The 55259-nt window shown below is 71.4% G+C and carries 53 protein-coding genes and 3 pseudogenes (1 of these 56 running past the window's edge); 28 read left to right on the top strand and 28 right to left on the bottom strand.

Annotation, left to right across the window (positions count from 1 at the left end):
• The 7 genes from ACFYPD_RS31915 to ACFYPD_RS31885 all read right to left on the bottom strand — a co-directional run.
• Nucleotides 1-353 carry the 5' portion of a hypothetical protein gene (locus ACFYPD_RS31915; RefSeq protein ID WP_387121776.1) on the bottom strand. The gene continues 106 nt to the left of window position 1, outside the view, so 353 of the gene's 459 nt are visible here — the first part of the coding sequence; its start codon is at nt 351-353; its stop codon lies beyond the left edge, outside the window.
• Between the two features lie 114 nt (nt 354-467).
• Entirely contained in the window at nt 468-1643 is a 1176-nt protein-coding gene (locus tag ACFYPD_RS31910) for a M20 family metallopeptidase (protein WP_387121773.1), read from the bottom strand.
• Nucleotides 1640-2671: a ketopantoate reductase family protein gene (locus tag ACFYPD_RS31905; protein ID WP_387121770.1), complete on the bottom strand. Its 1032-nt coding sequence runs from the start codon at nt 2669-2671 to the stop codon at nt 1640-1642. The genes ACFYPD_RS31910 and ACFYPD_RS31905 overlap by 4 nt, the downstream gene beginning before the upstream one ends.
• Nucleotides 2668-3486 (bottom strand): SDR family NAD(P)-dependent oxidoreductase, encoded by an 819-nt coding sequence (locus ACFYPD_RS31900; protein WP_387121767.1) that lies wholly within the window; start codon nt 3484-3486, stop codon nt 2668-2670. Before ACFYPD_RS31900 ends, ACFYPD_RS31905 begins: the two co-directional genes overlap by 4 nt.
• Nucleotides 3483-4796, bottom strand: a complete 1314-nt coding sequence (locus ACFYPD_RS31895; protein WP_387121764.1) for an MFS transporter — start codon at nt 4794-4796, stop codon at nt 3483-3485. Before ACFYPD_RS31895 ends, ACFYPD_RS31900 begins: the two co-directional genes overlap by 4 nt.
• A gap of 53 nt (nt 4797-4849) precedes the next feature.
• On the bottom strand, nt 4850-5761 hold the full coding sequence (locus ACFYPD_RS31890; RefSeq protein WP_387121761.1) for a polysaccharide deacetylase: 912 nt from the start codon (nt 5759-5761) through the stop codon (nt 4850-4852).
• Nucleotides 5758-6786 (bottom strand): Lrp/AsnC family transcriptional regulator, encoded by a 1029-nt coding sequence (locus ACFYPD_RS31885; RefSeq protein ID WP_387121756.1) that lies wholly within the window; start codon nt 6784-6786, stop codon nt 5758-5760. The genes ACFYPD_RS31890 and ACFYPD_RS31885 overlap by 4 nt, the downstream gene beginning before the upstream one ends.
• Nucleotides 6787-7077: 291 nt before the next feature.
• Between ACFYPD_RS31885 and ACFYPD_RS31880 the strand changes: the two genes are divergently transcribed.
• A complete protein-coding gene (locus ACFYPD_RS31880; protein ID WP_387121753.1) occupies nt 7078-7935 on the top strand; it encodes a glycosyl hydrolase in 858 nt (285 codons plus the stop codon).
• Nucleotides 7936-8328: 393 nt separating this feature from the next.
• Here ACFYPD_RS31880 and ACFYPD_RS31875 read toward each other — a convergent pair whose 3' ends face one another.
• Entirely contained in the window at nt 8329-9426 is a 1098-nt protein-coding gene (locus ACFYPD_RS31875; RefSeq protein WP_387121750.1) for a CapA family protein, read from the bottom strand.
• Between the two features lie 370 nt (nt 9427-9796).
• Between ACFYPD_RS31875 and ACFYPD_RS31870 the strand changes: the two genes are divergently transcribed.
• Nucleotides 9797-10666 (top strand): DUF6745 domain-containing protein, encoded by an 870-nt coding sequence (locus tag ACFYPD_RS31870; RefSeq protein ID WP_387121748.1) that lies wholly within the window; start codon nt 9797-9799, stop codon nt 10664-10666.
• Between the two features lie 569 nt (nt 10667-11235).
• Here the strand turns inward: ACFYPD_RS31870 and ACFYPD_RS31865 are convergent.
• Nucleotides 11236-11910, bottom strand: coding sequence for a cytidylate kinase family protein (locus ACFYPD_RS31865; RefSeq protein WP_387121745.1), 675 nt, complete (start codon nt 11908-11910; stop codon nt 11236-11238).
• Between the two features lie 256 nt (nt 11911-12166).
• Between ACFYPD_RS31865 and ACFYPD_RS31860 the strand changes: the two genes are divergently transcribed.
• The gene (locus ACFYPD_RS31860) at nt 12167-12538 is read left to right on the top strand and encodes a glyoxalase superfamily protein (RefSeq protein WP_387121742.1); all 372 of its coding nucleotides are present in this window, start codon (nt 12167-12169) and stop codon (nt 12536-12538) included.
• A gap of 62 nt (nt 12539-12600) precedes the next feature.
• Nucleotides 12601-13155 carry an AAA family ATPase gene (locus tag ACFYPD_RS31855; protein ID WP_387121739.1) on the top strand — a complete coding sequence of 185 codons (555 nt, stop codon included), beginning with the start codon at nt 12601-12603 and terminating at the stop codon, nt 13153-13155.
• Nucleotides 13156-13456: 301 nt separating this feature from the next.
• Here the strand turns inward: ACFYPD_RS31855 and ACFYPD_RS31850 are convergent, their stop codons facing one another.
• From ACFYPD_RS31850 to aceB, 6 genes are all read right to left on the bottom strand, one after another.
• Entirely contained in the window at nt 13457-13699 is a 243-nt protein-coding gene (locus ACFYPD_RS31850) for a DUF6767 domain-containing protein (protein WP_387121736.1), read from the bottom strand.
• Between the two features lie 162 nt (nt 13700-13861).
• Nucleotides 13862-15745 carry an L-lactate permease gene (locus ACFYPD_RS31845; RefSeq protein ID WP_387121733.1) on the bottom strand — a complete coding sequence of 628 codons (1884 nt, stop codon included), beginning with the start codon at nt 15743-15745 and terminating at the stop codon, nt 13862-13864.
• A 55-nt stretch (nt 15746-15800) separates the two neighbouring features.
• Nucleotides 15801-17222: a (Fe-S)-binding protein gene (locus tag ACFYPD_RS31840; RefSeq protein ID WP_387121730.1), complete on the bottom strand. Its 1422-nt coding sequence runs from the start codon at nt 17220-17222 to the stop codon at nt 15801-15803.
• Complete coding sequence (locus ACFYPD_RS31835) at nt 17222-18553, bottom strand: FAD-binding oxidoreductase (RefSeq protein ID WP_387121727.1); 1332 nt, start codon at nt 18551-18553, stop codon at nt 17222-17224. Before ACFYPD_RS31835 ends, ACFYPD_RS31840 begins: the two co-directional genes overlap by 1 nt.
• The gene (locus tag ACFYPD_RS31830; protein ID WP_387121725.1) at nt 18553-20025 is read right to left on the bottom strand and encodes an FAD-linked oxidase C-terminal domain-containing protein; all 1473 of its coding nucleotides are present in this window, start codon (nt 20023-20025) and stop codon (nt 18553-18555) included. The genes ACFYPD_RS31835 and ACFYPD_RS31830 overlap by 1 nt, the downstream gene beginning before the upstream one ends.
• Nucleotides 20026-20054: 29 nt before the next feature.
• Nucleotides 20055-21638, bottom strand: a complete 1584-nt coding sequence (aceB, locus tag ACFYPD_RS31825) for a malate synthase A (protein WP_387121722.1) — start codon at nt 21636-21638, stop codon at nt 20055-20057.
• Between the two features lie 336 nt (nt 21639-21974).
• On the opposite strand from aceB, the gene ACFYPD_RS31820 reads away from it, so the two are divergent.
• Entirely contained in the window at nt 21975-22457 is a 483-nt protein-coding gene (locus tag ACFYPD_RS31820; RefSeq protein ID WP_387121719.1) for a GNAT family N-acetyltransferase, read from the top strand.
• 318 nt (nt 22458-22775) lie between these two features.
• On the opposite strand, the gene ggt is transcribed toward ACFYPD_RS31820, so the two are convergent.
• Nucleotides 22776-24578 (bottom strand): gamma-glutamyltransferase, encoded by a 1803-nt coding sequence (gene ggt, locus ACFYPD_RS31815; RefSeq protein WP_387121716.1) that lies wholly within the window; start codon nt 24576-24578, stop codon nt 22776-22778.
• Nucleotides 24579-24846: 268 nt separating this feature from the next.
• On the opposite strand from ggt, the gene ACFYPD_RS31810 reads away from it, so the two are divergent.
• The 3 genes from ACFYPD_RS31810 to ACFYPD_RS31800 are packed head-to-tail and all read left to right on the top strand — an operon-like array spanning nt 24847 to nt 26216.
• Nucleotides 24847-25242, top strand: a complete 396-nt coding sequence (locus ACFYPD_RS31810) for an ArsR/SmtB family transcription factor (protein WP_387121712.1) — start codon at nt 24847-24849, stop codon at nt 25240-25242.
• Nucleotides 25232-25657, top strand: coding sequence for an SRPBCC domain-containing protein (locus ACFYPD_RS31805; RefSeq protein ID WP_387121710.1), 426 nt, complete (start codon nt 25232-25234; stop codon nt 25655-25657). The genes ACFYPD_RS31810 and ACFYPD_RS31805 overlap by 11 nt, the downstream gene beginning before the upstream one ends.
• On the top strand, nt 25644-26216 hold the full coding sequence (locus tag ACFYPD_RS31800) for a TIGR03086 family metal-binding protein (protein WP_387121707.1): 573 nt from the start codon (nt 25644-25646) through the stop codon (nt 26214-26216). The genes ACFYPD_RS31805 and ACFYPD_RS31800 overlap by 14 nt, the downstream gene beginning before the upstream one ends.
• Before the next feature lie 73 nt (nt 26217-26289).
• On the opposite strand, the gene ACFYPD_RS31795 is transcribed toward ACFYPD_RS31800, so the two are convergent.
• Nucleotides 26290-27456 carry a mandelate racemase/muconate lactonizing enzyme family protein gene (locus tag ACFYPD_RS31795; RefSeq protein WP_387121704.1) on the bottom strand — a complete coding sequence of 389 codons (1167 nt, stop codon included), beginning with the start codon at nt 27454-27456 and terminating at the stop codon, nt 26290-26292.
• Nucleotides 27453-28484, bottom strand: a complete 1032-nt coding sequence (locus ACFYPD_RS31790) for a LacI family DNA-binding transcriptional regulator (RefSeq protein ID WP_387121701.1) — start codon at nt 28482-28484, stop codon at nt 27453-27455. Before ACFYPD_RS31790 ends, ACFYPD_RS31795 begins: the two co-directional genes overlap by 4 nt.
• Nucleotides 28485-28679: 195 nt before the next feature.
• On the opposite strand from ACFYPD_RS31790, the gene ACFYPD_RS31785 reads away from it, so the two are divergent.
• The 7 genes from ACFYPD_RS31785 to ACFYPD_RS31755 all read left to right on the top strand — a co-directional run bounded on the left by ACFYPD_RS31785 (nt 28680) and on the right by ACFYPD_RS31755 (nt 35801).
• The gene (locus tag ACFYPD_RS31785) at nt 28680-29558 is read left to right on the top strand and encodes an ABC transporter permease (protein ID WP_387121698.1); all 879 of its coding nucleotides are present in this window, start codon (nt 28680-28682) and stop codon (nt 29556-29558) included.
• Between the two features lie 16 nt (nt 29559-29574).
• On the top strand, nt 29575-30591 hold the full coding sequence (locus ACFYPD_RS31780) for an ABC transporter substrate-binding protein (RefSeq protein WP_387121695.1): 1017 nt from the start codon (nt 29575-29577) through the stop codon (nt 30589-30591).
• 5 nt (nt 30592-30596) lie between these two features.
• Nucleotides 30597-31418 (top strand): ABC transporter ATP-binding protein, encoded by an 822-nt coding sequence (locus ACFYPD_RS31775; RefSeq protein ID WP_357948834.1) that lies wholly within the window; start codon nt 30597-30599, stop codon nt 31416-31418.
• Between the two features lie 19 nt (nt 31419-31437).
• Nucleotides 31438-32589: a Gfo/Idh/MocA family protein gene (locus ACFYPD_RS31770; protein WP_387121692.1), complete on the top strand. Its 1152-nt coding sequence runs from the start codon at nt 31438-31440 to the stop codon at nt 32587-32589.
• The gene (locus ACFYPD_RS31765; protein WP_387121689.1) at nt 32586-33749 is read left to right on the top strand and encodes a dihydrodipicolinate synthase family protein; all 1164 of its coding nucleotides are present in this window, start codon (nt 32586-32588) and stop codon (nt 33747-33749) included. The genes ACFYPD_RS31770 and ACFYPD_RS31765 overlap by 4 nt, the downstream gene beginning before the upstream one ends.
• 118 nt (nt 33750-33867) lie before the next feature.
• A complete protein-coding gene (locus ACFYPD_RS31760) occupies nt 33868-34707 on the top strand; it encodes a sugar phosphate isomerase/epimerase family protein (protein WP_387121685.1) in 840 nt (279 codons plus the stop codon).
• The gene (locus ACFYPD_RS31755) at nt 34707-35801 is read left to right on the top strand and encodes a glycerate kinase (RefSeq protein ID WP_387121682.1); all 1095 of its coding nucleotides are present in this window, start codon (nt 34707-34709) and stop codon (nt 35799-35801) included. Before ACFYPD_RS31760 ends, ACFYPD_RS31755 begins: the two co-directional genes overlap by 1 nt.
• 13 nt (nt 35802-35814) lie before the next feature.
• On the opposite strand, the gene ACFYPD_RS31750 is transcribed toward ACFYPD_RS31755, so the two are convergent.
• Complete coding sequence (locus ACFYPD_RS31750; RefSeq protein ID WP_387121679.1) at nt 35815-37122, bottom strand: ISL3 family transposase; 1308 nt, start codon at nt 37120-37122, stop codon at nt 35815-35817.
• A gap of 212 nt (nt 37123-37334) precedes the next feature.
• Here ACFYPD_RS31750 and ACFYPD_RS31745 point away from each other — a divergent pair, with 212 nt between their 5' ends.
• Genes ACFYPD_RS31745 through ACFYPD_RS31735 form a run of 3 tightly spaced genes read left to right on the top strand, consistent with a single transcriptional unit; the run spans nt 37335 to nt 39578 of the window.
• Nucleotides 37335-37919: a winged helix-turn-helix domain-containing protein gene (locus ACFYPD_RS31745; protein WP_387121676.1), complete on the top strand. Its 585-nt coding sequence runs from the start codon at nt 37335-37337 to the stop codon at nt 37917-37919.
• Between the two features lies 1 nt (nt 37920).
• On the top strand, nt 37921-39168 hold the full coding sequence (locus ACFYPD_RS31740; protein WP_387121673.1) for an MFS transporter: 1248 nt from the start codon (nt 37921-37923) through the stop codon (nt 39166-39168).
• Nucleotides 39169-39212: 44 nt separating this feature from the next.
• A complete protein-coding gene (locus tag ACFYPD_RS31735; RefSeq protein WP_387121860.1) occupies nt 39213-39578 on the top strand; it encodes a transposase in 366 nt (121 codons plus the stop codon).
• Here ACFYPD_RS31735 and ACFYPD_RS31730 read toward each other — a convergent pair.
• The 5 genes from ACFYPD_RS31730 to ACFYPD_RS31710 all read right to left on the bottom strand — a co-directional run bounded on the left by ACFYPD_RS31730 (nt 39484) and on the right by ACFYPD_RS31710 (nt 43798).
• Nucleotides 39484-40239, bottom strand: coding sequence for a hypothetical protein (locus ACFYPD_RS31730; RefSeq protein WP_387121670.1), 756 nt, complete (start codon nt 40237-40239; stop codon nt 39484-39486). The genes ACFYPD_RS31735 and ACFYPD_RS31730 overlap by 95 nt on opposite strands.
• A gap of 47 nt (nt 40240-40286) precedes the next feature.
• Complete coding sequence (locus ACFYPD_RS31725; RefSeq protein WP_387121667.1) at nt 40287-41246, bottom strand: WD40 repeat domain-containing protein; 960 nt, start codon at nt 41244-41246, stop codon at nt 40287-40289.
• Nucleotides 41247-41315: 69 nt separating this feature from the next.
• On the bottom strand, nt 41316-42020 hold the full coding sequence (locus ACFYPD_RS31720) for a DUF6069 family protein (RefSeq protein WP_387121664.1): 705 nt from the start codon (nt 42018-42020) through the stop codon (nt 41316-41318).
• A 5-nt stretch (nt 42021-42025) separates the two neighbouring features.
• Nucleotides 42026-43027: an RNA polymerase subunit sigma-70 gene (locus ACFYPD_RS31715; protein ID WP_387121661.1), complete on the bottom strand. Its 1002-nt coding sequence runs from the start codon at nt 43025-43027 to the stop codon at nt 42026-42028.
• Nucleotides 43028-43231: 204 nt separating this feature from the next.
• Nucleotides 43232-43798, bottom strand: a complete 567-nt coding sequence (locus ACFYPD_RS31710; RefSeq protein WP_387121658.1) for a YciI family protein — start codon at nt 43796-43798, stop codon at nt 43232-43234.
• Between ACFYPD_RS31710 and ACFYPD_RS31705 the strand changes: the two are divergent.
• Both ACFYPD_RS31705 and ACFYPD_RS31700 read left to right on the top strand, forming a co-directional pair.
• A pseudogene (locus ACFYPD_RS31705) lies at nt 43727-44649 on the top strand (glycerate kinase). The gene ACFYPD_RS31710 and the pseudogene ACFYPD_RS31705 sit on opposite strands and share 72 nt — an antisense overlap.
• Entirely contained in the window at nt 44541-44867 is a 327-nt protein-coding gene (locus ACFYPD_RS31700) for a glycerate kinase (protein ID WP_387121857.1), read from the top strand. The pseudogene ACFYPD_RS31705 and the gene ACFYPD_RS31700 overlap by 109 nt, the downstream one beginning before the upstream one ends.
• A 231-nt stretch (nt 44868-45098) precedes the next feature.
• Here ACFYPD_RS31700 and ACFYPD_RS31695 read toward each other — a convergent pair whose 3' ends face one another.
• Nucleotides 45099-45815, bottom strand: a complete 717-nt coding sequence (locus tag ACFYPD_RS31695; RefSeq protein WP_387121854.1) for a winged helix-turn-helix transcriptional regulator — start codon at nt 45813-45815, stop codon at nt 45099-45101.
• A gap of 76 nt (nt 45816-45891) precedes the next feature.
• Here ACFYPD_RS31695 and ACFYPD_RS31690 point away from each other — a divergent pair, with 76 nt between their 5' ends.
• A complete protein-coding gene (locus ACFYPD_RS31690; RefSeq protein ID WP_387121655.1) occupies nt 45892-46650 on the top strand; it encodes a DUF899 family protein in 759 nt (252 codons plus the stop codon).
• Nucleotides 46651-46671: 21 nt separating this feature from the next.
• Nucleotides 46672-46866, top strand: a pseudogene (locus ACFYPD_RS31685) (DUF5134 domain-containing protein); the annotation flags it as partial.
• A 21-nt stretch (nt 46867-46887) separates the two neighbouring features.
• On the opposite strand, the gene ACFYPD_RS31680 reads toward ACFYPD_RS31685, so the two are convergent.
• Complete coding sequence (locus tag ACFYPD_RS31680) at nt 46888-47193, bottom strand: hypothetical protein (RefSeq protein WP_387121863.1); 306 nt, start codon at nt 47191-47193, stop codon at nt 46888-46890.
• A gap of 457 nt (nt 47194-47650) precedes the next feature.
• On the opposite strand from ACFYPD_RS31680, the gene ACFYPD_RS31675 reads away from it, so the two are divergent.
• From ACFYPD_RS31675 to ACFYPD_RS31665, 3 genes are all read left to right on the top strand, one after another.
• Nucleotides 47651-47875, top strand: a complete 225-nt coding sequence (locus tag ACFYPD_RS31675; protein WP_387121652.1) for a hypothetical protein — start codon at nt 47651-47653, stop codon at nt 47873-47875.
• Nucleotides 47876-48089: 214 nt separating this feature from the next.
• Entirely contained in the window at nt 48090-48293 is a 204-nt protein-coding gene (locus ACFYPD_RS31670) for a cold-shock protein (RefSeq protein ID WP_387121649.1), read from the top strand.
• A gap of 719 nt (nt 48294-49012) precedes the next feature.
• A complete protein-coding gene (locus tag ACFYPD_RS31665; RefSeq protein WP_387121646.1) occupies nt 49013-49951 on the top strand; it encodes a cyclase family protein in 939 nt (312 codons plus the stop codon).
• A gap of 114 nt (nt 49952-50065) precedes the next feature.
• Here the strand turns inward: ACFYPD_RS31665 and ACFYPD_RS31660 are convergent, their stop codons facing one another.
• Nucleotides 50066-52168, bottom strand: a complete 2103-nt coding sequence (locus ACFYPD_RS31660) for a PQQ-dependent sugar dehydrogenase (protein ID WP_387121643.1) — start codon at nt 52166-52168, stop codon at nt 50066-50068.
• 38 nt (nt 52169-52206) lie between these two features.
• A complete protein-coding gene (locus ACFYPD_RS31655; protein ID WP_387121640.1) occupies nt 52207-53157 on the bottom strand; it encodes a LamG-like jellyroll fold domain-containing protein in 951 nt (316 codons plus the stop codon).
• Between the two features lie 279 nt (nt 53158-53436).
• On the opposite strand from ACFYPD_RS31655, the gene ACFYPD_RS31650 reads away from it, so the two are divergent.
• From ACFYPD_RS31650 to ACFYPD_RS31640, 3 genes and pseudogenes are all read left to right on the top strand, one after another.
• Entirely contained in the window at nt 53437-54477 is a 1041-nt protein-coding gene (locus tag ACFYPD_RS31650; protein ID WP_387121637.1) for a LacI family DNA-binding transcriptional regulator, read from the top strand.
• Between the two features lie 73 nt (nt 54478-54550).
• On the top strand, nt 54551-54880 hold the full coding sequence (locus ACFYPD_RS31645) for a DUF4326 domain-containing protein (RefSeq protein ID WP_387121634.1): 330 nt from the start codon (nt 54551-54553) through the stop codon (nt 54878-54880).
• Between the two features lie 100 nt (nt 54881-54980).
• A pseudogene (locus ACFYPD_RS31640) lies at nt 54981-55259 on the top strand (recombinase family protein); the annotation flags it as partial.

Genomic DNA, 55259 nt, shown 5'->3' with positions numbered 1-55259 from the left:
CGCCGCCCGCGGTGGAGTGTGACCGGGGCAATGGGCCGTCCGGCGACCCCGCGGGTCTGGGCCCGCACCAGCGCGTCGGCCACCGAGTCGACGCTGAGGGAGTGGATCGCCGCCCTGATGGTGGCCCCGGCCGGCGTGGCGTCGATCAGCCGTTGCAACTCGGCGAGGATGGTGTAGTCGCGTCCGGCGGTCGGGTCGCTCAAGTGCGCCCACACCGGGTAGCCGGCCAGGGTGGCCGATGCCGCGGACACGCCCGTCTGTGCCGCCGCGGCCGCCGACACCCCGCCCGGGGACACCGCGAGCGACCCGGCGAGCAGAGAGCACAACAGCGTGCGACGGACCGCGGCACCCACCCGACTCGCCTTCATGGATAGGGATCGTTGGAGGAAACCTTCTACGTGTCAATGGCTGCTGGCACGATTCTTCGGGCGGCCTGCCGAATGGACCTGTTTGCCGGGCAGCCGAGCTCAGTGGGCGAGCGAGCTCACGAGCCCTGCCGCCAGAGCGGCCCGCTCGAGCATGCCGGAGACGGTGGCGTGCTCGTCGCGGGCGTGCGCCCCCGACCCGACGGCGCCCACGCCGTCCAGCACGGGCAACCCCAGAGCGGCGGCGAAGTTGCCGTCGCTGGCGCCGCCGACCGCAATCTCCCGCAGCTCGAAGCCGAGCTGAGCAGCAAGCCCCCGGGCCCGGGCGAACAGGTCGGCGATGCCCGGCGTCCGCGCCATGACAGGACGGTTCCACCCGCCGTCGACCCGCGCCTGGACCAACGGGTTGCTCGGCCGCCACTCGCGCAGCTGCCGCTCCACCCTCTCCGCTTCCGCGGCGGAGGCGACCCGCACATCGATGCCGGCGTGCGCCGAGCCGGCGGTGACGTTCCGGCGGGTGCCGCCGGCGACGACGCCGACGTTGACGCTCGTACCGGCCTCAAGATCGGTCAGGGCGGTGGCGTGCAGGACGAACTCGGCGAGCGCCGTGATGGCGCTGGCGCCCGCGGTGGGGTCGAGCCCAGCATGGGCCTCGACGCCCGTGAGGGTGAGGTCGAACAGCCCGACCCCCTTGCGGGCGGTCTTGACCGCGCCGTCCGCGCTGGCCTCGAACACGAGGACGGCAGCCGCGCCCCGGCAGGCTTCCTCGATGACGGGGCGCGACGCGGGACTGCCCAGTTCCTCGTCACCGTTGAGGATGAAGCGCACCGGAGGACGGGGCAGCCCCAGCGCGTCGAGGGCGCGCAGCGCCCACACCGCCTGCACCAGGCCGGCCTTCATGTCGAAGACCCCCGGCCCGCGGATGATGTCGTCGCTGACGCTGAACGGAATGTCCTCGATGGTGCCCAGCGGCCAGACGGTGTCGTAGTGGGCCAGCACGGCGACCGGTGCCGCTGCGACACCCTGCGGGGTTCCCGGATAGTCGAGCACGAGCGTGTCGCCGTGGTCACCGCCCGGCTCGGTGCGCGCAGCGGCCGGGTGGCCCAGACGCTCCTTTACCCATGCGCCGACCCAGTCGCGGCCGCAGGCGAGGGCGTCGAGGTCGTCGCTGGGCGTTTCCAGCCGGACGTACGCGGCCAGGTCCGCGAGCATGTCGTCACGATGCGCGCGCAGGAAGCTGTCGAGCAGACCCAGGTCGAGGTGAGTGTCCACACTCATCGGACTGCCTCCGCTTCCACCATCTGGTCCAGTGCGGTCAGCCGGCTCTCGCTCATGGTCGACGGGTCGGCCTCGACCTCGGCGAGCTGACCGAGCATCGCGCGCAACACCGGCACGTCGATGTGGTGACGCTCGGCCGCCTCCAGCACCGGCGCGTACTGGGTGGGAACCTCGGTGGCGCGACGCCGCACGGCGATGTCCCGCCAGATGCCGCTGCGGGTCTTCGTCTGGGTGCCCAGCCAGGTGACGAGAGCGTCGGTGGCAGCGTCGGCGTCCGCCAGGCTCGCGCCGCCGGTGTAGGCGGTGGGCTGGAACGCGTCGAAGGGCTCCAGCGTGATGCGTTCCGCGGCGGCGACCGCGAAGACCTCACGGGCGAGGGTGTGCGCGGCGGGACGGTGCCGGTCGAGCAGGTCCCCCATCGCGTCGTCGGCCAGGGCGGTCGCGGTGAGCATCGCGCCGAAGCCGAGCTTCGACCACAGGAAGCCGGCCACGTTCTCGCTCGCCACGGCGGGACCCCAGCCCTGCAGGGCCTGGACCAGGGTGCGTACCCGGTCGGTGACCGCACCGGTCAGCTCGCCGATCGCCATGGCGCCGGCCCCACCGTCGGTGATGACTCCGGGGGCGGTGACGTCGGCGAACAGGTCGACGAAGGCCGCGATGGTGCGGTCGGCGCCGACGTGGCGTGCGATCACGTTCTCGTTGAGCCCGTTCTGCAGGCTGACCACGAACCCGTCGTCGGCGAGGTGCTTGGCGAGCCAGGCGGCGGCCCCGTCGGTGGCGTGCGCCTTGACGGCCAGCAGCACCCGCTCGAGCGGGGCGGTGACCTGGTCGGGCGTCAGAGCCTCGGTGACCCGCTGCGCCTGCCGGGTTCCGGCGCGCTCCAGGACGATTCCGTCCTCGGCGATGGCGGCGACGTGTGCGGGGTCGGCGTCCACCACGGTGACCTGGTGCCCGGCCCGGGCGAGGTGCCAGGCGACGGTGCCGCCGATCGCCCCGGCGCCGACGATGGTGTAGCTGCGGACAGTCACAGGGTTGCTCCTTGCGTGGGGTGCGGATCGGGTGCCTGCACGTCGCTGAGGCCGGGCCAGTGCGGCGGCAGGGTGGTGGTGCCGGCGGAGGCGCCGCCGTCGACCCGCAGGACGGTGCCGGTGACCCATTCGGCGGCCGGCGACACGAGCCAGGCGACCGCGGCGGCGATGTCGTCCGGTCGTCCGCGCCGGCCGAGCGGGTTCACCGAGACGGCGGCGGCGTACTCCTCGGTCACCGGGTTGGCCTCGCTGTCGACGGTGACGAACCCCGGGCTGACGGCGTTGACCCGGATGCCGGCGGCGCCCAGCTCGACGGCGGCGGCCCTGGTCAGCATCTCCAGGGCGGCCTTGGAGGTGCTGTAGTGGGCGGCGCCGGGGCGGGCTCGCAGGGCGGCGCCGGAGCTGATGTTCACCACGCTGCCGGTCCGTCCGGTCGCGACGGCCAGTTCGGCGAAGGCGCGGGTGGTGAGCATCGGCGCGCGGACGTTGACGGCCTGCACGCGGTCCCACACCGCGGCGTCGAGGTGGAGGAAGCTCCGGGCGGGATAGATGCCGGCGGCGTTGACGACGGCGTCCAGCGGTCCGCCGCGCTCCCAGGCCTTGATGACGACGCGGGTTGGTGCTGCCGGATCGGCGAGGTCGGCGAGGTCGGCGACGTGGGCGTCGGTGTCGGTGCCCAGTGCGGCCAGCGTGGCGCGCAGTTCGGCCTGGCGGAGGTCGACGCCGGTGACGGCCCAGCCGTCGTTGGCGAACTGGGCGGCGATCGCGGCGCCGATTCCGCTGGCCGCACCGGTGACCAGGACGTGCTTGCTCATCGGATTTCCTTGCCCTTGGTTTCCGGCATGGTGGCGTAGACGACGATCCCGATGACGGCGGCCGCGGCGGCGTAGATCCACACCTTGTCGCGGTGGCCGTGGGTGGCCAGCCACGTGGTGACGTAGGGGGCGGTGCCGCCGAAGATCGCCACGGCCAGCGCGTAGGGCAGGCCGATGCCGGTGGTGCGGACGTCGGCGGGGAACTGCTCGGCCATCACCACGGCGCAGTTGGCGGAGTAGCCGACCAGGAAGAAGACCCCGGCGAGTTCGACGAGGAACAGGGACCAGAAGCCCCCGCCGATGATCTGGAACGCCGGCCAGACCAGCAGGAGGAAGCCGATGGCGAACGCGAGCAGGGTGGGCTTGCGACCGAAGCGGTCCGACAGCTTGCCGCCGAAGGGCAGCAGCACCAGGAAGATCGCGATGGCCAGGGTGTTGGCGAGGAACGCGGTGGTCAGCGGGATGCCCTCGGCGGTGTGGGCGTAGCCGGGCATGTAGCTGACCCACATGTAGTAGAGCAGGGTGCCGGCGATGGTGATCCCGACGACCCGCAGCGCGGCGCGGGGGTGCTTGACCAGCATGTCCTTCACCGGCTGCGGCTTGGGCTGCCCCGCACGCCGCTGCGCGAGCTCAGTGAAGGCGTCGGTCTCCTCGACCGAGACCCGCAGCCACAGCCCGACCAGGCCGAGCAGGCCGCCGACGCCGAATGCGACCCGCCAGCCCCAGGTGGCCAGGGCGTCGTCGCTGAGGGTACGGGTCAGCAGCGTGCCCAGCAGCGAGGCGATCAGGGCGCCGGCGCCGACGGACACCTGCTGCCAGGAGCCGATGAATCCCCGGCGGCCGGGCGACGCGGACTCGATGAGGAAGGCCGAGGACGTGCCGAACTCTCCACCGGCGGAGAATCCCTGCACCAGACGGGCGAGCACCAGGACGACCGGTGCGAGGATGCCGATGGCCGAGTACGGCGGGCAGATCGCGATGATCAGCGCGGCGCCGGCCATCATCGCGATGGTCAACGTCATGCCGGCCTTGCGGCCGTGCCGGTCGGCGTAGCTGCCGAGCAGGGCACCACCGATGGGACGCATGAGGAACCCGACGGCGAACACGGCCAGCGTGGCCAGCAGGGCCGCCCCCGCGTCACCCTTCGGGAAGAACTGCGCGGAGAAGATCGGCGCGAACGAGGCGTAGAGGGCCCAGTCGACCCATTCGACCGTGTTGCCGATCGAACCGGCGATCACGGCGCGGCGCTGCTTGTCGGTGAGGGGGACGGCCGGCGCACGGGTGGGTGCGGTCGTGGTGGTGGCGGTCACGGCGAACCTCCGGGTGGTCGCGGTGGAAGGGTGGGGGGACGGCCTGCCGTCGGCTAGTCGGTGCTCGTCACAGGCGTCGACAGCTCCGTCCGCACGTGCTCGACGATCTGGGCGTGGGTGGCGAACCAGACGTCGTCGAAGGAGGCCATGTGGTCGAGCAGCTCGGTGAGCACGACCATCCGGGCGCGGTGGCCGATGATGTGCGGGTGCATGGTGAGCTGGAACAGGCCGCCGTCGGCACGGGCGGCGTCGAACTCGTCGCGCCACAGCTGCAGCACGTCGCGCGGCGGTGTGTAGGGCCGCAGGGAGCCGTAGCGCTCCATCATGAAGTACGGGGCGTCGTCGCGGATCCACTCCACCGGCAGCTCGACGATGCCGGTGGGACGGCCGTCGGCGAGCAGCTCGTAGCAGTCGTCGTCGGCCATGAGTGACGAGTCGTAGGTCAGCCCGAGCTCGGCGATGATCCCGAGGGTGGCGTCGGAGAAGTCCCAGGACGGGGTGCGTACCCCGACCGGGCGGACCCTGGTGATCGTCTCCAGGGTGTCCAGGGCCCGCGCGGCCAGCTCACGTTCGTCCTGCGGTGGAAGCAGCATGTTGCGTTCGTGGATCCATCCGTGCGCGGCGATCTCGTGTCCGGCGTCGACATAGCCGCGCGCCTCGTCGGGATGGAGCAGGGCCGACACGGCCGGCATGAAGAAGGTGGCGGGCACCGAGTGCCGCGCCAGCGCGGCGAGGATGCGGGGCGCGCCAACCCGGGAGCCGTACTCGCCCTGGGCGAGCTTGCCGGGGCGCGTCTCCCCCTCGCGCAGTGGAATGGTCTCGTGGTCGGAGTCGAAGGAGATGGCGACCGCGACCTTGGCGCCGCCCGGCCACGGGGGCGCCAGCCGACGTCCTGCCCGGACCCGGTCGACGTGGCCGCGCCACGTGGCCTCGTCCCACTGCCACGGCTCGGTGGTGGCGCTCATCGGCTGCTCCTCTCGGTGACGGACTCGGCGGACAGGTGCGACGCGGTGGGCAGCCAGGCGCGCTTGAGCGTGTCGAGTTGCAAGGTCGTGTCCGCACGGCGGACGCCCGGCAGGGCGCCGACGACGTCGGTGGTGAATCGGTAGAGATCCGCGAAATGGCGCAGCGACACCTGGGCGCACAGGTTGAAGCGGCCGGCGGTGGCGGACAGGTACTTAGTGCCGGGGTCCTCGGCGAGCCGGCGGCCCGCGGCGTCCAGTTGGGCGGGCTCGACGTCGAGCCAGAGCATGAACTCGACCGCGAAGCCCAGCAGCGTCGGCTCCACCAACGTGCGGAAACGCAGGCAGCCGCGGGCGACCATCGAGTCGATGCGCCGGGCGACCGTGGACTCGCTGGAATTGACCTGCGCGGCGATCTCCCGGACCGGCATCCGCCCGTCCTCGCCGAGGGTGGCGAGGATGGCCAGTTCCAGGTCGTCGAGACGGTCCGGTGGGCGCTCCCAGACCTGGTCCTCGAACGGGCGCACCGGCGTGGGGCGCAGCAGGTCGGCCGCCTCCTGGTCGAGCAGGCCGGTGTCCCAGTCGTGGGCGGAGGTGAACGTCCGCATCACCGTCAACGTCTCGGTGTCGGTGACCAGGTCGGCGCCGGGCAGGTCATGGACGAGCACCTGGGCGAGATCCCGGTGCGTCCGTACGACGAACTCGGCGACCACGTCGACACTGCCCGCGACCATGGCCACGAAGCGCGCCTCGGGCCGGGCGGCCAGCCGGGCCACGACCTCCCCCGCGGTGCCGGGTCGGCAGGAGATCCGGACCAGCACCGGAACCCCCAGGCCGCACCGCAGGACGTCGACGACGCCGATGACGCGCGCGGCTCCCCGGTTGCGCAGCGCGTTGAAGCGCCGCTGCACGGTCGACTCGCTGGCCCCGACCACGCGGGCGATCAGGCCCCAGGGCGCGCGGCCGTCGAGCTGCAGCGCGGCCAGCAGACGGCGGTCCAGCGCGTCGAGGGTGGGACTGTCATCCATGCGACCCATCCTGCGTGACGAAAAGTCGCATGGCAAGGCCATAGCATGAGGATTTCCGTCGAGGATTAGCCTGGCGCTGCTACTTATCGGCACGGATGCGTAGCGGGACGCCGGTCGTGACCCAAAGGCACACCACGCGCCCGACAGCCCGTGTGTCCGACTTCAGGGCAAGGGCCGAGCCAGCCCGCGCCGGGGAGGAAGGCTGCATCAACGCGCATAGCATTGACGCCTTTGGTTATATGCATAACGGGTCCCGACAGTCGGCCCACATGTCGCCCCCGGAGGTGGACGATGGCCCCCGCAAGCCCGCACGCGAGCCGCACCCTGCCCGCCAGAATGCTCGCGTCGCTGTGCGCGGTCGTGCTGGTCGCTGTGGCGACGCTCGCGTGGACCGCCCCTGCGGCGGCGGCGCGCGGCGCGGTCGATCACGGGGAGGCCCAGCGCTCCGGCGAATCGCTGTTCGCCGTCAACATCGACCCCAGCAACGAGGCGGCCTGGCAGCAGTCCCCACCCGCCCGGCTCGCGGACGAAGGCTTCCGTGGGGTCCGTTTCGTGTCCCGGCAGTGGATCCAGCCGCGGATCGACGACCTGAAGCAGGCCGGCCTTCAGGTCATGGCCGTCGTCACCGACGAATCGGGCGGCTACGTGCCGTGGAACGCCGACTACCTGCAGATCGGCAACGAGCCGGACCTCCCCGGCACCTACCTGTCGCCGTCCGCGTACGCCGACCTGTGGGTCCTGTACCGCAACACGTATCCGCAGTTCGCCGGCCGGTTCGTGATGGCCGGTCTGGCGTCGGGTGGGCAGAACGCCGTCGACTACGCCGCCGCGGTGTTCGCCGCCATCGGCGGGCGCGCGCCGTTGCCCGACATCCTCGCCATCCACCCGTACGCGAAGACCAGCGCGCAGGCCGCGGGCGACTTCGACCTGATGTGGAACGCCGCCGGTCGCCCGGTGGTCGCCACCGAGTGGCACAACGAGGAGGACACCTGGAACTTCCAGTGCATGCTCGCCGGCCGGTCCAGCGTCTGGAACTCGGTCTTCTCCTACACCGACGCCATGGTCCCCGGCTTCGGGCTCCGCGACGGCGCCGGCAACCCCAAGTCCTTCTACTACTCCCTGCTGTCCGCTCCCGCGTCCTGCCGATAGCTGTGTAGGAACCGAGGCCCACGCCGACGATGGTGACGAGATGATCGAGTCCGTCGCGGGCGAGGATGTTCCCGGCCTGCACTAGGCCGCGGCCGGTCCCGCAACACAGGTCCAGCCAGCCGGTTGTCGTCTGCTGTGACAGGCGCGGTGGGGACCGCCGAGCCCGGGTGATGAGCCAGTCGAGTGGGTTGAACCCGAGTTCCCGTGTAGCCGCCGCACCGGCATCGGTCCGGACCCCGCGCCTTGGGGCGGTGGCCACCTTCGCGCGCATGCCTCTCACGGCCCGTACGGTGCGGCTGCTCATGCCGGCCGCGCGGCTGTTCCTGGGCCTCGCACTGCTGATCCGCGTCGTCGACGACGGAGCACTGCGGCACGCCTCCGCCGTCCGCCGCGCTATCCGGGGCGCTTGGCCGCCAAGCCGGTGCACCGCTGTGCGGTGGCGAGCTTGTCGAGGATGCGCTGCTTGCCGACCCCGGTGGCCGGCACCGGCTGGCCGCTGGCGGAGACCGTCGCCGGGACGAACCGGCTGTCCACCACCGTCCGCTCGCGTACCACCAGGTTCAGCACGCCGGAGTCCGTGCTGTGCGAATTGCCGTACCAGAGGAAGTTGCCCAGTCCGTAGTGCACGTAGGTCCGGCCCAGCCAGCCGTCGGCCAGCAGCGTGTGCGCGTGCGTACCGACCACGATGTCGGCGCCAGCCTCCGACAGCCTTCCGGCGAACGTCTTCATCTCCCCGCTCGGGCACGAATTGCCCTCCACGCCCCAGTGCATGAAGACGATGACCAGGTCCGCCCGCTCCCGCGCCGATCGCACCGCGGCGGTGGCCCGGGCCGGATCGAACGCCATGGCCACCCCTGGTCGGGTGTCCGTCGCTCGCCACGACCCGGCCAGGTCATGCACCTGTGACATGCCCAGCACCGCGATCCGCAGCCCTCGTACCGTGGTGAGCCAGGGCGCATACGCCGCGTCGGCGTCGCGGCCCGCGCCGAACACCGGGTACCGGGCTTCTGCCGCAGCGTCGAGGGTGTCGGCGAGCCCCTGCCGGCCGTAGTCGAGGATGTGGTTGTTGGCGATCGACACCGCATCCACCCCGGCCGCGCGCAGCGCCGCGAAGGCGGTCCTCGGAGCCCGGAAACGGTACGTCTTCGGCTGCGGGGTGCCCCGGTCGGTCACCGCCGTCTCCAGGTTGAGCAGCGTGACGTCGGCGTCGCGCAGCATCGAGGTGATCGGTCCGAATACCGTCTGCGGATCCTCGAGCAGGCGCAGGGTACGGCCGGTGAAGTGGACGTCACCGGCGAAGGCCAGTCGCACCTCGACCGCAGAGTCCGGCTTCGGCGTCGCGGCGCCGGTGGCGGACGAGGTCGGACCCAGCGTGGCCCCGCGCCAGACCGGCGCCGGACCGGTCGATCCGGCGGCGCATCCCGCCAGCCCGACGCCGACTGCGACCGCCGTCAGCGCCGCCAGCGAGCAACGCGCCGTCCTGCGCTTCACGCGGCCGAGGGTACGCGCTCCGAGCGACGCCCGGTGACCCGGCGGCCACACCACAGAACTCGACCGTGAGGGTCTGTAGCCAGCCGGATAGGCCGAGCAGGTGGACCCGGTGCCAGGCGTCCAGCGCCGCATCCGGGCGGGTCAGCTCGAGCGGCGTGCCGGCCCGTGCCCACCACCAGCACCGCGGCCACCGCCAGCCCCCAGCGGAACGACGCGCGGTGATCGCGCCGGCCCAGCAGCAGCGCGAGCAGTGAGTTGCCACGCCGCTGATGGCACGCTGCAGGTGGAGAACCGCGTTGCGCCGGTGCCGCGTTGTGGGCGATAGTCGTTTCATGATCTCGTACCGGAAGGGCGGCGACGCCCTGGCGCGGTGAGCGCCCCCGCGCGGCGCAACGACGCCGCGAAACCTCCACAGACCGTTCGCAGCGGCGACCCTCACGACCTGTGGCAGCAGGGCATCCGGATCCGCCAGGAATGGCTCGACCACGCCCTCTCCACGCAGCCGGCTGACACGTCGACCGCCGAGCGCTGCCTGACCGCCATCTACGCCAGGGCATCGCGGCCGCGACCCCGCTTCGAATGGGTCGACTCGCCGGACAAGGCGCGCCCCCTGATCAGCGGCTGGCCCACCCTCGATCAGCTCTACGAGCGCATCCGGGCACCCCGGCCGCGCGGGACACCACCGCTGGCAAGCGACATTGCCATGATCGCCTCCCGATTGCGCGGCGCGCTGAGTGCGGGCGTCACGCACACCGATCCCGAACTGTCACCCGTACGCACGAGCAGGACCAAGGAACCCTGGCCCGAACTGGCGCCGCTGCAGGCGCTCGACAGCGGCGTTCCGCTCGCCGTCGTGCTGCACCAAGGCGTACGAACGGCACTGCACCGCAGCCTCGCACACGGGTACTACCTACCCGTGCGGGCGGCGCTCGCCGGCGACGGCCCGGTACCCGTGTGCTGGTACGGGCAGCAGGACGCGTCATGGATCGCCTACTACGACGTGCTGCATCGACTCGGCCTTGCCCGGTACGGGCCAGACGAGGCCGAACACCTCAACGCCTGGGCCGGCCTGGCCCGCTCCTGCGGCTGGTGGTGGCCCGGCGAGGACGTCTGCGTCGTGGTGGACCGGCCCCAGGCGATACGAACCGAGCCGATCCCCGGAACAGTGCACGACCAGATCCGACTGCAACCCCGCGGCCTGCGCTACCGCAACGGCTGGCAACCACTCCTGAGCAGGTGACCTGAGTCGACAGCCGGCCGGGACGGGCACCCGCCAGTCCCGGCCGGCCCGCTCCTCAAAACAAACTCCCACAGGACATCCGCACCCCGGCAGAGAGCCGGTTGCGGTACGGCCCGCCTCCGAAAGCCGTTGAGCGCGGGACAGCACACCGCCGATGGAAAGAGGACCGCTGCGTTCCGGGTGCCGACCAGCGCAACCGAGTGGGCGTCGGGTGGCCTCGGTCTTGCGGCCCTGCCCGGCGGCGAACACCCGCGCCCGGGCGGACAACGTCGGCGGCACATCGACAACCTGGTCGCCATCGGCGAGCAATCGGGTGGCGATGTGCCGGCCGATGCCCTGGCAGCCCTCGATCGCCCAGACCCGGTTCGACCACCGCTTGGCGTACTTTGGCATCGCCGCGTAGCCGTCCCGGCCGGTGTCGAAGCGGCCGCCGCCCACGACGGGTCTCGTCGCCGGCCATACCTCGATCGTGGCGGAGCGCTTGTGCGGGTCCGTACCGGGCGCCTCGACCGAAGCCTGGCCGGGCAACGGTGGCAGATCGATGAAACACGTAGCCGAATCGAGTGCGGTCAGTGTGTCTGGGTCGCCCAGACCGGCTGCTGGGGCTCGTCGTTGTGCACGATGATGTCGACGTGATCGGTCGGGCGGACCGTAGCGAAGTAGAGCTGTTGGGAGGGGATGTAACGCTCGCGCCAGCGCCGTTCGACTTCGGCCCGAGATGACACCCGGCGCTCTCGGATCACGGCACGATCCACGGTCTTCTCGAGCGCGGTCGACACGAAGATGCGCAGGTCCCACCGATCAATCAGTTCCGGGCGCATGAGGAAGACGCCGTCGAAGACCAGCACGGCGTCAGCGGGGGCAGGCATGACCGGCGGGGACAGCGCCTTATCAGAGGTGCGGTCGTAGACCGCGTGTCGGAAGCGTCGATCTCCGCCCGGGCCGAGCGGATCGAGCAAGACCCGGTTCAGCGCGTCGTAGTCGTGGGTGTCGAAGTAGCAGCCTTCGGCCGAGTACTCGCCGCGCGGGTAGCGCTGCGCCCGGGGGAAGAGGAAATCGTCGATCGTCGCGCGGATGACGTCGCGGCCCTGTGTGCGCAAGACGACGGCCAACTCGTCGGCGAGCGTGGTTTTGCCTGCGGCGGGCGGTCCGTCGATGGCAACCCGCGTCGGGTGTGTGACGGTGACGGACCCGACTGCCTCAGCCAGGCGGCCGAGCATCTCGTCGCGGGTGCCTTGGTCCATGTCCTGCCCCGTCCTACCCGCTCGGCCGACACCCGCGGGAAACCCGATGACCGTTTCCTGGACCCGCGTTCCTTCTGGACGTCTGCGCCTGAGCGCGCTCAGGTGATCTCAGCCATGACCGAACAATTATCAGCCGTCTCGCGTCGACCGGCATACACGGATCAAAGGGCAGCAGGACGCGGTCCGGACGACATCCTCATCCGCCGCGGATGGCGCGGTGAGCCAGAAGGTCGTAGCCACGTCCTACGGTGGGGCCATGGACTGGAAGATTGAACTCATTCCGGTTCCGGTGACCGATGTCGACCGGGCCAAGGCGTTCTACCAGAAGGTGGGCTTCAACGCCGACCACGATCACCGGGTGCACGAGGGCCTGCGGTTCGTCCAGCTGACACCCCCCGGCTCGGCCTGCTCCATCGTGATCGGCGAGGGCATCACCGACAAGACCCCCGGCACACAGGAGATCCAGGTTGTGGTTGCCGACGCCGAGGCGGCGCGCCGGCAACTGCTCGACGCCGGCGTCGATGCCAGCGAGGTGGAGGTGCAGCCATGGGGCAACTTCGTCCACTTCGGCGATCCTGACGGCAACAGGTGGTCGCTGCAGGCGATCGAGTCACGCCCGAACGGCTGATCGACGATCACATCCTGGGGCCGGGAGCACTCGGGCCGGGCCGGCCTGCGTAGGGTCGATGGGTGGCACGAGTGCTGGTGACGGGCATGTCGGGCGCGGGTAAGAGCACCCTGCTGATTGAGCTGTCCCGTCGCGGCTACGACACCATCGACACCGACTATGACAGTTGGACATTGCCGGACGGCGACTGGGACGAGCCACGGATGGCAGCTCTGCTCGCAGACCGGCCCGTGGTCGTCGTATCGGGCACGGTGGCGAACCAGGGCCACTTCTACGACCGTTTCGACCACGTCGTCCTGCTGAGTGCACCACTCGACGTCCTGCTCGATCGGGTTACGGCGCGGTCGACCAACCCGTACGGGAAGACCGCCGAGCATCGCGCCGATATCGCGCACTACGTGCGCGAGGTGGAGCCGCTGCTCCGACGCGGCGCCACGCTGGAACTCGACGGCCAACGCCCAGTGGGAGAGCTGGCCGACATCATCGAGCAGTTGATCGGTCCGGCGCCCCGGCCGCCCGGCGGCGGGCGAGCCAGCCGACCAGCGCGAGCAGCACCAACGCCTCCGCGACCAGGATCACTACCGCCCACCCGCCGCCGGTCCAGCGGGCCAGCGTGACGTACCAGTAGCGCACAAGCCACCGTGACCAGCGTGACCGCGAACGCCAGCGACGCAAGTCCGTAGAGCGCGTACGCCACCTGGTCCCGAGCCCGGTAGCCGCGCACCGCCGCAGGGCCGCGGCGGAGCAGCCGGCCCCAGAAGCGGTAGCTGTCGGTGCGCAGGTCGGCGAGGTTCAAGGCGTGGCTAAGCATGTACGGCAGCCCAGGTTCGACAGAACCACCACGTGTGGAGGGCCGGCCGGACGGTGCCGGCCCTCCATCCCGTCAGGCGGCGTCGAGGGCTTCGGTGATCTTGCGGGTCATCTCCGCCATGGTGCGGCTGGGCTCGCCCTTGTGGGCTCGGGTGGCTGCCTCGATGGCGACGATGACGGCGCGAAGGCGTGTATCTCTGCAATACGGGCACCGACACCGTCCGGTTGCTCACCGGCGTTGAATGGGCAGTCCTGCGGCCCGGTGACGTCGAGCTGGCAGAGCGTGCAGGGCTCCCCCGGCCGGATCGGGCAGGTCGCGGCCGGTCGGGCCGCTCTGGTCGCGGTGCTCACATCTCTACGGTCCGCGGCGTCGGGTGGTCCGTTCAGGGTCACTGGTCCCGAAATCCGCCGTCACCGGCCCGCCTGGGGTGCAGAAGCCCACCGAGCCGGAGCCGCGACGAGACGAGCCCGGGCGCCACGTGATCCGTGGCGCCCGGGCGGTCGGACCTGCGATCAGGGCACCATCCAGCTCAGGACCGGGGAGCCCTGGAGCGCGACCAGCACGCACATGAACAGCAGCAGCACGAGGCTCCAGCCGAACACCTTCCGGAAGATCTCCCCCTCTCGGCCGGCCATGCCGACCGCGGCGGCGGCGATCGCCAGGTTCTGCGGGCTGATCATCTTGCCCAGCACTCCCCCGGACGAGTTGGCCGCGGCCAGCAGCAGCGGGTCCAGCCCGGCCCGGGCCGCCGTCTGCACCTGCAACGCGCCGAACAGCGCGTTGGCGGAGGTGTCCGAGCCGGTCACCGCGACGCCGATCCAGCCGAGGATCGCCGACAGGAAGACGAACGCCCCGCCGGCCGCGGCGAGGAACGCGCCGAGGGTGTTGGTCTGGCCGGACTGGTTCATCACGTACGCCAGGGCGAGCACCGCCATCACCGTGACGATCGCGTAGCGCAGCTCGACGTAGGTGCGGCCGTACGCGCGCAGCGCCCGGCCCGCCGAGACCCGCAGCAGCAGCGCGGTCAGGATGCCGGCGAGGATCATCAGGGTGCCCGCCGCGGGCAGCCAGTTGAAGGTGAACGTCACCGAGGACAGCGGCTTGCCGTTGCCGCCCAGGATGTCCAGCCCCGGCCAGGGGAACTTCACCGTCCACGGCTCCTTCGCCAGGGCCGTCTTCACCGCGCCGAGGTTGGCGATGGAGAAGATCGCGATGATGATCAGGTAGGGCGCGTACGCCCGGGCGACCTCGGCCGGCGTGTCCGCGATCCGCCGACCGCCCGCCGTGGCGGCGCGCACCTGGTCGGCGGGCCGCGGCTCCAGGTCGTCGTCGCCGCGGTGCCGGCCGCCGGGAGCGGTCTCGTCGATGCGCGGATCACCCGGCGGGGTCTGCCCACCGGAACCGCCCAGTCCGGGGGCGGCGGTGCTGGTCGTATCGGAGCGGGTACCCACGGCGGCGCGGACCGTGCCGGGGCCGGCCAGCTCCGCGTCGACTGCCCCGCGGGCGGCCGGCACGGCGGCGGCCTCCGGCTCCCGGCCGAGGTCGGCGGGGGTGACCGGACGCCAGACGCGGACCAGCAGCACCACGGCGGCGGCCGAGACCAGCGCGGCGACGATGTCGGTCAGCGGCACCGAGATGTAGTTCGCCGCGACGAACTGCGCCAGGCCGAAGCTCACCCCGGCGACCAGCGCGGCCGGCCAGGTCTGGCGGATGCCGCGCCGCCCGTCGACCAGGGCCACCAGCATCAGCGGTACGACCACCGCGAGGATCGGGGTCTGCCGGCCGACCATCGCGCCGAGGGTGTCGACGGTGAGCCGGGGGTCGGGGTTGGCGCCACTGCTGACGCTGGCCAGCGTGACGATCGGGGTGGCGAGCGCGCCGAAGGCCACCGGCGCGGTGTTGGCCAGCAGCGACACCGAGGCGGCGTGGATCGGGCGGAACCCGAGCGCCATCAGCATCACCACGGTGATCGCCACCGGCGTGCCGAAGCCGGCCAGCGCCTCCAGCAGCGCACCGAAGCAGAACGCGATGATGATCGCCTGGATACGCATGTCCGGGCTGACCCGTTCGAAGGAGCGGCGCAGCACGTCGAAATGCCCGCTCTCGACGGTGAGGTTGTAGACCCAGATCGCGTTGATGACGATCCACAGGATCGGGAAGAAGCCGAAGGCGGCGCCCTCGGTGGCCGAGAGCACGGCCTGCCCGATCGGCATGGCGTAGACGGCGATGGCCACGATCAGGGCGACCACGAGGGAGATCACGCCGGCCAACCAGGCCTTGACCTTCATGACGCCGAGCAGGACGAAGAGGGTGAGCAGGGGCAGGACCGCGAAGATGGCCGAGAGCGCGACGGAGTCACCGACGGGATCGGTGACGACCTTGAACTGGTCGAACATGGGTCACCTCGACGCTATGGGGGACGGGGGTCAGCGGTGACGGTGGATCCCGCCGTCAGGACGGGGTTCGCTGGTGCAGCAACTCCTCGACCCCTCGTCCGCGGATCGAGGCGTCGAGGACCTGGGCGGTGTGTGCCAGCGCGATGTCGCCGCCGGCGCGGGTCACCGAGGCGGCGACCTGCATCAGGCAGCCGGGGTTGGCGGTGACGAGCAGCGCCGCCCCGGTGGCCAGTACGGTGCGGGCCTTGCGGTCGCCGAGTTCGGCGGCCGGCCCGGGGTGGAGGATGTTCCAGATGCCCGCCGAGCCGCAGCAGATCTCCGGATCGGCGATCTCCCGCAGCTCCAGCCCGGGGATGTCGCGCAGCAGCCGACGGGGCTGCGCGCGGACGCCCTGGGCGTGCGCCAGGTGGCAGGCGTCGTGGTAGGCGACCGTCACCGGTAGCGGGTGCCGGGTGGCGACCTGGCCGAGCTCGACCAGTACCTCGGAGAGGTCGCGGACCTTGCCGGCGAAGTCGGCAGCGAGCGCCGCGTACCGGGGGTCGTCGCGCAGCAGGTCGCCGTACTCCTTGAGGGTGGAGCCGCAGCCGGCCGCGTTGACCACGAAATAGTCGATACCGGCGGCGGCGAACGTGTCCAACATCCGGCGGGCGAAGCGGCGCGCCTCCTCCTCCCGTCCGTTGTGCGCGCTCAGCGCCCCGCAGCAGCCCTGCCGGTCGGGCAGGATCACCACCTCGCAGCCCTCGGCGGCGAGCACCCGGGCGGTGGCGGCGTTCACCTCGGGAAAGAAGGCGCCCTGCACGCAGCCGGTGAGCATGCCGACCACGGCCCGCCGGGTGCCGACGGCGGCCACCCGCTGCGGCGGGCCGGCGGCCCGGCCCAGCCGGGGGGCCAGCGACTCCACCGCCGCCAGGGTGGGTGCCAGCCGGCGTAGCAGCCCGCTGCGGCGGATCAGCCGGGGCAGGCCGGTGGCCTGGTACGCCCGCAGTGGCCCGCGCAGCAGCCGCAGCCGCCTCCGGTACGGGAAGAGCGCGAAGATCGCCGCCTGCAGCGCCCGGTCCCGAGGGCCGCGGCTGTGCCGGCGTTCGACCTGCTGGCGGGTGGCCCCGATGAGTCGGTCGTACTGGACGCCGGAGGGGCAGGCGGTCACGCAGGACATGCAGCCGAGACAGCGGTCGAAGTGGGTGACCATGGAGTCGGTGAGCGGCTCGCCCTCCAACCCCTGCTTCATCAGGTAGATCCGTCCGCGCGGCGAGTCCATCTCCTCGCCCCACAGCACGTAGGTCGGGCAGGTGGGCAGGCAGAAGCCGCAGTGCACGCAGTCCCCGACCAGCTCGGCGGACGGCGGGTGGTGCTCGTCGAAGGCGCCAACGCCGGGCGGCTGGGCGGCCGCGCCGAGCACGTCCCGGGGACCGCTGGCCGGCTGGCTGCCGCCGGGTGAGGTGACCGGGGTCGGGCCGGGCTGCTGGGGGATGCTCATCAGATCCCTCCCACGAATCGGCCGGGCGCCAGCCGGGCGTCCGGATCGAAGCGCTGCTTGACCCGGCGCATCAGCTCCAGGCCGTGGACCGGTCCCCACAGGTCGACCCGGTCCCGCACGGGCGCGGGTGCGGTGAGCACCACCGTGTGCCCGCCGACGGCGGCGGTCGTCGCCCGCAGCGCGTCCACCAGGCCGGCGACCCGCTCCGGGTCGGATGCGCCGGGCAGGCCGGCGTAGAGGACACCGACGCCGACCGAACCGCGCAGCGCCAGCGGCAGGTGGTGCCGGTCGGCCGCCGCGCGGGCATCGCTCAGCAGCCGGGGTACGCCGGAGAGCGCGGCGGTCAGCTTCAGGCCGACGTCCCCGTCCCGCCACGGATAGCGTGTCCAGCCTTCGGGCGGCTGCTCGGCGTCGGTGGCGTCGGCGCCGAGCAGCCGGCGGGCCGCGGCGGCCCGGGCGGTCACCCCGGCCGGGGTGCCCTCCAGCAGCACGGTGACCGTCGCTCGCTCGCCGGCCGGCGCGTCCACCTCCAGCGCGGTGGGTACGAGCTGGGCCGCCCGTACCGTGCCGGCCAGGCGGCCGGCCTCGGCCAGGTCGTCCACGGTGCGGGAGACGTATGCGACGGTGGCGGGCAGCGGGTGCAGCCGGAACGCGCACTCGGTGATCAGCCCCAGCGTGCCGTACGCGCCGGTGACCAGCTTGCCCAGGTCGTAGCCGGCGACGTTCTTGACCACCTTGCCGCCGGCGTGCGCCACCACCCCGTCCGCGCGCACCAGGGTGACCCCGATGAGCAGGTCCCGGACCGTTCCGTAGAGCATCCGGCGCGGGCCGCTGGTGTTGGTGGCGACGGCGCCGCCGACGGTGCCGCCGGGCAGCGGTGCGTCGAGGGCGAGCTGCTGCCCGGCGCCGGCCAGGGTGGCCGGCAGCTCGTCGAGGCGGGTGCCGGCCCGGACCACGGTGATCAGGTCGCCGGCGGCGTGCTCGACCACCCCGGTCAGGGCGGTGGTGTCGAGGATCAGGTCGAGTCGACGGGGTGGACTCCCCCAGTCCTGCTTGGTGCCGCCGCCGCGGAACGTGACGGCCAGGTCGAGCGCGACTGCCGCGCGCAGCAGGGTGGCGGCCTGGCCGGTGTCCCGGGGCGCGGCGACGTAACGGGCCGCCACCCCGGCGATGGTGTCGTGCTCGCCGGCGGTGCGGACGACCGCGCCGTCGTCGCGCCCAGGGTCACCGGTCGCGGCCCCGCCCGGCGCGCCGCGGCGCTGTGCCGGGACGTCGCGGGGGCGGACCTCGGCGGCGGCGCGGAGCTGGTCGAGGGTCCGGTCGGCGGGCATCAGAACACCTCCGCCAGGCCGGCCTCCTGCGCCGGGTGGACGCCCTTGCGTCGGCCCGGCACCTCGCCGCAGAGGCGGGGCGTCGGGAAGACCTTGCCGGGGTTGGCCAGCCCGTCCGGGTCGAACGCGCAGCGCAGCAGCTGCATCGTGTCCAGGTCGTCGTCGGTGAACATGCGGGGCATGTACTTCGCCTTGTCCATGCCCACGCCGTGCTCCCCGGTGATCGAGCCACCGTGGGTGATGCAGAGGTCGAGGATCGCGCCGGAGACCTCCTCGGCGCGGACGGTCTCGCCGTCGACGGCGGCGTCGAAGAGGACCAGCGGGTGCAGGTTGCCGTCGCCGGCGTGGAAGACGTTCGCCACCCGGATGCCGCGCTCGGCGGAGAGCTCGCCGATGCGGCGCAGCACCTCCGACAGGGCGGTCCGCGGAATCACCCCGTCCTGCACGATGTAGTCCGGGCTGATCCGCCCCACGGCGGCGAACGCGGACTTGCGCCCCTTCCAGAACAGCGCCCGCTCGGTGTCGTCGGCGGCGATCCGGATCTCGAACGCCCGGTTCTCCCGGCACAGGCTCTCCACCTGCGCGAACTGGGCGGCGACCTCCGGTTCCGGCCCGTCCAGCTCGACGATCAGCACCGCCCCGGCGCCGGGCGGGTAGCCACAGTGCACCGCCGCCTCGGCCGCCTCGATGGCCAGGGCGTCCATCATCTCCACCGCCGCCGGCACCACCCCGGCCGCGATGATCGCCGAGGTCGCCGCACCGGCCTGGTCGGTCGTCTCGAAAGCGGCGAGCAGGGTGCGCACCGACTCGGGCAGCCGGGTCAGCCGGACGGTCACCTCGGTGGCGATGCCGAGGGTGCCCTCGGAGCCGACGAACGCGCCGAGCAGGTCGTAGCCGGGGGCGTCGGGGGCGCGGCCGCCGAGGCGTACCCGGTCGCCGTCCGGGGTGACCAGCTCGACGCCGAGGACGTGGTTGGTGGTGAAGCCGTACTTCAGGCAGTGGGCGCCGCCCGAGTTCTCCGCCACGTTCCCCCCGATGGAGCAGATCTGCTGGCTGGACGGGTCCGGCGCGTAGTAGTAGCCGTACGGGGTGGCGGCCCGGGTGACCGCCAGGTTGATCACGCCGGGTTGTACCACCGCCCGCTCGTCGTCCGGCGCGATCTCCAGGATGTCCCGCATCTGCGAGGCGACCACGAGGACGCCGTCGGCGCGGGGCAGGGCGCCGCCGGAGAGCCCGGTGCCGGAGCCGCGGGCCACGAACGGCGTACCCGCGGCGACGCAGGCCCGCACGACGGCGGCGCACTGTTCCGCGTCCGCCGGGAGCGCCACCAGCGCGGGGATCACCTTGTACTGGGCCAGCCCGTCGCACTCGTAGGTGCGCAGCTCCTGCCGGTCGCTGATCACCCGGTCGGCGCCGATGGCGGCCCGCAGTGCGGCGGCGAGAGCGTCGAGGTCCGTCGTGGTCGTCCTCATCGCCACCTCCACGTCGCGTCGGTCGTCAGTCAGGGCATCCGTTCGTACGCGGGCACGGTCAGGAAGTCGGCGAACTCGTCGGCGACGGCGACCTCCATGAACAGCGCCCGGGCGTCGGCGTAGTCACCGGGAGCACCGGGCAGTTTCCCGATCTCCTCGTCGGCGATCCGTTCGACCAGCTCCCGGGTGACCCGCTCACCGGTGTCGTCGAGGGTGACGTCGTTGTGCAGCCACTGCCACACCTGGCTGCGGGAGATCTCCGCGGTGGCCGCGTCCTCCATCAGGTTGTAGATGGCCACCGCGCCGGAGCCACGCAGCCAGGTGGCCAGGTACTGCACACCGACGCTGACCGCGTTGCGCAGCCCGCCCTCGGTGTGCTGCCCCGGGGTGGACCGAACGTCGAGCAACTCGGCGGCGGTCACCCGGACCTCGTCGCGGGTGCGGTCGAGCTGGTTCGGCCGCTCACCGAGGACCTGGTCGAAGACCTCCCGGCAGATCGGCACCAGGTCGGGGTGGGCGACCCAGGAGCCGTCGAACCCGTCGTTGGCCTCCCGCGTCTTGTCGTCCCGGACCTTCGCCAGCGCCGTCTCGTTGACCTGCGGGTCGCGGCGGCTGGGGATGAACGCGGCCATCCCGCCGATGGCGTGCGCCCCCCGCCGGTGGCAGGTCCGCACCAGCAGTTCGGTGTACGCGCGCATGAACGGCACCGTCATGGTCACCGAGTTCCGGTCGGGCAGCAGGAAGCCGGCGCCCCGGGTGCGGAACTTCTTGATCACGCTGAACATGTAGTCCCACCGGCCGGCGTTCAGCCCGGCGGAGTGCTCGCGCAACTCGTAGAGGATCTCGTCCATCTCGAACGCGGCCGGGAACGTCTCGATCAGCACGGTGGCCCGGATGGTGCCGCGCGGGATGCCGAGGCGCTCCTCGGCGAGCAGGAAGACGTCGTTCCACAGTCGCGCCTCGAGGTGGCTCTCCATCTTCGGCAGGTAGAAGTAGGGTCCGGCGCCGCGGTCGAGCTGCCGGCGGGCGCAGTGGAAGAAGTAGAGGCCGAAGTCGACCAGGCTGCCGGAGGTGCGCTCGCCGTCGACCAGGATGTGCTTCTCGGTGAGGTGCCAGCCGCGCGGCCGGACCACGATGGTGGCCAGCTCACCGTCGTGCAGGGCGTACTGCTTGCCGTCCGGCGAGGTGAAGTCGAGCTTACGGTCGATCGCATCGCGCAGGTTGAGCTGGCCGGAGATGACGTTCTCCCAGAGCGGGGTGTTGGCGTCCTCGTGGTCGGCCAGCCACACCTTCGCCCCGGAGTTAAGCGCGTTGATGGTCATCTTGGCGTCCGTCGGGCCGGTGATCTCCACCCGGCGGTCGACCAGGCCCGGCGCGGGGTCGGCGACCCGCCAGTCGGACTCGCGGATCTCCCGGGTCTCGGGAAGGAAGTCGAACAGCGCGCCTCCGGCGAGCTCGGCCTCGCGCCGCTTGCGCCGGTCGAGCAGTTCGCGACGGCGGGCGTCGAAGGCGCGGTGCAGGTCGGCGAGGAAGCTCAACGCCTCGGGGGTGAGGATGTCGTCGTACCGGGGGCGTATCGGCCCGGTGACCTCGATGCCGGCAGGGTTGGCCATCGACTCGCTCCTCACCGTGATATGTGTCGCGATCTATCCGGCGGTGCTCCAGCCGACTGTAGTTCTCGCTGGTCATGGCCGCGAGTTGAGCGACGGCACAGTGGCCGGGAACGGTCGATCCACTGCGGCGAGCGGTGCCTGACCTGCGGCGAACGGCAAACGGTCGGGTCGGGGGCCACCCACCGGGCACGAGGATCATCATTCGCCGGGTCGAGCTCCGGTGGGTTGACCGGTCCGCGAGTCTTGATCGCTGCCGAGTCTGCTGATTGGCTGGCCGACATGACTGAGCTCGGACCCGTCGCCTGGCCGCCTGAGCCGATACGGACCGAGAGGCTCGTGCTCCGTGAGTCCGAGGCCCGGGACCGTGCGGCGTTCATCGAGCTGCTGGCGTCGCCAGAGGTGCACACCTACCTCGGCGGCCCCCGCCCGCGTGACGAGCTTGAGCGCGAGATGTCCGGGGTGCCCGGGCGGCGGCCCGGGAGTTTCGTCGTTGATCTCGACGGGGCGATGATCGGCCAGATCCTGCTCAGGAGAGCAACCGAGCACCGTCGCCCGGCTGCGGCGGGGAAGGCCGATCTCGGTTACCTGTTCCTGCCGCGGGCATGGGGATTCGGGTACGCCGCCGAGGCGTGCGTGGCGGCACTCGACTGGTTCGACGGCGTCCTTCCCGGCGAGCCGGTGGTGCTCACCACCCAAACCGCCAACGTCGGCTCGATGCGCCTCGCGGCGAAGCTGGGGTTCACCGAGGTGGAGCGGTTCCAGGCCTGGGACGCCGAGCAGTGGCTCGGCCTGCGGTCCCCCGTCACGCCGTCCGCGTGAGCTCGTGCTCGACAGCACGGCCAGGACCGAGCCCAGCTTCTGTTGAAACTCATGAACATCTCACCGGGCGGACACGGCCGAACGCCTCCCGAAACGCTGTCCGTTCCCGTGGACGAAGCGCGCTCGGGCGTGGCCGAGGTGCAGACGATGCCCGACCCGTCCGGCGCCTTCAGGAGATGGTCGGAGCCGACCCGGCAGTCCGACATCCGCTCTCGAGACGGGTGCGGCGCTCGTTTCGCAACCGGCCGGCCCTTTTGCAGGCGAGGAGCACGGCGACGGCTCAGGCTCGGCCGGAGCCGTCGCCGCGGTCCCCCGTCGTCAGTCGCGCGCCCAGCGGCCGACGACGGCCGCCGCGCCGCCGCCCCGGCGTACAGGCTCGGCCGCGGCGAGCAGCCGGCCGTCCGCCAGGAACTCGATACCGGTCGCCGCGCCGATCTCCGCAGTGGGCGAGAAGGCGTGGCCCGGCGGGAGGCCGGTGGCGTACCCGGTGATGAAGGCCGGCTCCGCCTGGGTGCTGGCGCCGTTGCGCTGCGACGCCCGAGGCGCGGCGAGGGCCTGCGGCAGCGCCATGCCCCGGTCGATCCGGTTCACCAGCATCTGCAGGACGGTGGTGATGATCGTCGCGCCGCCGGGCGAGCCGACGGCCAGGAACGGCCGGCCGTCGGCCAGCACGATCGTGGGTGACATGGAGCTGCGCGGGCGCTTGCCCGGCCCCGGGAGGTTCGGGTCGGTCGCGGCGCCCTGGGTCGGCGCGAAGTTGAAGTCGGTCAGCTCGTTGTTGAGCAGGAATCCCCGGCCGGGCACGACCATGCCGTTGCCGCCGGTCGCCTCGATGGTCAGCGTGTATTCCACGACATTGCCCCACCGGTCGGCCACGGTCAGGTTGGTGGTACCGGTGCGGTCGTCGCGGACGTCGGCGACCGACGCCGCCGAGCAGCCGCCGTACGTGCCGTCGGGGACGCCGGGCGCGACCGGCTTGGGCAGCGCCGCCGACGGGTCGATCAGGCAGGCCCGCTCCTTGGCGTACGCGTCGCTGAGCAGCTCGCGAAGCACGTTCTGCTGGGTGTGGTCGCCGACGTACCGGTTGCGGTCGGCGAACGACAGCGCGCTGGCCTCCAGGTAGTGGTGCATCGCCTGGGTGGCGGTCATGGACCGCAGGTCGAACTGCTCGAGGATGTTGAGCGCCTCCCCCACGGCGGTGCCGCCGCTGGACGGGGTGGGCATGCCGTACACCTCAAGGCCGCGGTAGTCCGACCGGGTCGGCTCGGGGAAGCGGGTGCGGTATGCGGCGAGGTCGGCGGCGGTCATGCCGGCCGGGCGGATCGGGTACGGCCACGAGCCGATCGGATGCGCCGCCACCGGCGGGTGCTGCACGGTCGCGACCACATCGCGACCGATCTCGCCGCGGTAGAGGACGTCGGTGCCTCGCTTGGCGAGCAGCCGGTACGTCTCGGCGAGGTCCGGGTTGCGGAAGGTGCTGCCGACCGCCGGCGGCTGCCCGCCGGGCAGGTACAGCGCGCTGGTCGAGCTGAACTGGCCGAAGGCCGCCTGGTTCCCGGCGATCTGACCGGCGAAGGTCTCGTCGACGGGGAAGCCGTCCTCGGCGACCCGTGCGGCGGGCGTGAGTAGCTGCGCGAGCGACCGGGTGCCCCAGCGGTCCAGCGCGTCCTGCCAGGTGAGCAGGGTGCCCGGGACGCCGACCGACAACCCGCTGATCCGAGCCTCGTCGAACCGGTACGGCGCTCCGGTGGCCGGGTCAATGAAGGTGGTCTCGCTCATCGAGGCTGGTCCGGCCTCGCGGCCGTCGATGGTGTGCACCCGCCGGCTCTTCGCGTCGTAGAAGACGAAGAAGCCCCCGCCGCCGATGCCGGCCGAGAAGGGTTCGGTGACGCCGAGGGTCGCCGCGGCGGCGACCGCCGCGTCGACCGCGTTGCCGCCGCGCCGCAGCACGTCCAGGCCGACGGCCGTGGCGGTGGCATCCACGGTGGAGACCGCTCCCCCGTACCCGACGGCCACCGACTCTTTCGGCGGCCCGGCCGGCTTCGCCTGGGCGGGAACGGCGGTCCCGGCTACGAGCGTGGCCAGGGCGATGGTCGCGGTGACGAGGGCCCGAGTTCTCATCTGGCCTCCCAGATCGACGTGGGTGAACCTCCTGCCTACTCCACTGATCGAGGGCGGGCAACCCGAGGACCAGGCGGGCGCGGGCCAGGGCAGGGGTGCGGCGCGAGCGGTTCGCGCGGGAAGCCGCCCGCCCGGCGGACCAGGTCCCGCCGGGCGGCGCACCACGGATCATTCCTGCTCGCACAAGCAGCACTTTCACCACAGGGTTGACCGATGTTCACCTGCTGCCTACAGTTCTTTAAACCATCGGGTTGAAAGGGCGGGACGGATGACCACGGGTGCGCTGTCCCGGGCCTTCGCCGCCCTCGCGGATCCGACCCGGCGCGACATGGTGGCCCGGCTCTCGGAGGGTGACGCGACCGTGAGCCAGCTGGCCGAGCCGTACCGGATGACACTGCAGGCGGTCTACAAGCACCTGCGGGTGCTCGAGGACGCCGGGCTGGTCAGCCGACCGAGAGGGCCGCAGCCCCGGCCCGTGCGTCTGGAAGCCCGAGCCTTCGACCTGATGGACACCTGGATCGAGCGCCACCGGAGCCGCGTCGAGCAGCGCTATCGCCGCCTCGACGCCCTTCTGGCCGAGATGAAAGGACACGAGCATGGACAGGATCACGGAGACAGCAATCGAAGCCGATCCGAGGCTCCCGGTCATCCGGATGAGTCGTGACTTCGCGGCAAGGCCCGAGCAGCTGTTCCGCGCCCACACCGATCCCGAGTTGTTCGCCAGGTGGGTGGGTCCCGACGCCATGGCTACCCGGATCGAGCACTGGGACGCGTCCACCGGCGGCAGCTGGCGGTACGTCTCGGCGCACGACGGCACGGAGTACTGGTTCCGCGGCTGCTTCCACGAGGTACGGCCGGACCGCATCGTGCAGACCTTCACGTTCGAGGGCGAGCCCGACGGAGTCGCGCTGGAGACGTTGTGGTTCGAGGACCTGGGCGACGGCCGTACACGGCTGCGGACACAGTCCCTGGTCGACAGCTTCGAAGGCCGTGACGCGTGGCTGCGCAGCGGCATGGAGGTCGGTGTCAACGAGGGTTACGCGAAGCTGGAGGGGATGATCATCGATGGCGCTGTCTGACCGCCCGGCCGAGCGGCACCGGCAGGTTGCCGGGCTGTTCACCGATCGGGTCCGCGGTACCCGATCGTGGGACGCGCCATCCCCGGTCGCCGGCTGGACCGCCCGCGACGTGGTGCGTCACCTGACCGAATGGCTCCCCGGGTTTCTCGCCTCCGGCGCCGGCATCGAACTGCCCCAGGGGCCATCAGTGGACGAAGACCCGGTCGCCGTCTGGCGGATTCACTGCGATGCCGTGCAGGCGGTGCTGGACGATCCGGAGACGGCGCACCGGCACCTCACCAACCCACACACCGGCAGCCTGCCGCTGGCGGCCGCGATCGACCGGTTCTACACCACCGACGTGTTCATGCACACCTGGGATCTCTCCAGGGCTACCGGCCAGGACGACGCGCTGGACCCGGAGCTCTGCGCTGAACTGCTCGGTGAGATGGAGCAGATGGAGGAGGTCATCCGCTCCTCCGGCCAGTACGGCCCGCGAGTGGCGGTGCCCGAGGGCGCGGATGCCCAGACCAGACTGCTGGGTTTTATCGGCCGGGATCCGTCCTGGTCGAAGCCATGAGCCGAACACCGCCCGGCCTGCCTTCATGCCCACGCGTGCATCGTGAACTGCCCGCGCCCTTTTCCTCGCCGGACTACCGGGCGAGCACGTCCACGGCCAGTTCCCGCACCACCGACTCGTCCACCTCGACGCCGAGCCCTGGCCCCGTCGGCACCCGCGCGACCCCGTCCTTCACCTCGACCGTCGCGCCCGTGGCGTAGGAGGAGGTGAGGAACTGCCGCCCGTTCAGGTCGACCGGTGTGTCGATGCCGTAGGCGGCGAACAGGTGCAGCGAGGCGGCCAGCCCCAGGTCGGAGTCGGTGAGCCCGGACCCCATCAGCCGCACCCCGGCGTCCTCGGCCAGGGCGCAGAGCCGCCGGGACAGGGTCAGGCCGCCGCTGCGCTGCACCTTGGCGATGGCCACGTCCACCGCGTTCAGCTTCACGAACGTCGCCAGGTCGCTCGGGTGGCGCAGGCTCTCGTCGAGCGCGACCGGGATCGGTGAGGTCTCCCGCAGCCGGCGCTGCCCGGCGACGTCGTTGGCCGGTAGCGGCTGTTCGAACGCGGCGACGTCGTACTCGGCGAGCCGGCGGGCCATCCGCAGCGCGCCGTCGACGGTGTACGCCTGGTTGGCGTCCACCCACAGGGCCGCGTCGGGCGCGGCCTCGCGGACCGCCCGCACCACGGCGGCGTCCTCGGCTTCGCTGTGCAGGCCGACCTTGACCTTGAACGCCTCGTACCCGAGGCCGCTGCCCTCGGCCACCGCGTCAGCCACTTCCGAGGCCGTCTGCCCTGAGACGATCCAGCCGAGCTGAATGGTTTCCCGGCGCCGCTGCCCCCACAGCACGCCCACCGGTACGCCGAGCGCGCGGCCGAGCAGGTCGTGCAGCGCGACGTCCACCGCGCTCTTGGCCAGGGGCGCCCCGATGGTGAAGCCCCGGTTGATGGCGCGGTCGAAGGCGGTGGTGACGCCGTCGAGGTCCCAGGCGGGGTGGCCGAGGATGGCCGGGGCGAGGTAGCGATCGACGGTGGTGACGATGGATTCGGCGGTCTCGTAGGTCCAGGCCGGGATCGGGGTGGCCTCGCCCCATCCGGTGACGCCGCCGGCGGTGACCTTGACGAGCACCCGGATGCTGGGTGTGCCGGCGACGGCCACGGAGCCGCCGGAGACGCCGAACGAGCGGATGGTGGGCAGCGCGACGGCGTACGTCTCGACCGCGTCGATGGTCAGGCCGGCCAGGTCGGTGGCGAGCGGGGTCACGAGCCCACCTTGGCGGTGCTGGCGCGGACGACGACCTCGCCGCCCATCCGCAGGAGCCGGCGTCGCCGTCCGTTGTTCTCGGTCAGCGCCAGCTCCATCACCTTCTCCCCGAGTTGCTGCAGGGGCAGCGCGACCGTGGTCAGCGGCGGGGTGAGGTCGCGGACGATCGGGATGTCGTCGAAGCCGGCGACGGAGACGTCGTCGGGGACGGACAGGCCGTGGTCGCGCAGCGCGGCGCAGGCGCCGATGGCCATCACGTCGGTCAGCGCGAACACGCAGGTGGCGGCCGAGCCCCGGGCGAGCAGCTCGGACATCGCGCCGTACCCGCCGTCGCGGGTGAAGGGGCCCTCGACGATGTCGGTCGGGGCCAGCGCCACGCCGGCCTTGGCCAGTTCGTCGCGGAAGCCGCCGAGCCGGTCGGCGACGGTGGTGAGCGCCCGCGGTCCGGAGAGCACGGCGAAGCGCCGGTGGCCGAGGTCGAGCAGGGCGCGGGCCATGGCGGCGGCGCCGGCGCGGTTCTCCGGCAGCACGCTGTCGACCTTCAGGCTGCGGTGCCGGCTGACCACGGCGACCCGGCCGCCACCGTCCAGGTAGGGCTTGAGTTCGGCCTCCAGGGCCCGCTCCCAGCGGACGTCCTCGAAGCCGGAGCCGATCAGCAGGATGGCCGGGGCCCGCTCGGCGCGCAGCATCGACACGTACGCGATCTCCCGTTCGGGGTCGCGGAAGGTGCTGGCCAGCATGACCAGCAGGTCGTTGGCCCCGGCGACCCGCATGACGCCGCCGGCGACGGCGGCGAAGTAGGGGTCGGTGACGTCGTGGCAGATGACGCCGACGGTGCGGTGGGAGGCGCCGGCGAGGGCCCGGGCGTGCGCGTTCGGGGTGTAGGCCAGCTTCTCGGCGGCGGCGAGGACCCGGTCGCGCAGTTGCGGGGTGACGCGCATGCCGTTGAGCGCCCGGGAGGCGGTGGCCAGCGAGACGTCGGCGGCTCTGGCCACGTCTTCCAAGGTCACGTGCGCCCGCGGCTGCATCGTTTTCTCCCTGCGGAAGTTCTTGACCGGATTATTTCGGCGTGGTTACCGTAGCACCCTGAAAGCGCTTACTGAAAGCGCATTCAGGGCCGGTTCCCCGTCCTCACCGGGGTCCTCCGGCCCTGCCGACGGCACGCGCCTACCCAGCGGCTGAGTACCCGGAAACCGCCGGTCAGCCAGGGAGAACGGAGGGTCATGGCCGCGCAGAGCACCATCGAGCAACGGGAGCGCACCGCTCCCGCCGGCGCCACCGGGTCGGCCGCCCGCCGCACGGGCGGGGCGGGCGCCGGCCTGCTCCGGTTCGCCCGAAACACCTGGCGACCGGCTGCGGTCCTCGTGGCCATCCTCCTCGTCTGGTGGGTGGTCACCGCCGCGGACCTGGTGAAGCCCTACCTGGTTCCCTCCCCCGGCACGACGCTCGACGTCGTCCTCGCCCAGCCGGGCTACTTCTTGCACCACACCTGGATCACCACCTACGAGACGGTGCTGGGCTTCGCCATCGCCATCGTGGTCGGCGTGCTCTCCGCGGTGGTCATGGTCTACTCGCCCACCGTCGAGAAGAGCCTCTACCCGCTGCTGCTGTTCGCCCAGGTCATCCCGAAGATCGCGATCGCGCCGCTGTTCATCGTGTGGCTCGGCTTCGGGCTCTCGCCCAAGGTCGTCGTCGCGGTCCTGATGGCCTTCTTCCCGATCGTCATCTCCACGGTCACCGGCATGAAGTCGATCGACCCGGAGATGCTGCAACTGTCGGCGACCATGGGCGCGGGCCAGGCCCAGACGTTCCGGAAGATCCGGTTCCCCGCCGCCCTGCCGCACCTGTTCGCCGGCCTGAAGGTCGCCGCCACCATGGCCGTCACCGGCGCCGTCGTCGGTGAGTTCGTCGGCGCCAACGAGGGCCTCGGCTACGTGATCCTGCAGGCCAACGGCAACCTCGACACCCCGACCCTCTTCGCCGGGCTGATCATCATGTCGCTGCTCGGCGTGGTCCTCTTCGTCGTCGTGGAACTGCTGGAGTACCTCGTTCTTCCCTGGCACGCCAGCCGCCGCACCGACGCCGCCACCACCACCCTGTGAACAGGAGAACCCTCGGATGAAGTTGCGTACTCTCGCCGTCGCGCTCGTGCCGGCGCTCCTTCTGGCCGCCACCGCCTGCGGCTCGTCCTCCGACAAGCAGGAGAAGAACGCCCAGGGCCTGGACAAGGTCACCCTCACCCTCAACTGGTACCCGTACGGTGAGCACGCGCCGTTCTACCTGGGCAAGAAGCAGGGCATCTTCGCCAAGCACGGCATCGACCTGACCATCCAGGCCGGGCAGGGCTCGCAGAAGACCGTGCAGGCCACCGCCGCCGGGCAGACCGACTTCGGCTGGGCCGACACCCCGGCGCTGCTCTCGGCCGTGGGTCAGGGCATGGACGTCAAGAGCGTCGGCGTCTTCCTGCAGACCACCCCGTCGTCGGTGCAGTTCTTCAGCGACAAGAACATCGCCTCCCCCGCCGACCTCAAGGGCAAGACCATCGCCTCCACCGCCGGCGACGCGCTGAGCAAGACCTTCCCGGCGTTCCTCAAGGCCAACGGTCTCGCCGCCGGCGACGTGACCCTGCAGAACACCGACCCGGCCGGCAAGATGGCCGCCGTCATGTCGGGCAAGACCGACGCGCTGCTCGGCTTCGCCACCGACCAGGGCCCGACCATGCAGGAGAAGGCCGGCAAGCAGGTCTCCTACCTGAAGTTCGCCGAGCATGGCCTGAGCTTCTACAGCAACGGCCTGATCGCCTCGGCGGACACCATCAAGAACAAGCAGGACCTGGTCAAGCGGATGGTCGCCGCCAGCAGCGAGGCGTGGTCCGCCGCCGAGAAGGACGCGGCCGGCGCGGTCGCGGCCATGGCCGGCGCCTCCCAGCAGCTGCCGTCGGAGAAGGTGCTGACCGACCAGTTCAAGGCCACGCTGCAGCTGCTGCACACCGACGCCACCAAGGGGCAGGCCCCGGGCGTCAACGACGAGGCCGACTGGCAGAAGACCATCACCGTCTTCGCCGACGCGGGTGTGATCACCAAGGCGGAGTCGCCGTCGGCCTACTGGGACGCGAGCTTCGCGCCGAAGGGATGAGACCGATGACGGTCGGCAACACCACCACGCAGCGCTCCGCGGACGCCACAGCGACCGGCGCCACGGTCGAGATCGATGAGGTCGCGGTCCGGTTCCGCACCAAGAAGAAGGACGTCACGGCGCTGCGCGACGTCTCGCTGCGGATCGAGCCGGGCGAGTTCGTCGCCATCGTCGGCGCCTCCGGCTGCGGCAAGTCCACGCTGCTCAAGCTGGTGTCCGGCCTGCTGCGGCCCTCGTCCGGCCAGGTCCGCCTGCACGGCGAGGACGTGCGGGGGCCGCGGCGCGACATCGGGTACGTCTTCCAGCGCGCCGCCCTGCTGGACTGGCGCACGGCCCGGCGCAACATCCTGCTCCAGGCCGAGATGCGGGGCATGCCCAAGGCGCAGGCACGCCAGCGCGTCGACGAGCTGATCGCCATGACCGGGCTGACCGGCTTCGAGGACGCGTACCCGAACGAGCTCTCCGGTGGCATGCAGCAGCGCGTGGCCCTGTGCCGCGCGCTGCTGCACCGCCCCCCGGTGCTGCTCATGGACGAGCCGTTCGGGGCGCTCGACGCCCTCACCCGCGAGCAGATGAACGTCGAACTGCGGCGGATCTGGCGGGAGACCGGCACCACCGTCCTGCTGGTCACCCACTCCATCGCCGAGGCGGTCTACCTGGCCAACCGGGTGATCGTCATGACCCCTCGACCCGGCACCGTCGCCGAGGTCATCGATGTCGACCTTCCCGTCGAGCGGGACTACGGCCAGACCATGTCGGCGCCGGAGTTCGCCCGCGCCACGGGACGCATCCGGGACCTGCTGGGTGCGACGACGACCGCCGAATAACCACTGGAAGGACACACACGTGGAGCGCACGTCAATCGGGATCATCCTCAACGGGGTGACCGGCCGGATGGGGTACCGGCAGCACCTGGTCCGGTCCCTGCTCGCCATCCGCGAGCAGGGCGGCCTGCCCGCCCGCGACGGCAGCCGCATCTGGCCCGAGCTGACCCTGGTCGGCCGCAACGAGGCCAAGCTCGCCGAGATCGCCGCCCGGCACGGGCTGACGTCGTACACGACCGACCTGGACGCCGCGCTCGCCGACGACTCGCACCAGATCTACTTCGACGCGCAGGTCACCGCGCAGCGGGAGAAGGCCATCCGGGCGGCCATCGAGGCCGGCAAGCACATCTACACCGAGAAGCCGCTCGCCGAGGGGCTGACCGGCTCGCTGGAGCTGGCCCGGCTCGCCGCGGCCAAGGGCGTCAAGAACGGCGTCGTGCAGGACAAGCTGTTCCTGCCCGGCCTGCGCAAGCTCAAGCGGCTGGTCGACAGCGGTTTCTTCGGCCGGATCCTGTCCGTGCGCGGCGAGTTCGGCTACTGGGTGTTCGAGGGTGACTGGCAGGACGCGCAGCGGCCGAGCTGGAACTACCGCGCCGAGGACGGCGGCGGCATCACCGTGGACATGTTCCCGCACTGGCACTACGTCCTGGAGCAGATCTTCGCCCCGGTCACCGCGGTGACCGCGCACATCGCCACGCACATCCCCGAGCGGGTGGACGAGACCGGCCAGACCTACCGGGCCACCGCCGACGACGCCGCGTACGGCATCTTCGAGCTGGCCGGCGGCATCACCGCGCAGATCAACTCGTCCTGGGCGGTCCGGGTCTACCGCGACGAGCTGGTCGAGTTCCAGGTCGACGGCACGCACGGCAGCGCCGTGGCCGGGCTGCGCGAGTGCCGCATCCAGCACCGCGGCGCCACCCCCATGCCCGTGTGGAACCCGGACCTCCCGGTCACCGAGAACTTCCGCGACCAGTGGCAGACCGTCCCCGACAACGACGACTTCGACAACGGGTTCAAGGTCCAGTGGGAGCAGTTCCTGCGGCACGTCGTCGACGACGAGCCGTTCCCGTGGGACTTCATGGCCGGCGCCCGCGGCGTCCAGCTCGCCGAGGCCGGGCTGCGCTCGGCCAAGGAGGGACGGCGGATCGAGATCGAGGAGATCCTGCTGTGACCGCCCGCATCACCCTGCCCCGCCCGGACGGCGGCGCCGAGGCGCTGACCCTGCGCGAACCGGCCGGCTGGCGGCGGCCGGCCACCCCGCCGACCAGCCGGATCGCGTACGCCGCGGCGCACGTGGTCGCCGACCCGCACGCCGACAACGCGCCCGGTCGGCCCGCCCGGCTGGACTGGGACGCCACCCTGGCCGTCCGGCACAACCTCTGGTCCTGGGGGCTCGGCGTCGCCGAGGCGATGGACACCGCCCAGCGCGGCATGGGGCTGGACTGGGCGGCCACCCGGGAGCTGATCCGGCGCAGCGCCGCCGAGGCCGCCGCCTGCGGCGGGCGCATCGTCGCCGGGGCGGCCACCGACCAGCTCACCGCCCTGCCGGACACCCTGGACGAGGTCGTCGGCGCGTACGCCGAGCAGGTCGCCTTCGTGCAGGAGTCCGGCGCGATCCCCGTGGTGATGGCCAGCCGGCAGCTCGCCGCGCTCGCCACCGGGCCCGACGACTACCTGCGCGTCTACGAGCAGGTGCTGCGGGAGACGTCCACACCGGTCGTGCTGCACTGGCTCGGGGACATGTTCGACCCGGCCCTCGCGGGCTACTGGGGGTCGACCGACCTCGACGAGGCGACCAAGACGTTCGTGTCGCTGGTGCAGGCGCACGCCAACCTGATCGACGGCGTGAAGGTGTCGCTGCTCGACGCCGAGCGGGAGGTGCGGCTGCGCGAACTCCTCCCGCCCACCGTCAAGGTCTACACCGGCGACGACTACCACTACCCGGAGCTGATCGCCGGTGACGGCCGGCGGTCCAGCCACGCGCTGCTCGGCGCGTTCGCGGCCATCGCACCGGCCGCGTCGGCGGCGCTGCAACGCCTCGACGCCGGTGACACGGCGGGCTTCCGGGCGATCCTGGACCCCACCGTGCCGCTGTCCCGGCACGTCTTCGCCCCGCCGACGCAGTACTACAAGACCGGCATCGCCTTCCTGTCCTGGCTCAACGGCTTCCAGCCCGGCTTCACCATGGTGGGCGGCCTGCAGAGCGGGCGCAGCGTGCCGCACCTGGTGGACGTGTTCCGGCTCGCCGACGCCGCCGGGCTGCTGCTCGACCCGGACCTGGCCGTCGCCCGGATGCGGCGCTACCTGTCCGTCGCCGGGGTGTCGGCGTGAGCGCGAGGAGTGAGCCGGTCCTGCGAGCCCCGCAGTCGCGAACGAAGGTCAGCGCCGTGAGCGCGAGGAGTGAGCCGGTCCTGCGAGCCCCGCAGTCGCGAACGAAGGGAAGCACCGCATGAGCGCCGCCGACCCCCGCCTGGCGAAGCTGTCGCTCAACCAGCGCACCACCGAGTCCTGGTCGGTGCGGGAAGCCGTCGAGGGCTGCGTCCGCGCCGGCATCCCGGCGATCGGGCTGTGGCGCGAGCCGGTGGCCGAGATCGGGGTGGCCGCCGCCGCGAAGTTCGTCGCCGACGCGGGACTGCGGGTGTCGTCGCTGTGCCGGGGCGGCTTCCTCACCGCCGGCGGCGAGGCCGGCCGGGCCGCGCTGGAGGACAACCGGCGCGCCATCGACGAGGCCGCCGGCCTGGGCACCGACTGCCTCGTCATGGTCGTCGGCGGCCTGCCGCCCGGCTCCCGCGACCTGATCGGCGCCCGGCGGCGGGTGGCCGACGCCCTCGCCGAGCTGGCGCCGTACGCGGGCGAGCGGGGGGTGCGGCTGGCCCTGGAGCCGCTGCACCCGATGTACTGCGCGGACCGCGCGGTGCTGTCCACCCTGGGGCAGGCGATCGACCTGGCCGAACCGTTCCCGGTCGCGCAGGTGGGCGTCGTCGTGGACACCTTCCACATCTGGTGGGACCCGGACGTCTGGCGGCAGATCGCCCGGGCCGGCGACCGCATCGCCAGCTTCCAGGTCTGCGACTTCCTCACCCCGCTGCCGGCCGACGTGCTGCTCGGCCGCGGCATGATGGGCGACGGTCACATCGACTTCCCGCCGTTCCGGCGGGCCGTCGAGGAGGCCGGCTACACCGGCGACACCGAGGTGGAGATCTTCAACGCCGAGGTGTGGGCGACCGACCCCGACGAGGTCCTCGCGACCATGAAGGACCGCTACCTGCAGCTCGTGCTCGCCGACTGATGCGGGTCGTCGTCGCGCCCGACTCGTTCAAGGGCTCCGTCGCCGCCGACGACGCGGCCCGGGCCCTGGCCCGCGGCTGGCTGGCCCAGCGGCCGGGCGACGACGTACGGCTGCTCCCCCTGGCCGACGGCGGCGAAGGCACGGTCGACGCCTTCGCCGCCGCACTGCCAGAGGCCGAGCGCCGGACGACGGTCGCGCCGGGGCCGGACGGTCGACCGGTCAGCGCCGCCTGGCTGCTGCTGCCGGACCGGACCGCCGTGCTGGAGCTGGCCCAGTCCAGCGGGCTGCCGCTGCTGCCTGCTCCGAACCCGCTCGGTGCGCACACGTACGGGCTCGGTGTGGTGGCGCGGGCCGCCCTCGATACCGGGGCCACCCGCCTCGTCATCGGCCTCGGCGGTTCGGCCTCCACCGACGGCGGCGCCGGCGCGCTGCGCGCCCTCGGGCTGCGGCTGCACGACAACCAGAGCAAGGACCTGCCGCTCGGCGGCGCGGCGCTCGCCGAGCTTGCCCGCCTCGACACCACCGACCGGGTGCCCCCGCCGCCCGGCGGCGTGCAACTGCTGGTCGACGTGACCGCGCCGCTGACCGGCCCCGCCGGGGCCGCCGCCACCTACGGACCGCAGAAGGGCGCCGGACCGGCCGAGGTGGTGCTGCTGGACGCGGCGCTGCGCCGGTTCGCCGACCTGGCCGGCGGCGCGCCGGACCAACCCGGTGCCGGCGCGGCCGGCGGCACGGCGTACGGGCTCGCGGCGCTGTGGGACGCGCGGATCACGCCGGGCGCGGCGACGATCGCCACGCTGGTCGGGTTGGGCGACGCGCTCGCCGGCGCCGACCTGGTGCTCACCGGCGAGGGGCGCTTCGACGAGACCTCGCTGACCGGCAAGGTGGTCGGCTCGCTGCTCGACTCGGCCGCGTCCGCCGGCGTACCCGTCGCGGTGGCCGCGGGGCAGATCAGCGGACCGATTCCGGGGTCGGTGGCGGCGACCGTGTCCCTGGTGGAACTCGCCGGCTCGATCGACGCGGCCCTCAACGACCCGACGACCTGGCTGGCCGAGGCCGGCACGGCGCTGTCTCGGCGGCTGACCCGCGGATAGGGGCTCTTCGAAGTTAAGCGGGGTTGAGGTGTCCGCGGTGGCGTCGGGTGGTGGCGGTACGGGTGCGTAGGCGTTGGCTTTCGGGGTTGCGGAAGCCGTAGGCGTCGCGGGCGACGGTCTTGATCACTCGGTTGGTTCCTTCGGAACCGGCGTTGGTGATCCCGGTGGTCAGGAACGCGTGGATGTGCGGCCACCAGGTTTCGATGGTGGTGGCGAGCCGGTGGAGTTCGGGCAGGTCGGTGGCGGCGCAGCGGGTGTAGAAGCGGCGTAGTAGCCGGTGGACGTGTTCCCGGTTGGGGTGAGTGCGGGCGGTCGCGAGCAGGTCGAGCAGGTCTTCCTTGGCGTTCCACGCGGCGAGGATCGGGGCGCCGATCGTGGTGGGCAGGGTTTCGAGGGTGTCGACCAGGCGGTCGACGTGCTTGCCGTGCATGCGGGCGGCCGAGCGGGTTAGCCGGTTGCGCATCCGCCATTCCGGGTCGGTGCCGCGGCCACGGCGTCCGCGCTGGGTCAGGATGACTCGGCGGCGGACCTCGGTGACGGCCCGGTTGGCCAGTTGCACGATGTGGAAGTGGTCCACGACAAGCAGCGCATGCGGCAGGACCCGCCGGATCGCGGCCTTGAACGCGCCGCACATGTCGATCGCGACTGTCGCGACCTGCTCGCGCCAGGCGGGTGGGCGAGCGGCCAGCCAGCCGGTGACCGCGGCAGTGGTGCGGCCTTCGACCTGGGCGAGTAGCCCTTGGCCGCCGGACAGATCCACGAAGCCGACGTGCCACCGGTCCGCGGTGGTGGTCCATGAACCGGCTTGCTCGTCCCAGATCCAGCGGGGCTTGCCCCGGCGGACCTCGTCGATGCCGAGCACCGCGACCGGCTCCGGCTCGGCCGGCAATACAGCGGTGGCGTGGGTGGTAAACGCGGCCGCGACGATCGGCCACGAGATGCTGTGGTCGCGGGCGGCTTGCACGATGGTGCGTCCGCCGTCGGCGACCGCCGTCCCGGCCGCCTGCCGCAGTCGTGTGGTCAGCCGCGAACGGGCCGAAACCTGCGCGACCTGCTCGGTGAACGACCTGCGCGAACAGGCCGGGGTCGAGCAGTACCAGCGTCGCTTGCGCCAGCGTAGCCGCACTGGTCGACCGGCGACTTGCAGGTCCCGCGGCCGGGTCGTGGCCCACTGCTTCACCCGAGGCGCTCGCTGCCCGCAGTGCGGGCAGCATCGCGCCTGCTCATCGCCGGTGGACAGGCTCACCACCGGGACGCCCTCGGCGTCCAGCCTCGACCCGCTCCACCACCAGGCCATCCAGCCCCAACAGCTGGGTTGCATCGTTGACCATGCTCGCAGCTCTTCACACTTGACCATCCGAACTCGACACTCAGATGATCATCAACGAGCTGCCGGCCCCGCCATCTGGGTCAGCTCCGCCCGCGGCCCTGCTCAATTCTCGAACGATGAGGCGAGACTCAAGCGAAACAGTCCTTGCGAAGAACGGATGCACAAGCATACAAATGAAAGAAGTCTTTCGTTGAGGAGTGCCGATGGAGCTGAACGAGCCGGAACGCCGGGTGCGCGTGCAGGACGCGACCAAACTACGCGCTCTCGCGCACCCGTTGCGCCTGCGGCTGCTGCGCTACCTGCTGGCCGCCGGCCCGAGAACCGCCGCGCAGTGCGCCGAGGCTCTCGACGACACTGGGTCGAACTGCAGCTACCACCTGCATCAACTCGGCCGTCACGGACTCATCGAACGGGTTCCCGCCGAGGGTGCCAACCGGCGTGACCGGCCCTGGCGTGCCGCCTCCATCGGGTTCGAATTCCTGCCCGAACCGGGTGATGTCGACGGTCAGCAGGTCAACGACGCGCTGACCGCGCTCGAGCTCGACGAGGTCTTCCGGGCGCTGCAGCGCTACCAGCACCAGCAGCACAAGCTGACGGACGAGTGGCGGGAGAGCGCGACCTTCCACAACTACACGCTCTCGCTCACCCCCGAGGAGCTGCGGCACCTCATACTGACCCTGGACGCCGTCATCCGGCCCTATCTACGTCCGATGCGCAACGCGCCCCCCGGGGAAGCCCGGCCGGTCAGTCTCAGTCTGCAGGCATACCCCACGCCTGAGTTCATCTGAGATGTTCACGCTGCTGCGTCACCGCGGATTCGTCCTGATCCTGGCTGCCGGGCTCTCCTCGAGCGTGGCGAGTTGGCTGCTGCTCACCGGGCTGCCGATCTACGTGTTCGGAGTGACCGGCTCGGCGTTCATCACCTCCGCGGTCTTCCTCGTCGAGCTGCTGTGCGGCATCACGCTGGGATCGTTCGCCGGCGCCCTGGCCGATCGCTTCGACAGATTCCGGCTCATGAGCTGCGTCGCCGTACTGCAGGCGGCGGCGGTGCTCCCCCTGCTAGGTCAACCTGAGCACCATCTGTGGATCATCTCGCTGGTCGCCGGGGCCCAGGCGGTGCTGACGCAAACGTTCGACTCCGCCCGCAACGCCGCGTTGCCAGGCCTCGTCGAGGCCGCACACCTGGTGCGCGCCAACAGCATGGTGGCGCTCAATATGAGCGTAGGGCGGCTCATCGGCAGCTCACTCGGCGGGTTTGCGATCACCCGCGAAGGCACCCGTTACCTGGCGATCGGCGCCGCCGTAGCCTTCGTGGTCGCGGCGGCGTTGATCGCAGTCGCCCCCCGGGCCGCGCACCACGATGCCACCCCGCCGGAGCATAAGTCGTCGTTCTTCGCCGCCTGGCGGTCCGGCCTCGCGGCGATGCTGCGCAACCGCAGCGTGCGCGTGACGTTCCTGAGCGTGGCGCTGGGCGGCATCGCGCAGGGCCTGTTCGTGGTGCTCTTCGTGGTCTTCGTCAGCCGCGCGTTGCACGCCGACGGCACGCTCACCGGTGTGCTGCGGGGCGTCCAGGCGATCGGCGGCGTGGCGGGCGGGCTCATTGTCGGCATACTGGGCGCGCGGCTCAGTCCCCGGCTGCTGATGAGCCTCGGCGCCACCACGTTCGCGCTGATCAGCCTGGTCATCTGGAACGGACCGGCGGTCACCCGTCAGCCCGAGTGGTACATCCTGCTGTTCATCCTGGTCGGCGCGCCTGGCATCGCCTACAACAGCGGAGCCTTCGCGCAAATCCAACAAAGCGTGCCCGACACCGACCTGGGCCGAGCCTTCGGCGGCTACTACGCGATCTACAACGCATCGCAGGGGCTGGGCATGGCAACCGCCGGCCTGCTCGGTGACGCGCTCAGCGTCGTGCTTGTCCTCAACGTGCAGGCCGCGCTCTACCTGGCCTCCGGCGCGGTCGCCTACGTGGGCCTGCGCTCCGCCCTGCGGCAGCGCTCGGCCCTGCGACAGCGCTCCACCGTCAACATTGGGTAGACCGTTCTCGATCAAAAGCCGAACTCCACCGGCTCGCCACCACCATCGAAACCTGGTGGCCGCACATCCACGCGTTCCTGACCACCGGGATCACCAACGCCGGTTCCGAAGGAACCAACCGAGTGATCAAGACCGTCGCCCGCGACGCCTACGGCTTCCGCAACCCCGAAAGCCAACGCCTACGCACCCGTACCGCCACCACCCGACGCCACCGCGGACACCTCAACCCCGCCCAACTTCGAAGAACCCGGATAGGACGACGCTCCTCGTCGCAGTTGCGCGTTGCGGTGCTCGCCTGCTGTTGGACGGAACCGGTCAGGAGTAGCGAAATTCAGCCGGCGACACTGTCGCGGTGCCGCAGGTCGGTGGAGTCCCGGCGCATTCCACCCAATGGTCCTCCCCGGCCATGACCCGATAACCGTGCGGACTGACCAAGCCGGTCGTCCGGAAAGGTCGGCCGTGGTTGGTTACCTCGACGTTCTGCGGCTCGCCGCCCACGACGAGGTCGAGATTGATGACCCACTCCACCGTGCCCTTGGTGGTGGCCGTCAGCTCGAAAACCTCAGTCTCTCCCTTATCGAGGGTGAACCCGAATAGCGGCAGCCGGCCGTCCACCTTGGTGGCGTACTCCGCTGACGGTTCCGCATCGTCCAGATCCATGGCGACCTGGCGCGGCGTGACGGTGCCCTGCCCACCGCCGCAGGTCAGTGAGGTGCCACCCGGGTCAGGGTTCGCCGAACGCCTGATGATGCGGGCACGCATCCCGTCGATGAGCACGCCCTTGTCGGATGCGCCCTGCACGACCAGCCGCACCCTGGTGGCCTCCTGATCCACCCCGCCGTTGCCGTGCGCCCAATCCACTATCGAGGGGCAGTCGATCGGAGGACGTGTGGCGGGCCGCGTATCCGTGGGCATGACGAACGAGAACACGTCGTTTCCCCAGGCCGGCACGGTGGCGGGGTTGCTCACCACATTGATCGCGATCGGCCGCTCGTCCTGCGGGTCGAGCATCTTCGGCACATAGATGCCCGCCGCGGCACCGATGACAGCCAGGACGGTGCCGCCGACCACGAACCACCATCCCTTGCTGATGGACTGCAGCAGCCGCCGCCGCGGGCTCAGTTCTTGCCGCGCGGCAGGATCTTCACGGGGACGCCGTCGGGTATCGACCAGACCTGCCCGCCCTCGCCTCCGTCGAGCAGCAGCCATTTCCCGTCCTCCGTGAAGTGCGGCTCCACACCGAAGTACCGCAATTGATAGTCCCCGTTCAGCGGCGGTCGCTCAGGCAGCGTCCAGACCCGCTGCTCGCGTCGGCCGGCCACCTCCCACAGCGACAGCTTGTTGTCCGGGATCACCAGGGCCACCAGGCTTCCGGCACGGTTCACCGCGCCCGTGTCGGCTCCGCAGCCGCACGGCACCCAGATGAGCTTCTGGCTTTCCACCGCCCAATGCAGGAATCCGTCGCTGCCGGCGGCCACGACCTGCTTCCCGTGATCAAAAACGGCGAACGATCCCGAATACCAATAGGACCCCGGATCGTTGGACACTTCTATCTTCGGCGGCACCGGTGAGGTAATCCATTTCCCAGTCGCCACATCGACCACCACAAGGCGTCCCTTGCGAACCTTCTGGTAGTCCTCCCGGCCGACCAGGTAGGCGCTGTCCGCCGAGAAACGGATGCTCTCCACGGGCGGGGTGAACAGGGCTTTCGGCCGCTTGGTCGTCAAGTCATAAAGGATCACCGTATCGGGATCCGCTACGGCGAGATAATGTCCGTCCGGCGAGAAGTCCGCGCCGAGCATTCTCTCCACAGCGGTGCCGAATCGGCCGAACTCTTCGCCGTCCCGGGTGACCACTATCCATTCGTTGACATGCTTCGCTTCGAATCGCCCGTCCTGGCTCACATAATGATCGAGCTGACGCCAGGACAGGTCGAAGGTCTCGGCCGGCAACGTGATCGACGTCGGTGACGCCTGGGTGGTGACGATCGGGTCGGAGCCGTCGGAGGTCGCCTGCTTGGGAGTTGGCTGGCATGCCGCCAGGCAGGCCAGCGCCGCGACCCCCGCAACCAATCTCACCGGCGCTCTCCCCCGAAATCGCCACACACCTCCGCAACACTCTATAGAACCTTGTCAAGGTCGGGATCGTCAATCGGTCCTGGTGTTGAGGCTTAGCGCCAGGGTGGGGATCATCACCGCTGCGGGGACGAGGTGTAGCCCGAGGAGGGCGGTGGTGGCGGCGGTGTCAGCCCCGGAGAGGAGGGGCGGGACCAACGAGAGCGCGGTCAGCGACACTGCCGTCCACACGAATCGCTGGGCGGGGCGAGCGATCCAACGGAGAAGAGCGACGGCGATGACGATGCCCACGACCGAGAAGAAGCCGGTCACCACGGCGAACCCGGGCAACGGGATCGTCTCGCCACCGTCGGGGATCTCGAAGTCGACGCCGACGGCCCGGGCAAGCGCGGCGGCGAGGGTGGTGGCCATCATCGCCGCGAGCGTGGCGATGAGGCCGGTGACGGCGAGCCCGCGGAATCGGTGGGTGTGGCTGGTCCGGGCCGATGCCGGGTCTGCGACGACCCCGGGTTCCATCCTGCTGTTCATGTCGTTCCTCCATTGATCGGGAGTGGGGGTGACGATGCGCACCGTCGCCGTGCGACGGCCGGGGTTGCGCAGGGCGCGGACGCCGGTGCCGCGGAGCCAGAACCCGGCGTCGCGTCCGAGGAGCGGCCCGGGCTCGCCGTCGCGCAGCTCCAGCTGCACCCGCCCGCGGGTGACGACGCCGAACGCGTCGTACCACTGCGCCGCGACCACCGCGACACGCGCGCCACCGCGCAGCGTGAGCGTCCGCACCGGGGCTACTCGGAGCCGTCCGCCTGCAGGCGCTCCGGCAGCCCGAGCCGCGGGAACTGGTCGTCGTGGAAGATGATGATCTCGGTGATCGCCCCGCCGGTGACGCGCAGGACGTCGATCGTCAGCGGCAGGTACGCGTTCTCCCGCTCCCGCCAGTGGTAGAAGGCGACGGCGGGCTGCCGGTTCACGGAGGTGGGGACGCCGCGCAGGCCCGTCATGCGGTCGAAGCCGTCCTCGATCCAGTTGTTCACGACCGTGTCGCGCCCGACGTGGAGGCCCGGCGTGGGCGGCATCGAGCAGCGGACGTCGTCGCGCAGCATCGTGGCGAGCCGGTCGACGTCCGTGGCCACGCTGGCGTCGGTGAAGCGGCGCACCAGCTCGCGCGTGCCGGCGTCATCCTCGCTCCCGGTCCAGTCCTGCCGCTCGGCGGGCAGGTGCTCCCGCATGCCGGCGCGGGCCCGCTGCAGCGCGCTGTTCACGGAGTTGACGGAGTCCCCGAGGAGTTCCGCGACGTCCCTCGCCGGCCAGCCGAGCACGTCGCGCAGGATCAGCACGGCCCGCGGGCGCGGCGCGAGGTGCTGGACCGCGACCAGGTACGCCAGCTCGATCGTCTCCCGCGCGACGGCGACGGCCTCCGGCTCGTCCGCGTCGCCCGCGGGCAGTTCGTCGAGCAGCCGGTCCGGGTAGGGCTGCAGCCACGGCACCTCGCCGCCGGTCGCGGGATTCGGGCGGCGCCTGGCGAGCAGGTCCAGGCAGGCGTTGGTGGCGATCCGGTACAGCCAGGCCCGGAACGTCGACCGCCCCTCGAAGGTCTCCCGCCGCCGCCAGGCACGCAGGAACGTCTCCTGCACGGCGTCCTCGGCGTCCTCGAACGACCCGAGCATCCGGTAGCAGTGCACGTGCAGCTCCCGCCGGTGCCGCTCCGCCAGCCCCGAGAACGCCGGCTCGTCGACCTCGCCCAGACCGCTCACGCCCAGCTCCTCCAGCCGCGTGTCCGTACTCATCACGTCATCCTTCCCGTCTCGTCGTGTCCCGCCGTAGGTGTGACGGCTGCGGGCGCGACAACTCATCACCGGGGTCGCTCGGCAGGGCTGAACCAGTGACGGATCAGGTGGCGGAGCACGACGCGCGGTACGGCGAGGATTGGGACGCGCGGGCACGGCACGAGGTTGTGCGGGAGTACGGGCGTGGTCTTGGCGCCGAGGCCCGGCTCACCTGGGGGGATGCGTGCCCGGCCGCCCGCCGAACGCCCACCAGTGCACCTCGATGTCGGCGTACCGGTCCGGGGTCAGGACGGTGCGCGCCTCGTCCGGGTCCGAGGCCTCGACCAGCGCCGCCGTGCCCAGCCACGTGGCGCCGTCGTCGGAGAGCAGCGGCCCGTACGCGATGAGGTCGTGCCGGTCGTGCGGCGCGGTGAGGTCGGCGGCCTGGCCCGCGCCGAGGCCGAGCACGAGGTAGCGGTTGCCGCCGGCCCGGCCCCCGGGGAAGTCCCACATGGTGCACCCCAGCAGGTTGCGCCACCGGCGCAGGAGCACGTCCCGGTAGGCGCCGGCCTGGTAGTTGGGCTCGTCGAAGGCGAACGCCCGGGCGGCGGCGGGATCGGGCAGGTCGAGGATGTGCACGCTGCCGGTGGGGGTCGCGCCGTCGGCCGCGAAGGTCGGGCCGCGGGCGATCATCTCCGTCGCGTACCGGTCCATGTAGGACCAGTGTTCCTCCAGCAACTCCCTGCGCAGTGCCGTGGAGCCGAGCCGGTCGCGGTGGTAGCAGAAGAACTCCATGCCCACATTGTGAACGGGGGCGGCGGCCTGCTCGCCGCCGACGACGCGGCCCGGGCCCTGGCCCGCGGCTGGCTGGCCCACCGGCCCGGCGACGACGTACGGCTGCTCCCCCTGGCCGACGGCGGCGAAGGCACGGTCGACGCCTTCGCCGCCGCACTGCCGGACGCCGAGCGCCGGACGACGGTCGCGCCGGGGCCGGACGGCCGGCCGGTCGACGCCGCCTGGCTGCTGCTGCCGGACGGACCGCCGTGCTGGAGCTGGCCCAGTCCAGCGGGCTGCCGCTGCTGCCTGCTCCGAACCCGCTCGGCGCGCACACATACGGGCTCGGTGCGGCGGCGCGGGCCGCCCTCGATGCCGGGGCCACCCGCCTCGTGATGGGGCTCGGCGGTTCGACCTCCACCGACGGCGGCACCGGCGCGCTGCGCGCCCTCGGGCTGCGGCTGCACGACGACCAGGGCCGCGAGCTGCCGCTCGGCGGCGCGGCGCTGGCCGAGCTGGCCCGCCTCGACACCACCGACCTGGTGCCCCCGCCGCCCGGCGGCGTGCAACTGCTGGTCGACGTGACCGCGCCGCCGACCGGCCCCGCCGGGGCCGCCGCCACCTACGGACCGCAGAAGGGCGCCGGACCGGCCGACATGGTGCTGCTGGACGGGGCGCTGCGCCGGTTCGCGGACCTGGCCGGCGGTGCGCCGACGCGGCCGGCGGCACCGCGTACGGTCTCGCGGCGCTGTGGGACGCGCGGATCACGCCGGGCGCGGCGACGATCGCCACGCTGGTCGGGTTGGGCGACGCGCTCGCCGGCGCCGACCTGGTGCTCACCGGCGAGGGGCGCTTCGACGAGACCTCGCTGACCGGCAAGGTGGTCGGCTCGCTCCTCGACGCGGCCGACTCCGCCGGCGCATCGGTCGGCGTGGTCGCCGGCCAGATCGGCGGGCCCGTCCCGGGCTCGGTGTCCGCATCGGTGTCCCTGGCGGAGCTCGCCGGGTCGGTCGAGGCGGCCCAGAGCGACCCGGCGACGTGGCTCACCGAGGCCGGCGAGCTGCTGTTCCGGCGGCTGACCCGCGGCTAGGACGACGGCCCAGGTGGGTCGGCGGCCGGGACCGCGCACCCCGTCGCAACCTCCATCTCGACGGCATGATCCAGCCGAAGAGGAGCACCGTGGTGGCAGCTGTCCAGGTCAGTGCCGAGAAGCTCGACGAGCCCACCGAAGCGTTCGCAGACGTCCGATCCGATGCCCGTGACGATGGGACCGACAGCTCCCAGATCTGCAGGACATCATTTGCCGCGCGTGGTTTCGGGTTCACCCCTGGCGGCGATCCGCCCGCCCTCCTTGGCCGGAGGTGCCGCTTGAGGACTTATCAGTGGAGGCCGAGACACGCACGCCCGCGACGAGATGGCGGACGACCTCGGGATCGCCGGTGATGACCGCGCCGGCCGCTACGAGCCCGGCCAGGTCCTCGCCGCCGAAGGCGGCGAGGAGAGCATCCGTCGTGGTGACCAGGACGGCGTCCGGCTCTTCGGGCGGCTCGTGGGCGACCTCGGCCCCGGCCGACGTGAGGCGGACGCCGAACACCCCGGCAGGACCGTGGTCGCGAAGTTCGATCCGAAGCGTCACCCCGGGCTGCTCCGGCGTCGGCACGAAGAATGTGCGGATGGCCAGCATGGCGCTGTCCGTGCTCACGAAGAGCTGTTCCGCGGTCGGCGGGGCGGCCAGCGCCCAGGTGCCCAGCGCGACCACGATCGGCTCGAGGCCCCGACCCCACGCGGTCAGCTCGTAGACCCGCACATTGCCCGGCGGAGGCAGCTGCCGACGGCGTACCACGCCCGCGTCGGCCAGCTCGCGCAGCCGGTCGGACAGTGCGTTCGGGCTGGCGGTCGGGAGCGCCTGCTGGAGGTCGGTGAACCGTTTCGGCCCGAGCAGCAGCTCGCGCACCACGAGCAGCGACCACCGCTCCCCCACGATGTCGAGACCGCGGGCGACACCGCAGGCCTGCCGATAGCCCCGCTGGGTTGGCATGGACACCTCTCTTTCGTACTTGCTCGATCCTAGCAGTCGCTATTACGCTCATAGCGACCGATCCGAGGAGGAACCCATGACCACGCCCGCGACGCCCCCGCTCACCGACCGCGAGACCTGGCAGAAGCAACTCGACGAACTCCGGCTCCGCGAGAAGTCGCACACGCGTGAGGGCGACGCCATCGCCGCGGCCCGCCGGCAGCTGCCGATGGTCGAGGTCGATCCGGCCACCCACCTGGTCGGCGCCGACGGCCCGGTACCCCTGCTTGACGTCTTCGAGGGCAGGACCCAGCTGTTCGCGTCGTACCACATGTGGCACACGGGCAGGCCGGCCGCCGACCAGTGCGAGGGCTGCACGTTCTTCACCGGTCAGGTGCTCGAGCTGTCCTACCTGCACTCGCGCGACGTCACGTTCGCGGTCTTCTGCCAGGGGCCCTTCGAGGAGACGTCGCGCTACCGCGACTTCATGGGCTGGCAGGCGCCCTGGTACTCCGTGCCCGCGGAGTCGCTCGACTCCCTCGTCGCCGGGCGCGCGTTCGGAATGAAGGCGTGCTACCTGCGCCAGGGCGACCAGGTGTTCGAAACCTACTGGACCACCGGGCGGGGCGTCGAGGCGATGGCACCGTCGTACGGGCTGCTCGACATGACCGTCTACGGTCGCCAGGAGGACTGGGAGGACTCGCCGGAAGGCTGGCCGCGGCGCTTCCGGACCGACGGCGACCAATTCCGGCTCGACGGCCGGCCAACCTCGCAGTGGTCGCGCCTCGCCGCCGGCCGTGACGACGACCTGGGCGCCACGGCACCCACGGGCAGCGAACACCGTTGCTGCCACTGAAGTCCGGTGCCTACCGGTCGGATGTGCCTGCGCCCACCCGCTGCGTGGCTCTCTCCGGTTGCGGAGCGTCGACTCTCCGAGATGGTGCACCTGGTCATGGGGCTATCGATGATCGCGATGATCTGGCCGTGGGGGCGCGAGGGCCCGACCGTTGCCTGGATTGTCGCTTTCATGATGTCGACGGCGGAACGCCGGGTGGTACTCGTGCAGCAGCGATTCGCAGCGCGGCGGGCTGCGTCAATCCAGGGAGCTACGGTGACGCAGGGGCGCGAGCTGCACCGTCCAGGTCCGGGCTGTCCCGACGACCGCAATCGCCCGGCAGAGGAGGTCGCAGCCCAGCTGCGGACTTCCTTCGGCGAAGCCGCGGTTGATGAAGCTGATCGCTCTCGGGTGGTCGCCCGCTTCAAGAGCCTTCTCCAGCCCGGTGGCCAGGACCGCGGCGAGCGCGGCGTGAAAGCTGTCCGCCCCCTTTTCGCGGAGGGTCTTGGTGGGCTCGCGCGATGGTGACGGAGAGACCGCGGGCGGGGCTAACACGAAAGTCATGTCCTTCTCCTGGGGGTGTCAGTGCTGCTCGGTCAGGCCAGCCAGATCGGCGCTCACCTGCCACAGCCGGACCGCAACGCCCCGCCGTGCCGCGCCACCGGACGCCAGCCATGCCTCCGGTCCTGATCAGGTGCCGCGCGGCGTCGCTGGTCGTCGGGTTCAACGGACGGGGGGTCCGTCAGCAGACTGACGTGTCCGTGGTGATCGGATGATCTGCCAACGCTCGGCCCTCACACCTCGACGTTGTCCTGGGGACACTGCCGAGACCTGGGCAGCACGCCCGGTAGGCGCTGGCCCGCCAACGATGTTGACGAACTGATCCACGGCCCACTCTACGCGCACCACACGCTGCGGTGCCGCTGCCAGCTCAGGGAGCTGACTCCAGCGATGAGTGTGGCTCACTCTCGGCGAGAGTCGACACGACCTGTGGCGTCCCCACTCGACTAGCTTCTACAACATGGCAACTGCGGTGCTACGCGTCCGGCTCGTCGGCGGCGACCGCATGGACCTCACGTACGACGAACCGGGCGTCTCCGACGAGGACGGGCTCGTGGAACACGTGATCTCGACACTGGCGCAGGATTCGGGAGTGCTGCGGACCAAGCACGGTGATCGGCTCGTCGTGCTCTACGGCCGAGGCGTCGCGGCGATCGAAGTTGCCCCTCGCGGTGCCGTGCTGTGACGCGCCGCGCGCATGAGTGGCGTAGATCGACGGACTCTGTGTTACGGTTGCCCGGTTGCAGTTTTGATTTCCGTAGACGTTTCGGCGCCTGATGGGTTAACCAAAACCCATCCAGGCGCCTCTTTCGTTTCCTGTCGTTTCCGGCGCGGCTGATCAACCCGGCAGCGTGCGAGTCCGCACAATGCGGTCTTCAACAGCCTGCGAAGGAGCAGACATGGCTACAGGTACCGTGAAGTGGTTCAACGGCGACAAGGGCTTCGGCTTCATCAGCCAGGACGGCGGCGGCGCCGACGTTTTCGCCCATTTCTCGGCGATCTCCGCGAGCGGCTTCCGCAGCCTTGAGGAGAACCAGCGGGTGGAGTTCGACATCACCCAGGGCGCGAAGGGCCCGCAGGCGTCGGACATCCGCCCGCTCTGATCCACGCTCTGCCGAACGGCGGCCTGACTGGTTCAGCAGGCCGCCGTTCGGCATTTCCTCCATCATCTTGTTCAGGTTCGTCTTGCGATGTCCCGTGGCCCGCGGCCCGCGCCTTCTCTGCGACGTGCCGTTCGAGGAAGGCACAGCTTGACCGTGATCACCACGTCACCGCGCACACCGGACGCCCACCCGGCGACGGTCCCCGGCGGGTTCAGCCGCGACCGGCACCCGGTTGCCGGCGCTCCGCGTTTTCGCGGCCTGACCCCTGCTCCGGCCTGCGGTTCCATGGCACAGTTTCTATCACCGTCCACCGCGGAAGAAGAGAAGCCCGCGCCTCGTGCATCCGACTGCGGTGAGGTGGCGATGCATCGATTGCGCCACCCGTTCACCGTCGCAGCCAGCACGACGCCACACAAACGACAGTAAAGAAGGCGCCTTCCGCGCTGATGTTCCGGTGGGCGGCGAGGCGCGTTTCTTGGCGCGTTCGACACTGCCTCAACCCGGGGCGTTGTGGAAAACCTGAGTGCCGCCGGACAGGTGGTCAGGTCGGTGACATGGCCGTACCCGACCTTCTGACCGGCCGACTGCTGGCCCGCTGATGTAGTGTCTTGCCAGTTCAGCGGTCCTTTGCGGGTCAAAGGAGAGGGCGGGACACCTTACCCGCGGCGCCTCGAACTGCGTGACGGGAGGAGTCGATGGGGATGGCCGCGGAGCGACCGATGCCCACCCAGGACGATGTGCTCGGGTACTTCCGCACGCTGTCGAACTGGGGACGGTGGGGCGACGACGACGAGCTCGGGACTCTGAACCACATCACCGACGACGTCCGGCTGGCGGCGGCGCGGGCAGTGCGCCACGGCAGGAGCGTGTCGTGCGCGTGGGAGGTTGCCGTACCGGCGGACATGGAGCGGTCGACGACGACCTGCCCGTGCGCCGCCGACATGCCGGGCGCCGAGAACATGCCGGTGCCCGCCTTCCACGCCGACCGACGCTGGGGCTTCTCCTCGGAGCGGATCGGCATCACCTTCCACGGCAACACCATCACCCACATCGACTCGCCGTGCCACATCTTCTGGGACGGCACGATGTACAACGGGCGGTCGCACTCGTCGGTCGACACCGCAACGGGATCGTCCTGGGCCGCCGTCACGGCCGCGGCGAACGGGATCGTCACGCGTGGCATCCTGCTGGACATCGCGAGGGTCCGCGACGTGCCGTGGTTGGAACCGGGGCAGGGTGTGTTTCCCGACGATCTCGAGGAGGCCGAGCGTCGCCAGGGTGTGCGGGTGCGACCCGGCGATGCGGTGCTCCTGCGCACCGGCTACGGCCGCTTCCGGCACGAGACCGGTGAGGCCAGCGGTTTCACGCAGGCCGGCTGGCACGCGTCCTGCCTGCCGTGGCTGCAGGAACGCGAGGTTTCGCTGATCGGCGCTGACACCCCCCAGGACGTTCAGCCGTCGGGGTACGACGACGTGTTGATGCCGGTCCACGCCGTGAGCCTCGTCGCGATGGGTCTGTGGATGCTCGACAACTGCGACCTGGAGGTGTGCGCGACGACCGCTGCCGAGCTCGGCCAGTGGGACTTCCACCTCACCGTCGCGCCGGTCCGCTTCGCCGGTACGTCCGGCAGCCCGGTCAACCCGATCGCCACGTTCTGACCGCGGCGGACGGCTGCGGCGCACACCGCGCTCACGCCGGCCGCCTCGGCCGCCGGGCCACCGAAGCGCCGGAGGGGACGGCGGCACCGGCCGCCGTCCCCTCCGCTCCTCGAATCAGGCCGGGGAACCCGTCACGGTGAACTGACGGGTACGACCGATGTTGTCGAAGGAGCCGAAGCCGACCCGACCGGAGCTGAAGGTGGTGTCCTTCGCGGTCAGCAGCGGATCCTTGTGCCCGTCGACGTAGACGGCGATCTCACCGGTGGCGGGCAGGTGCACGACCCGCACCTTGTGCCAGTCGGCGTCGGTGATCGCCGGGTTGGCGCCCCGCGAGCGCCCGTTCCACTGGTGGTCGATCCGTTCCCGGTCGGCATTGTTGACCTTGAAGATGCCGTTGTGCGGGTAGATCGTGTTGTCGGTGGACAGGTGCGCGTAGTAGTACTGCGTGTCCGACTGCCAGCCGAAGACGATGATCACGTCCCGGTTGGTGACCTCCACGGGCTCGTCGAGGCGCACCCGGGCGTCGATCTGGACCGAGGACCAGGCCGGGCCCTTGTTGAGGATGGCGTACTCGAACGGGCGACGCGGGCCCGGGCGGCTCACGCCGGCCTCGGCGAGGATCACCTGGTCGCCCTCGAACCGCCACTTCGACGGGGTCACCGGCGCCCAGTTCTCCGCGCCCGCGGTGTGCACGACCTTGGTCCGGCCCACCTTGCCCTCCGCCACGGTCTTGGTGTCGACGACCTTCCAGATCTTCCCGTTGGCCTTGGCCACGATGTAGAGCTCACCGGCGGCGTCGGTACCGAAGCGCAGGTCGACACGGTTCGGGTCCCCGGGCGCGCCCGGGCTGGACAGGTCCTGCATGCGTACCAGGTCCCCGGCGGTGGTGTACAGGGCGAGCCGGTGGATCGGGGCGAGCCCGGTGCCCCGGCGCATCTCGTCCGCCTCGGTGTAGAGCACCCGGCCGTCGACCAGGTCGCCGAAGACGTACTTGCCCTTCAGCGCGGGCACGGCCTTTCCGCGGTAGACGAACCCACCGGCCACGGCGACGCCGACGTCGGAGGTGCAGTTCCAGTTCGCCGCCGGGTCGTGGTCGTACGCGGCCACCGGGTAGGTGTAGCCGTACTTCGCGTCGTCGGCCGGCAGCGGGTAGAGCTTGTCGCACGGGTTGGTGGCGGTCTTGTCGAAGACCCAGTTGCCCTCGCGCTCGCTCCAGCCGAAGTTGTCCCCGGCCCGGACCTCGTAGATCGACTCGATGGCGTGCTCGCCGATGTGGCCCAGGTACATCCGGCCGGTGGCCCGGTCCCAGCTGAACCGGTGCGGGTCGCGGAAGCCGACCGCGTAGATCTCACCGAGCGCGCCGTCCCGCCCGACGAACGGGTTGTCGGCCGGGATCCCGTACCGGCCGTTGGGGGCGTTGGTGCCGCGCGGGTCGATGCGCAGCAGCTTGCCGTGCGGCATGCCCATGTTCTGCGGGTCACCGTTGCGGTAGCCCTGACCGCCGTCGCCGACGGCGAGGTAGAGCATCCCGTAGTCGGGGTCGCCCGGCTTCGCCGTCGGGTTGAAATTGATTTCCTGGACGCCGTGGATCTGGCCGCCGAAGCCGATCCGCAGCACCTCCCGGTGGGTGCCGGAGAACGTGTCCGCGGCCGGGTTGCTGGCCGTCCACTCGGTGATCACGGCCTGGTAGATGGTGTTCGGCTGGGCGTAGTCCGGGGTCCGGGTGGCCAGCGAGGCCTGCTCGGTGTGGATGGTGTAGAAGCGGCCGTTGCTCCCGAACTCCGGGTGGAACGCGACGTACCCGAAGCCCTGGCCGAGACCGCGGCCGGAGAAGAACTGCGGCGCGAAGGTGGCCGCCACGTCGAGGTAGACGTGCGGCGTGCCGTTCTCCACCAGGTAGAGGTTGCCGTTGAGGTCCGGCACGGCCCGGCGGCCGGAGCCGTCGGGCAGCTCGCTGATCGTGTTGATCCGGGCCTTGCGCACCAGCCGCTGGTCGACCGGGGCCGGGTTCGGGGTGGACTGCGGGAAGCTGGCGTACTCCTGGAGCACCAGTCCCAGCCGTGACTGGATCTGCGACTCGGGGATCGGGTCGTAGACGGCGCCGTCGGCCCGGGCGGGCGCGGCGACCAGGGTGGACATGACGAGGGTGGCGGCAGTGACCCCGGCGGTGAGTGCGGCTCTGCGGAGCCTGCCGGTGCTGCCAGCGCGAATGAACACGCGGGTTCTCCTTCTCGGTGGGACGATCCGAGGAACGGTCAGCGGGCCATGTAGCGGTACTGCTTGGCGATGTCGCTCGCCGGGATCACGCTGTCGAGGAACATGAGGCCGTCCATGCGGCAGTCGCACGGGTTGCGTTCCAGGTTGTTCTGCGGGAAGCTCCCGCCGATCTTGATGCCGCGCGGGTCGGTGGCGCTGGTGACGTGCGGGCCGGGCCCGTTGAGCTGCCACGGGTCGCCGGCGGTCGTGTAGAAGCCGTCGACCGGCTCGCCGTTGCGGTAGAGCGCCATGGTGCCGCTGGTGAAGTCGTAGGTGGCGGCCAGGTGCACCCACTCCCCCTTCGGCAGCAGGGTCCGCCAGTCCTCGTCCGCGGCGAAGGTCTGCGAGGCGCCGCCGTCGACGCGGCGGCCGAGGGCGACCAGGCGCAGCTCGCCGTTGACGTCAATGAGTTCCAGCAGGGCGCGCACGCCGTGCCCATCGGAGTCGCCGGTCAGCACGCCGGCCAGGCCGATCGCGTTGAACCGGTCGGTCGGGTTGGCGGTGGTCGAGTTCAGCGCCGGGCCGTCCATGTCCCGCTTGAACCAGCCCATCACCGTCGTGCCCTCGGCCCCGCTGAAGGCGCGCAGCGTCCGGACGCCGCTGGAGGACCAGATGCCGGCCTTCCAGTCGTCGTTGCCGGCGGCCTGCGGGTTGACCTGCCGGGTCTGCAGCGCGTCTCCGCTGCCCTTGTACGCCCGGTCGGGCACGCGCATGGCCGCTCCGCCGTTGACCAGCTCGATCTCGGTGCCGGACCGGCCCAGGTCGCGTTCGAGCGCCGGGTCGCCGACCACCGGGTGGTCGAAGTCGTAGAAGGCGACCAGGTGCGACCAGAGGGCGGGGTGGACGTCGTGCGGTCCGGGCCGGTCGGCCTGGGCCGGGCTCGCCGCCGCGGTCAGGGCCAGCGCCAGCAGGGCGGTGGCCGCGACGGCAGCGCGTCGAGGTCTTCTCATGGGGAGGTGCTCCCTTCGTCGGTGCGATGGTGGCGGTGACGAAAGCGCTTACGTGCCGGGCGTGGGCCGGTGCCCGGATGTGGAGTTGAAGGAACGTCGGGACAGGACGGACCGCCGTCCGGTGCCGCGCGGCGGAGGTGAGACTCCTTGAACGACGGTCGGACAGGGCGGCGCTGCCGCGCTTACGAAAGCGCTTACGTAAGCGCTTTCGTACCCTATGCTGTGCCCTACGCCACACGCAAGAGCGCGGTGCGGATCAATGCCTGCCAGGAGTTACCCATGCCCCGACCCGGACCACGGTTGCGTCTCGTCGACGTGGCGGAGCGCGCCGGCGTCTCGCTGGCGACCGCCTCCCGCGCCCTCGCCGGGCGCGAAGGCGTCAGCGAGGAGGTGGCCCGGCACGTCCGGCAGGTCTCCCTGGAACTCGGGTATGTCGCCAACCCGTACGCCCGGACCCTGGCCGGCGGCGCCAGCACCACCGTCGGCCTGATCGTCCACCAGATCGACGACCCGTACTTCTCCGAGATCGCCAGCGGCGTCCTCCAGGTCGCCGCCGAGGAGGGCCTGCTGGTCCAGATCGCCCACTCCGGCCGCGACCCGCAGAACGAGCTGCGCCAGCTGCGGCACCTCATCGCCCAGCAGGTCGGGATCATCCTCATCGCCGGCTCCGGCTACGACGACCCGCGCGTGGAGGCCGAGGCGCGCGCCGAACTCGCCGGCTTCCAGCGGGCCGGCGGACGGGTCGCCGTCATCGGGCGGCACGCCCTGGGCGTCGACGCGGTGGTGCCGGACAACGAGGCCGGGGGCCGCGACATCGGTGCCCACCTGCTGGGTCTCGGCCACCGGCGGATCGCCGTCGCCGCCGGCACCCCGGGCCTGACCACCGTGGCCGACCGGCTCAGCGGGGTGACCGCCGCGCTCGCCGCGCACGGGCACTCCCCCGGCGACCTGGCCGTCGTCCACTCCGACTTCACCCGCGACGGCGGCCGGGTGGCCACCGAGCGGATCCTGCACTACCACCCGGACACCACGGCGATCATCGCGCTCAACGACGCGATGGCGATCGGCGTTCTCTCCGTGCTGCGGTCGCGGCGCATCCCGGTGCCCGAGCGCGTGTCGGTGGTCGGCTTCGACGACGTGTCCGTCGCCGCCGACCTGGCACCGAGCCTGACCACGGTCAGGCTGCCGATGACCGAGATGGGGCGGATGGCGCTGACCCTCGCGCTGAAGCCGAGGTCGACCCGGCCGCGACGACGGTCCACGGGTCACACGCTCATCGTCCGCGACTCCACCGGCCCGGCGCCGGCGACCGGCGGCTGACCGGACCGGCCGGTGCTGCGACACTGACGCCACGTACCGACGCCACGGGCGGGAGCATCGGAGGAGCTGTGTCATGCGGGCAACCACCGTCGTCAACCTGAAGGGTCATCGCGACGACCCGGCGTACGCCGACGTGGTCTACGTCGGGCGGGCCATGTCCCGCGGCGGCTGGCGGCTCCCGCAGTCCCCGCTGTCCAGCCCGTACCGGCCCGGTCCCGACGGCACCCGCGACGAGGTGATCGAGAAGTACCGGGCGTACCTGCTCGGCCGGCCCGACCTGCTCGCGCTGCTACCCGACCTGCGCCGACGCCGGCTCGGCTGCTGGTGCGTGCCGGAGCGCTGTCACGCCGAGGTGATCGCCGAGCTCGCCGACGCCCTGCCTGAGTCGAACCCCCGGGCCTGATCCCTCGGCGCCGGTGGCTCAGCCGAGCTTCTCCGCAGGGTTAACAACTGCTGGCGGGTCGGTGGTCGTTAGCGATATCTAGCTGCCTATGGTTGCTGTCGTGAATTTGAAGGAGTGGGCGGCGGCAACTGGTATCTCGTACCGCGCGGCGGCAGTACGCGGCCGGGATGCTGCCCGTTCCGACGTATCGGCTCGGCCGGCTCATCATGGTGGGTGAACCGGTGACGGGCGCGGCCCCGGACGCTGGGCAGGTCGTGGTGTACGCCCGGGTTTCGTCGGGCGAGCAGAAGGCGGACCTGGACCGGCAGGTCGCCCGGGTCACGATGTGGGCGACGGGGCGGCACCTCGCCGTTGATCGGGTGGTGACCGAGGTCGGCTC

Source organism: Micromonospora sp. NPDC005299, from assembly GCF_042872345.1.
Taxonomy (GTDB): domain Bacteria; phylum Actinomycetota; class Actinomycetes; order Mycobacteriales; family Micromonosporaceae; genus Micromonospora.
The sequence above is the reverse complement of the archived record's forward strand: the minus strand, read 5'-3'. Positions and strand labels throughout refer to the sequence as shown.

What these genes read in the sequence shown, in the direction of transcription:
- ACFYPD_RS31800 (WP_387121707.1), top strand. Translation starts at nt 25,644, where the DNA reads ATGGCGCTGTCTGACCGCCCGGCCGAGCGGCACCGGCAGGTTGCCGGG.
- ACFYPD_RS31750 (WP_387121679.1), bottom strand. Translation starts at nt 37,122, where the DNA reads ATGCAACCCAGCTGTTGGGGCTGGATGGCCTGGTGGTGGAGCGGGTCG.
- ACFYPD_RS31670 (WP_387121649.1), top strand. Translation starts at nt 48,090, where the DNA reads ATGGCTACAGGTACCGTGAAGTGGTTCAACGGCGACAAGGGCTTCGGC.
- ACFYPD_RS31650 (WP_387121637.1), top strand. Translation starts at nt 53,437, where the DNA reads ATGCCCCGACCCGGACCACGGTTGCGTCTCGTCGACGTGGCGGAGCGC.
- ACFYPD_RS31780 (WP_387121695.1), top strand. Translation starts at nt 29,575, where the DNA reads ATGAAGTTGCGTACTCTCGCCGTCGCGCTCGTGCCGGCGCTCCTTCTG.
- ACFYPD_RS31680 (WP_387121863.1), bottom strand. Translation starts at nt 47,193, where the DNA reads ATGACTTTCGTGTTAGCCCCGCCCGCGGTCTCTCCGTCACCATCGCGC.
- ACFYPD_RS31840 (WP_387121730.1), bottom strand. Translation starts at nt 17,222, where the DNA reads ATGAGCATCCCCCAGCAGCCCGGCCCGACCCCGGTCACCTCACCCGGC.
- ACFYPD_RS31790 (WP_387121701.1), bottom strand. Translation starts at nt 28,484, where the DNA reads ATGCAGCCGCGGGCGCACGTGACCTTGGAAGACGTGGCCAGAGCCGCC.
- ACFYPD_RS31835 (WP_387121727.1), bottom strand. Translation starts at nt 18,553, where the DNA reads ATGCCCGCCGACCGGACCCTCGACCAGCTCCGCGCCGCCGCCGAGGTC.
- ACFYPD_RS31845 (WP_387121733.1), bottom strand. Translation starts at nt 15,745, where the DNA reads ATGTTCGACCAGTTCAAGGTCGTCACCGATCCCGTCGGTGACTCCGTC.
- ACFYPD_RS31775 (WP_357948834.1), top strand. Translation starts at nt 30,597, where the DNA reads ATGACGGTCGGCAACACCACCACGCAGCGCTCCGCGGACGCCACAGCG.
- ACFYPD_RS31655 (WP_387121640.1), bottom strand. Translation starts at nt 53,157, where the DNA reads ATGAGAAGACCTCGACGCGCTGCCGTCGCGGCCACCGCCCTGCTGGCG.
- ACFYPD_RS31890 (WP_387121761.1), bottom strand. Translation starts at nt 5,761, where the DNA reads ATGAGCGCCACCACCGAGCCGTGGCAGTGGGACGAGGCCACGTGGCGC.
- ACFYPD_RS31745 (WP_387121676.1), top strand. Translation starts at nt 37,335, where the DNA reads ATGGAGCTGAACGAGCCGGAACGCCGGGTGCGCGTGCAGGACGCGACC.
- ACFYPD_RS31675 (WP_387121652.1), top strand. Translation starts at nt 47,651, where the DNA reads ATGGCAACTGCGGTGCTACGCGTCCGGCTCGTCGGCGGCGACCGCATG.
- ACFYPD_RS31760 (WP_387121685.1), top strand. Translation starts at nt 33,868, where the DNA reads ATGAGCGCCGCCGACCCCCGCCTGGCGAAGCTGTCGCTCAACCAGCGC.
- ACFYPD_RS31755 (WP_387121682.1), top strand. Translation starts at nt 34,707, where the DNA reads ATGCGGGTCGTCGTCGCGCCCGACTCGTTCAAGGGCTCCGTCGCCGCC.
- aceB (WP_387121722.1), bottom strand. Translation starts at nt 21,638, where the DNA reads ATGGCCAACCCTGCCGGCATCGAGGTCACCGGGCCGATACGCCCCCGG.
- ACFYPD_RS31740 (WP_387121673.1), top strand. Translation starts at nt 37,921, where the DNA reads ATGTTCACGCTGCTGCGTCACCGCGGATTCGTCCTGATCCTGGCTGCC.
- ACFYPD_RS31860 (WP_387121742.1), top strand. Translation starts at nt 12,167, where the DNA reads ATGGACTGGAAGATTGAACTCATTCCGGTTCCGGTGACCGATGTCGAC.
- ACFYPD_RS31695 (WP_387121854.1), bottom strand. Translation starts at nt 45,815, where the DNA reads ATGCCAACCCAGCGGGGCTATCGGCAGGCCTGCGGTGTCGCCCGCGGT.
- ACFYPD_RS31710 (WP_387121658.1), bottom strand. Translation starts at nt 43,798, where the DNA reads ATGGAGTTCTTCTGCTACCACCGCGACCGGCTCGGCTCCACGGCACTG.
- ACFYPD_RS31885 (WP_387121756.1), bottom strand. Translation starts at nt 6,786, where the DNA reads ATGGATGACAGTCCCACCCTCGACGCGCTGGACCGCCGTCTGCTGGCC.
- ACFYPD_RS31910 (WP_387121773.1), bottom strand. Translation starts at nt 1,643, where the DNA reads ATGAGTGTGGACACTCACCTCGACCTGGGTCTGCTCGACAGCTTCCTG.
- ACFYPD_RS31645 (WP_387121634.1), top strand. Translation starts at nt 54,551, where the DNA reads ATGCGGGCAACCACCGTCGTCAACCTGAAGGGTCATCGCGACGACCCG.
- ACFYPD_RS31665 (WP_387121646.1), top strand. Translation starts at nt 49,013, where the DNA reads ATGCCCACCCAGGACGATGTGCTCGGGTACTTCCGCACGCTGTCGAAC.
- ACFYPD_RS31785 (WP_387121698.1), top strand. Translation starts at nt 28,680, where the DNA reads ATGGCCGCGCAGAGCACCATCGAGCAACGGGAGCGCACCGCTCCCGCC.
- ACFYPD_RS31830 (WP_387121725.1), bottom strand. Translation starts at nt 20,025, where the DNA reads ATGAGGACGACCACGACGGACCTCGACGCTCTCGCCGCCGCACTGCGG.
- ggt (WP_387121716.1), bottom strand. Translation starts at nt 24,578, where the DNA reads ATGAGAACTCGGGCCCTCGTCACCGCGACCATCGCCCTGGCCACGCTC.
- ACFYPD_RS31880 (WP_387121753.1), top strand. Translation starts at nt 7,078, where the DNA reads ATGGCCCCCGCAAGCCCGCACGCGAGCCGCACCCTGCCCGCCAGAATG.
- ACFYPD_RS31810 (WP_387121712.1), top strand. Translation starts at nt 24,847, where the DNA reads ATGACCACGGGTGCGCTGTCCCGGGCCTTCGCCGCCCTCGCGGATCCG.
- ACFYPD_RS31900 (WP_387121767.1), bottom strand. Translation starts at nt 3,486, where the DNA reads ATGAGCAAGCACGTCCTGGTCACCGGTGCGGCCAGCGGAATCGGCGCC.
- ACFYPD_RS31805 (WP_387121710.1), top strand. Translation starts at nt 25,232, where the DNA reads ATGAGTCGTGACTTCGCGGCAAGGCCCGAGCAGCTGTTCCGCGCCCAC.
- ACFYPD_RS31690 (WP_387121655.1), top strand. Translation starts at nt 45,892, where the DNA reads ATGACCACGCCCGCGACGCCCCCGCTCACCGACCGCGAGACCTGGCAG.
- ACFYPD_RS31865 (WP_387121745.1), bottom strand. Translation starts at nt 11,910, where the DNA reads ATGGACCAAGGCACCCGCGACGAGATGCTCGGCCGCCTGGCTGAGGCA.